The following is a 57,671-nucleotide window of genomic DNA, read 5'->3' as shown; positions in this document are numbered from 1 at the left end:
AAGGCCTCGAACGAAGGTTCGGGCCTGGAGTTCTCGGTCATCAAGCGCCTGCTGATGCTGACGATCGACATCGTCGTGCACATCAAGGCGCATGCCGGCAAGCGCTACATCACCGGCATCGACTTCGACCCGAGCCGTTCGCTGGGTCTCGCCGGCGCAGGCTGACCGGCGCAGTCCGAAGCGGTTCGATCGACGAAAGGCCCGGCATTGCCGGGCCTTTTCCGTTCAGTAACGACTTTCCTCGAGCGTCGCGGTGCCATCCGCCGCGATGCGGATCTCGATGCGGCGATCGAATTCGTCCTCGCGCATGGGCGCGACCGTACAGACGCACAACGCCGACGCGATCGCCGGCACGGTGTTGCTGTGGCCGATGACCAGCAACGTGCCCGACGCATGCGTCGCCCGCAGCGTGGCCGCGAAGGCGTCGGCCGGCATGCCTGCCTCGTAGGTGCGTACGGGCACGCCGTGCGCTTCCGCCGTCGGCTGCGCCGTGGCCTGCGTGCGCCGATAGCCGGTGGCGTAGACGGCCGTCACCGGCACGCCATCGAAGGAGGCCGCGAGCCGTGCGGCCCGCGCACGCCCGACGTCGCTGAGCGACGGATCCTTCGGATCGTCGGTCGCCTTTTCGGCATGCCGGACCAGCACGAACGCCAGCGTGGCCTGCGATGCGGCAGGTGCATCGCTCGTCGCGACATGCGAGGTCGCGCACCCCGCGATCGATGCGAATGCCGCCATCATCACGCAGGGCAGTGTCCGTCGCTTCATGAGGCCGGCGCCAGCGTGGTGAGCAGGCCGCGCGCCGCGCGGATGCGTTCGGCGGGATCTGGCAGATCCAGCGTGATGCGCAGCTTGTCCGGGCCGTCCATGCGGTAGTGCTTCGGCTGGCCCTGGATCAGGCGGATCACCGACATCGGGTCGACCGACGGCTTCTCGACGAACTGGATGCGTCCGCCGGCGGGACCGAGGTCGAACTTGCGGATGCCCAGCGCGGTCGCCGACAGCTTCAGTTCGGCGACGGCGAACAGCAGCTTCGCCGGGTCGGGCAGCAGCCCGAAGCGATCGATCATCTCGACCTGCAATTCGCGCAGGCGTTCGGGATCGCGCGCGCTGCTGATGCGCTTGTACAGCGTCAGGCGCGCATGCACGTCGGGCAGGTAGTCCTCCGGGATCAGCGCCGGCGCATTGAGTTCGACCTCGGCGCCGCGCTGTTCGTCCAGCTCCAGGCCGAGCGCGTCGACGCCCGGCAGCTTGCCCTGGCGGATGCTGCGCACCGCGCGCTCCAGCAGTTCGGTGTACAGCGAGAAGCCGATCTCGGCCATCTGCCCACTCTGGTCCTCGCCCAGCAGCTCGCCGGCGCCGCGAATCTCGAGGTCGTGCGTCGACAGCGTGAAGCCGGCGCCGAGTTCGTCCATCGACGCGATGGCATCGAGGCGCCGGCGCGCGTCGTCGGTGATGTTGCGTCCGTCGGGGATCACGAGATAGGCGTAGGCGCGGTGGTGCGAACGGCCGACGCGGCCGCGCAACTGGTGCAACTGCGCCAGGCCGAACTTGTCGGCGCGGTTGATGACGATGGTGTTGGCGTTCGGGATATCGATGCCGGACTCGATGATCGTCGAGCACAGCAGCACGTTGAAGCGCTGCTTGTGGAAGTCGAGCATCACCTTTTCCAGCTCGCGCTCCGGCATCTGGCCGTGGGCGATGCCGATGCGCGCCTCGGGCACCAGCGTTTCGAGTTCGCGCTGCATGCGGCCGATGCTCTCGACATCGTTGTGCAGGAAATACACCTGGCCGCCGCGCGCCAGTTCGCGCTGGAACGCCTCGCGCAGCTGCGCGTCGTCCCACGGCACGACGAAGGTCTGCACCGCGAGCCGGTGCGCCGGCGGCGTCGCGATGATCGACAGGTCGCGCAGGCCGGTCATCGCCATGTTGAGCGTGCGCGGGATCGGTGTCGCGGTCAGCGTCAGCAGGTGCACGTCGGCGCGCAGCGCTTTCAGCGCTTCCTTCTGGCGCACGCCGAAACGCTGCTCCTCGTCGACGATGACCAGGCCGAGATCCTTGAACTTCACGTCGGACTGCAGCAGGCGATGGGTGCCGACGATGACGTCGATGCGGCCGTCGGCGACCTTCTCCAGTTCGGCCTTGATCTCTTTCGTCGACTTGAAGCGCGACAGCACCTCGACCTTGAGCGGCCAGTCGGCGAAGCGATCGCGGAAGTTGCGGTAGTGCTGTTCGGCCAGCAGCGTGGTCGGCACCAGCACCGCGACCTGCTTGCCGGCCATCGCCGCGGCGAACGCGGCGCGCACCGCGACCTCGGTCTTGCCGAAGCCGACGTCGCCGCACACCACGCGGTCCATCGGCCGCGACGAGGACAGGTCGCGCAACACCGCTTCGATCGCGGCGAGCTGGTCGGGCGTTTCCTCGAACGGGAACGTCGCCGCGAACGGTTCGTACACGCCGCGGTCGACGTCGAGCGCGAGGCCGGCGCGGGCGTGGCGCTTGGCCTGGATTTCGAGCAGCTCCGCGGCGACGTCGCGAACCTTCTCCGCGGCCTTCTTCTTCGCCTTGGTCCACGCTTCGCCGCCCAGCGAATGCAGCGGCGCGGTGTCGGGCGAGGCGCCGCTGTAGCGGCTGACGAGGTGCAGCTGCGTCACCGGCACGTACAGCCGGTCGCCCTTGGCGTATTCGATGTCGAGGTATTCGCCGGTCTGGCCGCCGGCCGACAGCGTGATCAACCCGCGGTAGCGGCCGACACCGTGGTCCTCGTGGACGACCGGCGCACCTTCGGCGAGTTCGCCTAGGTCGCGGATGATCGCTTCGGGCTCGCGTCCCGCACGGCGGCGACGACGCGGCTGGGCGGCGCGCTCGGGGAACAGCTGGCGTTCGGTGACGACCAGCCACGGCGTGGCGTTCGCGGTGTCGCCGTCGACGCCGAAGCCGTTGTCCAGCGGCGCCACCGCGATGCACAGCGTCGCGCCGGCGACGGTCGGTGCGAGGAAGTCGGGGAAGCCGGCGATCACCTGCGGCTTCAGGCCGCCGCTGTGCAGCGTGTCGAGCAACGCCTCGCGTCGCCCGGCGGAGTCCGCGGCGATCAGCACGCGGCCCGGATATGCGTCCAGCAGCGACTGCAGTGCGGCCGCGGGCGCGGCGTCCTTCATCATCAGCGGCAGGTCGGGCGCGGGCTGCACGCCGAGCGGCAGCGCGTCGTCGCGACGCGGATGCGCGTCGCCGCAGACCTCGATGCGGCGACCGCGGTTCAGGCGTTCGCGCAGCGCGTCCGGCGGCAGGTACAGGTCGTCCGGCGGCAGCAGCGGATGTTCGATGTCGTGCCGGCGCTGCTCGTAGCGCTCGCCGGTGCTGCGCCAGAAGTGGTCGGCCGCTTCCTGCACGCCGTCGCCGAGCAGCGGCAGCGCTTCGGCGTCGAGGTAGTCGAACAGCGTCGCGGTCTGCGTGAAGAACAGCGGCAGGTAGTACTCGATGCCCGCCGGCGCCAGCCCGGCCTTCAGGTCCTGGAACAGCGCGCTGCGGCGGGTGTCGATGTCGAAACGGTCGCGCAGTGCGTCCAGCGCGCGGCGCAGCGCGTCGCCCTCCAGCGGCACCTCGCGGCCTGGCAGCATCTGCACCGACGCGTACCGGTCCAGCGAGCGCTGCGACTCCGGATCGAAGGCGCGGATCGATTCGATCTCGTCGTCGAGCAGTTCGATGCGGTAGGGCTCGTCGGCGCCCATCGGGTAGACGTCGAGCAGGCCGCCGCGCACCGCGAAATCGCCGGGATCGAACACCTGCGGCACGTTGCGGTAGCCGGCGCCTTCGAGCCGGCGTTTCTCGGCGTCGAGGTCCAGTCGCTGGCCGACCTTCACGTCGAAACTGCCGCCGACCACGTGCGAAGGTGGCGCCAGTCGCTGCATCAGCGTCTGCACCGGCACCACCACCACGCCGCGCTTCAGCGTCGGCAGCCGGTGCAGGGCGGACAGGCGCTGCGAGACGATGTCCGGGTGGGGGCTGAAGCGGTCGTAGGGCAGGGTTTCCCAGTCGGGGAACAACAGCACCGGCAGCGTTTCGTCGGCGCCGATCAGCGTGCGCAGGTCCTGTTCGAGCTGGTGCGCCGACTGGTTGTCGCGGGCGACGGCCAGCAGCGGTCCTGCGTGCGTGCGGGCGACGCGGGCGATCGTCCAGGCGAGTGCGCTGGCGCTGGCGGGCATGCGCCACCACGCGCGGGTCTGGCCTGCACGTGGCAACAGCGAAACGGCAAAGGCATCCATCGATGCGGTCATCGATACGGTCTGGGCGCAGGACGGGGGCGGACAGGGTAGCCGTGCGGGGAGGACGCGTCATCCCGCGCAGGCTGCACGCAGCGATCCGCCGGCAGCCGTCGTCACGGTCGATCGTCGCGGGGATCGGCGCGCCCGGCTGGGGCGGTTTGCAGCTCCAGCACCACCCGCACCAGCCCCGGCGTGTCGGCGGTCTCGCGGTGGAAGCCCAGCGAGTGCGCCAGCCCCAGCATCGCGGTGTTGTGCTCCAGCACCTCGCCGTACAGCCTCCGCAGTTGCTTGCGCCGCGCCCAGCGCACCAGCCGCAGCATCAGCAGGCGGCCCAGGCCCATGCCGGCGATGAAGTGGCTGACGAGGATCGCGAACTCGGCGTCGCGGGTGCCCGGGGCGATGGCGACCCGGGCGACCGCGCCGATCAGCGCCTGGCCGGGCGGCAGGGGCTCGGCCGCGACGAGGGCGAACTCGCGCTCCGGATCCGGCCGGGTCAGGCGGGCGGCGGTCTCGGGGGTGAGTTCCTTGATCGCGTAGAGGAAGCGCTGGCGGACCTCGTCCGGACGCAGCAGGGTGAAACCGGCGCGCAGGGGCTCGGCGTCCTCGGGCCGGATCGGCCGGATCAACAGCTCGCGGCCGTCGAGCAGCTGCTTGTACTCGTGCCAGGGCGGGAGGCGGTCGCGCTTCACCGACGCATCTTCGCACAGCGGGAATGACGGAAAGCGCCAGTCGTCGGACACCGGGCGAAGCGCACGGGACGGCCGGGCGACCTGCGTCCTCGCCCGCAAGTGCCTGTTAAACTTGTCGTTTCGCATCCAGTCAAGGAACCCCCCCGATGTCCGCCGGCGGCGACTCCACCCGTGCCATCCTCTTCGCCCTCGGCGCCAACTTCGCGATCGCCTGTTCCAAGGGCGTGGCGGCGTTCTTCACCGGTTCCGGCGCGATGCTGGCCGAGACCGTGCACTCGCTGGCCGACTGCGGCAACCAGCTGCTGCTGATGCTGGGCATGAAGCAGTCCCGCCGCGCGCCTTCCGCGGACTATCCGCTGGGCTACGGCAAGGCGATCTACTTCTGGTCGTTCCTCGTCGCGCTGATGCTGTTCAGCGTCGGCGGCATGTATTCGCTGTACGAAGGCCTGCACAAGCTGCGCCACCCCGAGCCCCTGCGGCAGTGGTGGTGGGCGGCCGGCGTGCTGGTGTTCGGTCTGGTCGCCGAAGGCATGTCGATGCGCGCCTGCCTGCAGGAAGTGAAGAAGGCCCGCGGCGATCGCTCGCTGTGGCAGTGGTTCCGCGAGAGTCGCCAGGCGGAGCTCGTGGTGATCTTCGGCGAGGACCTCGCCGCGCTGATCGGTCTGGCGCTGGCGCTGGCGGCGGTGATGCTGACCGTGGTCACCGGCGATCCCCTCTGGGACGCGTTGGGCACGCTGGCCATCGGCCTGCTGCTGGTGGTGGTGGCGGTGTTCGTGGCGATCGAGGTGAAGGCGCTGCTGATCGGCCAGAGCATGGACCCCGATCGCGAACAGGAACTGCGCGGCTTCATCGCCGCCCGTCCGGAAGTGGCCGGGGTGATCAGCCTGATCACGCTGCAGCTGGGCAACGAGGTGATGCTGTCGGTGCAGGCGCGGATGGCGCCGGCCAGCAGCGCGGACGATCTGATCGAGCGCATCAACACGGTCGAGCGCGCGGTGAAGCAGCGCTTCCCCGAAATCCGCTGGAGCTTCTTCGAGCCGGACAACAAGGGCCAGGACTGACCTCGGTCGATCGTTCCGGCATCCGGCCGCTCAGGCCGGCGCGCGCAGCCACTCGGTGCGCGCGCTGGCGCCGGCCTCGCCCAGCGCGTCACGCAGGGCTTCGCAGGCGGCACGCGCGGTCGCATCGAACTTCCAGGGCGCGTTGAGCACCACCAGCCCGCTGCCGTTCATGCGCAGCGGCGAATCGTCCGGGCGAACGCACAGCTCGCACAGCAGCGCGGATTTCGCGTCCAGCGCCGCGACCGCGCGCCGGAACGGCTGCAGCGCGGCGCCGACCTTGATCGGATACCACAGCGCGATCACGACCTGCGGCCAGCGCGCGAGCGCATCGCGGATCGCCGCCAGCGCGATGTCGAATTCCGCCAACTGCGCTTCGTAGGGCGGATCGATCAACACCAGCCCGCGGCCGAATTTCTGCCCGTCGACCTTCGGCGGCAGCAGCGCGCGCATCGCCGCGTAGCCGTCGCGCACGTGCACGCCGACGCGGGCGTCGCTGCCCAGCGCGCGCTTGAGCAGCGCCGCGTCGTCCTCGCGCAATTCGCAGCAGGCGATCCGGTCCTGCGCGCGCAGCGCATGCGCGAGCAGCCACGGCGAGCCCGGGCAGGCGTCCTCGCCGCAGGCGGCGCGGCAGGCGTGGACGGCGTCGAGGTAGCGCGCCACCGCGGGATCGGCCGGCGGCGTGGTCAGCAGTCGCAGCAGGCCGCCTTCGGCCTCGCCGGTGCGCTGCGCGGCGTCGTCGCCCAGCGCGTACACGCCGGCGCCGGCGTGGGTATCCAGCGCGAACAGCGGCCCCGGCTTCACGGTCAGGGCGTCGCACAGCGCCAGCAGCAGCACGTGCTTGAGCGCATCGGCATGGTTGCCGGCGTGGAAGGCGTGGCGGTAGTTCATGCGCGGGCGGCAGGTGCGGGGCAGGGCGGTCGGGACGTCATGGTAGGCCAAACCCGCCGCGCGGACCGCCTACAATGCCGGCGTCCCCACGCGATGCGCCCATGGCCGCGACCTCCACCCTCCTCGTCGTCGAAGACGAAACCGCGATCGCCGACACCGTGCTCTATGCGCTGCGCGCCGAGGGCTTCGCGGTGGAACACATTGCCCTCGGCAGCGCCGCCGTGCCGCGGCTGCGCGCCGGCGGCATCGACCTGGTGGTGCTCGACGTCGGCCTGCCCGACATCACCGGCTTCGAGGTCTGCCGCGCCATCCGCGCCTTCAGCGAGGTGCCGGTGATCTTCCTCACCGCTCGCGACGGCGAGATCGACCGCGTGGTCGGGCTGGAACTCGGCGCCGACGATTACGTGGTCAAACCCTTTTCGCCGCGCGAACTCGTCGCCCGCGTGCGTGCACGCCTGCGCCGCCGTGCGCAGGCCGATGCGTCCGCGTGGCGCGCGCACGGCACGTTCGCGATCGACCGCGAGGGCCGGCGCATTCGTTATCGGGAGCGTGCGCTCGACCTCACCCGCTACGAGTACGGCCTGCTCGAAGCGCTGCTGCAGCGGCCCGGCGCGGTGCTGTCGCGGGCGCAGCTGATGGACCGGGTGTGGGCCGATGCGATGGAGAGCGGCGACCGCACCGTCGACACCCACGTGAAGACGCTGCGCGCCAAGCTGCGCGCGGTCGACGACGCGCTCGGCCTGCCCGACGAGGATCCGATCCGCACCCATCGCGGCCTCGGCTATTCGCTCGAGACCGGCGAGCGCTGAGCGACGCGCATGCGCATCGGCCTCCGCATCCTGCTCGGCTACTTCCTGATCGTCGCGGTGGCCGCGCTGCTGCTGGGCCGCGTGTTCCTGCAGGAAGTGAAGCCCGGCGTGCGCCAGGCGATGGAGGACACGCTGGTCGACACCGCCAACCTGCTCGCCGAACAGGCGGCGGACGACATGCTCGCCGGCCGCATCGACGACGGCCGCTTCGCCGCGCACGTGCGCGCGCTGACCGACCGCGACCTCGGCGCCGACATCTGGGGCTTTAGGAAAAGGCGGGTCAGCACCCGCATCTACGTCACCGACGCGCGCGGCATCGTCGTGTTCGATTCCGACGGCCGTGATGTCGGCAAGGACTATTCGCGCTGGAACGACGTCTATCTCACGCTGCGCGGGAAGTACGGCGCGCGCTCGACGCAGACCGACCCGAACGACGAAACCTCGTCGGTGATGCATGTCGCTGCACCGATCAAGCAGCGCGGTACCGACGGCGACCGCATCATCGGCGTGCTCACCGTTGCCAAGCCGAACCAGACGATCGCGCCGTTCATCGCCCGCAGTCAGGAGGTGATCCTGCGCTGGGGCATCGTGCTGCTGGGCGTGGCGCTGGCGATCGGCCTGCTGGCGGCGTGGTGGCTGTCGCGCCAGCTCGGCGCGCTGCGCCGCTACGCCGACGCCGTGGCCGCCGGCGAACGCGCCAGCCCGCCGGAGAGCGCCGGCGAGTTCGGCGACCTCGGCCGCGCGCTGGAAACCATGCGCGCGAAGCTGGAAGGCAAGCAGTACGTCGAGCAGTACGTGCATGCGCTGACCCACGAACTGAAGAGCCCGCTGGCCGCGATCCGCGGCAGCGCCGAACTGCTGGAATCCGCCGGAGGCGCGATGCCCGAGGCCGACCGTACGCGCTTCGTCGCCACCATCCATGCGCAGAGCGAGCGCATGGCCGAGATGATCGACAAGCTGCTGGCGCTGGCGGCGGTGGAGCACCGGCAGCGGATCGAACAGCCGCAGCGGCTGGACCTGCGCGCGATCGTCGACGAAGCGGCCGAGCGCATTGCGCCGAAGTTCGCGCAGCGGTCGCTGCGGCTGGAGATCGACGAGGACGAGGCCGCGCGCGGCGCTCGCGTGTCCGGCGATGCGTTCCTGCTGCGGCAGTCGCTGCTCAACCTGCTGGAGAACGCGGCGGATTTCGCGCCGCCCGGCAGCGTGGTCGAACTGCGGTTGCGGCGCGAGGGCGACGTCCTCGTCATCGACGTGCTGGATCGCGGTCCGGGCGTGCCCGACTACGCGCTTGATCGCGCGTTCGAGCGCTTCTATTCGCTGGCCCGCCCGGCGGGCGGCAGCCGCAGCAGCGGGCTGGGGCTGTGCTTCGTGGCCGAAGCCGTCGAACTGCACGGCGGCAGTGCCGCCCTCGGCAATCGCGAGGGTGGCGGCGCGGTCGCGTCTCTGCGCCTGCCCATCGCCTGAGGCGGTTCCCGGGTGTCGGTAGAGCGGCCTGACCAGCCATTCGGCTGTTGAAGACCAGGCCGCTGCTTTTTTCGGCGTGTCGAAAAGCAGCGGCCTGAAGGCCGCTCTACCGAAAGTAGCGTCCGCGTCCGGGCGTTACCACGCGACCGGCTTCACCTTCGCTTCACGCAAGCGCCATCGCGACCCCGCGCGGCCTGCCGAGACTGGCCCCGTTCCCAACCACGGAGGCCACGATGCGCCTGCTCTTCAAGACCCTGATGGTGGTCGGCATGACCATCCTGCTGCTCGTCCCGCTGATGATGATCCGCGGCACCATCGACGAACGTCAGTCCTACCGCGACGAGGCGGTCCGCGCCGTCGCCCGCACCACTGCCGGTGCACAGTCGCTGGTCGGCCCGGTGCTGGTGGTGCCCTACGTCCCGACGATCGAGGTCGAGGAGAAGAACAAGGACGGCGTGGTCGTCCGCAAGGTGAAGAAGGACGGCGAGCCGGGCCAGTGGGTGTTCTTCCCCGAGACGATGGACGTGAAGGGCACGATCACGCCACACAGCAAGTTCCTGGGCCTGCACGAAGTGCGGACCTACGAGCTGAAGGACGTCACCGCCGCCGCGTTCGAGGCCCGCATCCCGGCCGATGAAAACGCCGAGCTGCCGGTGAAGATCGGCGAGCCGTGGCTGATGTACGGCATCGGCGACGTGCGCGGCCTCGTCGGGTTGCAGAAGCTGCGCGTCGATGGCGCCGAAGTGGCGCTGGAGCGCGGCCTCGGTGCGCGCGACGGCAGCGGCCTGCATGCGCGGCTGATGGCGCCCGCGGCCGGCACCGTGATGAAGTTCGCGACGACCCTCGAATTTTCGCTGGAAGGCACCGAGACCCTTGCGGTCGCGCCGATCGCCCAACGCAACCGCATCGTGCTGGATTCCGCTTGGCGTCACCCGCAGTTCAACGGCTCGTTCACGGCGCGCAAGCAGTCGATCGGCGATGCCGGCTTCCACGGCGAGTGGGAAGTCTCGTCGCTCGCGACCAACGCGCAGGCACAGTACCTCGGCGGCAAGACGCTGCCCAACCTCGGTGCGATCGGCTATGGCGACGCGGGCGGCGGCGACACCGGACTCGACGTCGTGTCGGTGTCGCTGGTCGATCCGGTCAATATCTACTCGCAGGCCGACCGCGCGACCAAGTACGGCATCCTGTTCGTGCTGCTGACCTTCGTCGGCTTTTTCATGTTCGAACTGATCAAGCAGCTGCGCATCCACCCGGTGCAGTACGGTCTGGTCGGGCTGGCGCTGGCGATCTTCTTCCTGCTGCTGGTCGCGCTGTCCGAGCACATCCCCTTCGGCCAGGCCTACCTCGCCGCCAGCGCGGCCTGCATCGGTCTGCTCGGCTACTACGTCAGCCACGTGCTGCGGTCGTGGCTGCGCGGCCTCGGCTTCACCGCGATGCTGACGACGCTGTACGGCGTGCTCTACGGCCTGCTGATCTCGGAAGACAACGCGATGGTGCTGGGCGCGGGCCTGCTGTTCCTGATCCTGGCCGCGATCATGGTGGTCACCCGCAAGGTCGACTGGTACGCCATCGGCGGCACTGCGGCGCCGGCCCGCGAAACGCCGCCGCCGATGCCGGCCGCCTGAGCGGAGCGCAAGCCATGAAGACGCTGTCCGGGCCCTTCGTCGCGATGCTCTGCGGCCTGTTCTTCGCCACCGCGGGCATCACCAGCTGGACGCTGTACCGCGAGACGCTGCGCCAGGATTGCGGGCTGGTCGAGACGCAGGCCCGGGCGATGGTGATCGAGGACCTGCGTGCGCGCGGCCTGCCGGCGCATGGCCTCGATCCCGCCGCCGAGGCCGGCCTCTGCCGCTTCGACTACCGCTACGCCGGCGACGGCCTCGCCATCGACTACGCGGTGCGTGCGGACTGGCGGCAGGGCGTGACGCTGGCACGCCGGGACAGCGCGGGCCGCTGACCGGCGTGGAATCGAGATGCGAACGCGGCCGCTCCGGGTCCATGCCCGGGCGGCCGCGCCGTTTCCTCGGTGTGGCGTCTAGAATCGGCGCATGACTGTCCCCGCCCTCGACATCCGCCGTTTTTCCGGCGCCGACGTGCGCCGTCACCTCGACGCCGTCGCCGCGCTGCGCATCGCCGTCTTCCGCGACTGGCCGTATCTCTACGACGGCGATCCGGCGTACGAGCGCGAATACCTCGACGCCTACGCCACCTCGCCCGACAGCGTGTTCGTGCTCGCCTTCGACGGCGACGCGGTGATCGGCGCTTCCACCGGCCTGCCGCTGGCCGACGACACCGCCGAATTCCGCGCGCCGTTCGACGCCGCCGGCCTCGACGCGGCGCGGGTCTTCTACTTCGGCGAATCCGTGCTGCTGCCGGCGTATCGCGGGCGCGGCATCGGTCATGCCTTCTTCGATCATCGCGAGGTGCATGCGCGCGCGCTGGCCCGCTTCGATCTCACTGCGTTCTGTGCCGTCGATCGCGCCGACGACGATCCGCGCCGCCCGCCGGGCCATCGCGGCAACGAGACGTTCTGGACGAAGCGCGGCTACGTTCGCCAGCCGGGCATGACCGTGCGCCTGCACTGGAACGAAGTCGATCGCGGCGACATCGAACACGGGCTGACGTTCTGGACGCGGCCGCTTGCGCAGGAGACACCCGCATGAAGATCGCGGTCGCAAAGTATCCGATCGACGCACCGGCCACGTTCGACGCATTCGCCGACAAGCAGGCGCGCTGGATCGCCGAAGTCGCCGCGCTCGGGGCGCGCGTCGCAGTGCTGCCCGAATACCTGTCGCTGGAACTGGGCGCGACGTTCGCCCAGGACGTCGCCGGTGACCTGCACGCGTCGCTCGCGGCGATCCAGCGCCACCGCGCGGCATGGATCGACCTGTTCTCCGGGCTGGCGCGCACGCACGGGCTGTACCTCGTCGCCGGCACGTTCCTGCTGGACGTCGGTGGCGGACGCCATCGCAATCGCGCCGATCTGTTCACGCCCGACGGCGGTCATGCCTGGCAGGACAAGCTGCAGCTCACGGGTTTCGAGAAAAAGACCGGCGTCATCGACGGCGGCGACGCCCTGAAAGTGTTCGAGATCGACGGCGTGCGCGCCGGCATCGCGATCTGCTACGACATCGAATTCCCGCTGCCGGTGCGCGCGCAGTGCGAAGCCGGCGCGCGGCTGCTGCTGGTGCCGAGCTGCACCGACACCGCCGCCGGTGCGACCCGCGTGCGCGTGGGCTGTCTCGCACGCGCATTGGAGAACCGCGCCTTCATCGCGAAGGCGGTGACCGCCAGCGAAGCGCCGTGGAGCCCCGCGCTCGACGTGAACACCGGCGAGGCGACGCTGTATGCGCCGATGGACGTCGGCCTGCCCGCCGACGGCGTGCTCGCGATCACCGATGCGCCGTCCGGCTGGGCCTGCGCCGACTGCGACCCGCATGCGCTCGCCGACAGCCGCACGCAGGCGCAGGTCGCTAACGATCGCGATTGGGCGGGGCAACTGGTGCCGGCGTTGCGGCAGGCGCTGGTCGAATCGCTGCGCTGAGGCGTGATCTTGACGGGTAGAGCGGCCTTCAGGCCGCTGTCCATTCAAAGGCACGAACATGTGGCAGCGGCCTGAAGGCCGCTCTACAGAGGCAAATCCCAAGAGGCGACCTCACACCAGCAACCCCACTACATCCTCCCGCACCCACAACGACCCCGCCGCCAACGCACTGCCGAGCCCCGTCGCGGCAAGCACGTCGCTCGGGTAATGCAGGCCCAGCACCACGCGCGAGGCGGCGACACTCGCGGCGAAGGGAATCAACAGCCACGCGAGCGCGGGTACGTAGGCGAGGGTGACGACGGTGAAGGCGACCGCGTGCAGCGTGTGGCCGGACGGGAAACTGAATTCGTCCAGCGGCGCGACGCGGGCGCGGATGCGCAGGTCGGCGGCGCAGGGGCGCGGGCGACGCGTGCCGGCCTTCAGCGCCTTGTAGAGCACCAGCGACACCGCGCCGACGACGATCATGTGCAGCGCCGCGGCGCGTCCGGTGACGCCGCCGAACAGCGCCAGCATCGCCATCAGCGCGTACCAGAACACGCCGTCGCCGAGGCGGCTGACGATGGCGAAGAAGCGCAGCGTGGTGCGCCGGTCGCACAGCGCGTTGGCACGCAGGCACCAGTGCGATTCATTCGCCCGCAGGCGATGCCGCAGCGAGACGGGGTTCATGGGTCGGCTCCGCATGGGCGTGGGCGAGGCGTTGCAGGATCGCGTCGAAGTCCGCGGCGACACGTTCGGGGCGCAGCATCGAGACCGCGTCGCGCGCGGCGAGCCGCATGTGCGCGCGCAGCGCAGCATCGGTGGCGATGCGCACGGCGGCGTCGACGAAGGCGTCGTCGGCATGGTCGTCGCGATCGTCCACCGCGGCGCCATGCTCGCCGTCGCGCAGGCATTCGCGCGCCGCGCCGTAGTCGAAGGCGACGGTCGGAACGCCGCTGGCCATCGCTTCCAGGGTGACGTTGCCGTAGGTCTCGCTGCGGCTGGGGAACAGGAACAGGTCGGCGCTGGCGAAATGCCGCGCGAGTGCTTCGCCGCGCTGCATGCCGCAGAAGACGAAATCGGGGTGCTCGCGTTCGAGTCGCGCGCGTTCGGGGCCGTCGCCGACCCAGACGAACCGTGCCGACGGCAGCGCGCGCTGCAGGGTGCGGAACGCGCGCACGGCGAGGTCGAGGTTCTTCTCCGCGGCGATGCGCCCGACATGCACGACCGCGAGGTCTTCCGCGCGCAGGCCCCACGCGGCGCGCAGGGCGTCGTCGCGCCGGTGCGGATGGAAGTGCGTGGTGTCGACCGCGCGTGCGAGCCGCGTCGGGTGCGCGAACCCGAGGCCGCGCAACTCCTCGCGCAGGGCTTCGGTCGGCACCAGCGTCGCCTGCCCGGCGTTGTGGAAGCGTCGCATCCACGCCAGCGCCACCGGCGCCATGAACGGTGCGCCGTAGTCGCGCATGTAGCGGTCGAAGCGGGTGTGGAAGCCGGTCGCGACCGGGATGCGCAGTGCACGCGCCGCGCGCAATGCCGACCACCCCAGCGGGCCTTCCGTGGCCACGTAGATCGCGTCCGGGCGCTGGAAATGCCAGGCGGCGACGAGCTTGTCCGTCGCGGGCAGGCCGAACCGCAGGCCGGGGTAACGCGGCAGCGGCAGGCCGGCGACGAGCCGTTCGTGCTTCGCGGGTCGCTGTCCGCGGCGTTGCCGCGGGCGGATCAGTTCGACCGCGTGTCCGCGCGCGCGCAGGCCTTCTTCCAGGCTCTGCACGGTCAGGGCGACGCCGTTGATCTCGGGGGCCCAGGTTTCGGTGACGATCGCGTAGCGCATGCGCGGACTCCGGTTTCGGAGAGTCTGCGCGGTGACGATGAAACGCCGGTGGCGACGGGATGTACCGACGGTGGCGCCGCCGTGACGGCGCGATGACGGCGTGTGCGACCGGCGCGTGCCGGTCGCATCACCGCTCAGGCTTCGAGTCGCAGCTCGATGCCGAGGCCGGCCATGCCTTCGGGTTCGTGCATGAGGTCGGAGAGCAGCAGCGGGCGTTCTTCCAGCCAGGTCGGCGACAGCGCGAGCGCGAGGCTGGCGTTGCCGCAGCGCAGTTCGAGCCGCGGGATGGTTTCCGCCTCGTGCGAACGATGTAGCAGCACCGCCAGCCGCAGCAGCGCGGCGCAGCGGCGCGCGGGCGCCAGCAGGCGGTCGGGCAGCGATTCGAGCAGCTTGTTGGAGACGTTGCGGCGATGGTTGCGCACCAGCGCGGCAAGGAACAGTTGCTGCTGGCGCGAAAAGCCGGCGATGTCCGAATGTTCCAGCACGTAGGCGCCGTGCACGTGATACTGACTGTGCGCGATCGCGAGGCCGAGTTCGTGCACGCGCGCGGCCCACATCAGCATGCGCCGCTTGTCTTCGCCGAGGTTCCAGCGCGGTTCGACCTGGTCGAACAGGCGCAATGCGGTGTCTTCGACCCGTTGCGCCTGCGCACGGTCGATGCCGTAGCGATGCATGAGTGCGTCGATCGAGGCGTCGCGCGGATCGTCGGCGCCGCCGCGGCCGATCATGTCGTACAGCACGCCTTCGCGCATCGCCGCCTTGCTGACCAGCATGCGCTTGAGCCCCAGCGTCTCGAACGCGGCCTCCAGCACCAGCACGCCGCCGGCGATGATCGGTCGGCGATCCTCAGGCAGGCCGGGCAGGTCGATGGCGTCGATGCGGTCGGCGGCGAGCAGCCGCTCGCGCACCACCGGCAGCGCTTCTGCAGTGATCCCGCCCTTGGTGAGTTTCATCGCCGCACAGATCTCGCCGATCGCCTTGTTCGTGCCGGACGAGCCGATCGCTTCCTGCCAGCCCAGCGCGCGGTACAGGCCCGCGAACTGCTGGAACTCGGCCTCGATCTCGGTCAGCGCTTCCTTCCAGCGCTTCTTCGACAGTTTGCCGTTCGGGAAGAAGCGGCGGGTGCTGGCGACGCAGCCGATCTGCAGGCTCTCGCGTTCGATCGCGTCGAAGCCGGAACCGATGATGCATTCGGTGGAGCCGCCGCCGATGTCGATGACCAGCCGGCGCTGCGCCGGCTTCGGCGGCTGCGCGTGGGCCACGCCGAGGTAGATCAGGCGCGCTTCCTCGCGGCCCGACACCACTTCGATGCCGTGGCCGAGCGCGCCTTCGGCTTCGGACAGGAACACCTGCGGCTGGCGCAGCGCGCGTACGGTATTCGTGGCGATCGCGCGCACCGCGTGCGGCGGGAAGTCGCGGACGCGTTCGCCGAAGCGGGACAGGCAGTCCAGTGCGCGCTGGCGCGCCTCGGGCGAGAGGCCGCCGCGTTCGTCGAGGCCATCGGCCAGGCGCACGGTCTCGCGCAGGCGGTCGATGGTGCGCAACTGGCCCAGCACGTTGCGGGCGACGACCATGTGGAAACTGTTCGAGCCGAGGTCGATGGCGGCGAGCAGGGCGCCTTCCTGCAACGGAAGGGCGGGCGCGCGGCCGGAGGCGGCGGATCGATTCAAGCGGGGGCCTTCTGGGGGCAGGCCGGCGCGTACGCCGGCGAATGCCGCGCAGACTACCAACACGCCGGCCTGAACGGAACCGTTTTCAGACCCTCGACGATGGTCGGATCGACGACGCGATCCCGGTTTCGATCGATGCCGTCAAAGGCCGAGCACGCCCAGCAGCGTCGCCTGCGCCGAATGCGGCGGATGCGCGTCGTCGGGCACGATCCGGCGATAGCTGCCGTCTGCGGTCAGCTCCCAGGCGTTGAGCGTGTCGCGCAGGTAGTTGTCCAGCGATTCGGTCTTCACCCGCTTCGCCAGCTCGGGGTCGAGGATGGGGAACCCCGTCTCCACCCGGCGCAGGAGATTGCGCTCCAGCCAGTCGGCGCTGGAGCAGAACAGCTCCGGCGCGTCGTCGTTGGCGAACCACCACACGCGGCTGTGTTCGAGGAAGCGGCCGACGATCGAGCGCACGCGGATGCGCTCCGACACGCCGGGCAGGCCCGGGCGCAGCGTGCAGGCGCTGCGCACGATCAGGTCGATCTCCACGCCCGCCTGCGAGGCGGCATACAGCGCACGGATCACCTGCGGCTCGTTCAGCGCGTTCATCTTGGCGATGATCCGCGCCGGTTTGCCCGCGAGGGCGTGCGTCGTCTCGCGTTCGATGCGCTTGAGCACGCCGGCGTGCAGCGTGAACGGCGATTGCAGCAGGCGCCGCAGCTTGATCGCCGGGGCGAGGCCGGAGATCTGCTGGAAGATCTGCTGCACGTCGCTGCCGATGTCGGGATTGGCGGTGATCAGGCCGAAGTCGGTGTAGGCGCGCGAGGTGCCGGCGTGGTAGTTGCCGGTGCTCAGGTGCGTGTAGCGGCGCAGCGTGCGGCCTTCGCGGCGCACGATCAGCAGCATCTTGGCGTGGGTCTTGTAGCCGACCACGCCGTAGACCACCTGCACGCCGGCGTCCTGCAGGCGATCGGCGAGGCGCAGGTTGGCTTCCTCGTCGAAGCGCGCGCGCAGCTCGACCACCACGGTCACGTCCTTGCCGTTGCGCGCGGCCTGGATCAGGTGTTCGACGATCGGCGAATCGCGGCCGGCGCGATACAGCGTCTGCTTGATCGCCAGCACGTTCGGATCCTCGGCCGCCTGGCGGATGAGGTCGAGCACCGGCGAGAACGCGTCGAACGGATGGTGCAGCAGCAGGTCGCCGGCGGCGACGCGCGTGAACACCGATTCGCCTTCCAGCGGATTGCGCGCCTGGAACGGCGGGAACTTGAGGTCCGGGCGACCCTCCAGGTCGTACACCTGCACGACGCGGTTGAGGTTGACCGGGCCGTTGATGCGGTACACCGCGTTCTCGGGCAGGTCGAAGTTCTGCAGCAGGAAATGCACGATGTCCTGCGGGCACTGCTCGGCGATCTCCAGCCGCACCGCGCGCAGGTAACCGCGGCCCAGCAGTTCGTCGCGCAGCGCGAGCGCGAGGTTCTCGACTTCTTCCTCGTCGACGATCAGTTCGGAATTGCGCGTGACCCGGAACTGGTAGGCGCCCTTGACCTTCATCCCCGGGAACAGTTCGCCCACGAACTCGGACAGGATCGACGACAGGAACACGTAGTCGTGGTTGCGGTCGTCCGCGGCGTCGTCGCCGGGCACGCGGATGATGCGCGGCAGCGAGCGCGGCGCACGCACGATCGCCAGGTGCGCCTCGCGGCCGAACGCGTCGCGGCCTTCCAGCACCACGACCACGTTCAGCGACTTGTTGAGGATCTTCGGGAACGGATGCGACGGATCCAGCCCCAGCGGCGAGAGCACCGGCATGATCTCGTCGAGGAAGTACTGGCGCAGCCACGCGCTCTGCGCCTCGGACCACTGCTCGCGCTGGAGCAGGCGCACGCCGGCGTCGAACAGCGCCGGGCGCACGTCCTCGTAGAAGCAGCGGTACTGCTCGCGCACCAGTTCGGCGGCGCGATCATGGATGCGCTTGAGCAGGCTGGCGTGCGGGATGCCGTCGGCCGCCAGCGGCATGCCGAAGTCCAGCGCATGGCGCACGGTGGCGGCGCGGATCTCGAAGAATTCGTCGAGGTTGGTGCAGGAGATGCACAGGTAGCGTAGCCGCTCCAGCAGCGGCACCGACGGATCCTGCGCCTGCGCCAGCACGCGGAAATTGAAGTCGAGCTGCGACAGTTCGCGATTGAGGTACAGCCCGGTGTCGCGCAGCGGATCGGCGTCCTGCACGGCCTCGGGGGCGGGCGTCTGCGGGCGGACGGGCGGGCGTTGCGAACGGCGGGGACTCATGCGGATTCGTCGGAATGGGCGTTGGCGGGGAAGGTCTCGCGCGCACGGACGCGCTCGCGGCCGAAGCGGCAGGCGAAGCGGCTGCCGCGCCCGACCTCGCTCTCGATCTCCAGCCGCGCCTGGTGCAGGTTCAGCACGTGCTTGACGATCGACAGGCCGAGGCCGGTGCCGCCGCTCTCGCGCGAGCGGCTGGTGGAGACGCGGTAGAAACGTTCGGTGATGCGCGGCAGGTGCGAGGCGGGGATGCCGTAGCCGGTGTCTTCCACCGCCAGCGACACGCCGCCGTCACGCTCGGGCAGGAAACGGATCCGTATCTGGCCGCCGGCCGGGGTGTAGCGGATCGCGTTGCTGACGAGGTTGGAGAACGCGCTGTGCAGTTCCTTGGTCGAGCCCCAGAGGTCCACGCCCGCGGCATCCTCGACCGTGACGGTGTGCCGGCGCTGGCTCAGCGCCTCGGCCTCGCGCCGCAGCGAGGCCAGCATCGACGGCATCGACACGGTTTCCTCGGGCAGCGCTTCCTGCGCCTCCAGCCGCGACAGCGTGAGCAGGTCCTCGACCAACTGGGTCATGCGCTGCGACTGCCGCTGCATCTCGCCCAGCATCGGCGCCCAGTCCGGCTTGTCCTCCGGATCGAGCATGTCGAGGTAGCCGTGGACCACGGTCAGCGGCGTGCGCAGCTCGTGCGAGACGTTGGCGACGAAATCGCGGCGCATCTGTTCCAGCCGCATCATCTTGCTGACGTCGCGCGCGACCAGCAGCCACAGCTCGTCGGAATAGGGGATCAGGCGCAGGCTCAGGCGCAGGTCCGGATGCACCGGCGAGGGCGTGTCCGTCAGCGGTTCGGCGTGGCGGCCGGCGGCCAGCCAGTGCGCGACCGGCAGCGGCTGCAGGCGATCGCCCAGCGAGGCCCCGAGGTCGCGCGGGTAACGCAGGCCGAGCAGGCGGGTCGCGGCCTCGTTGAACCACTGGATGCGCTGGCTGTTGCGTTCGACTACCACGACGGCGTCGGGCATCGCGGTCGCCGCGGCGCGGTAGGCGCGGAGCATGGCGATCAGGCGCCGTTTGCGCCCGCGGACCTCTTCCTGGCGGCGATGCAGCAGGCGGTCGAGCTGGTTCCAGACGCCGCCGCCGTCGGGCGGGAGCTCGCGCTGGCGGGCGGTCAGTCGCAGCAGCAGCCGGCGGAGCTTCCAGTAGTGCCAGGCGACCACGCCCAGCGCGGTCGCGGTGAGGACAGGCCACGGCTGGCCGACCGCGAGGCCCAGCACGAGCCCGGCCGCCAGCACCAGCGCCAGCTGGCCCAGGGTCCTGAACCACGCGGAGCGGGCGTCGGTCGGCATCCGCGCAGTCTACCGGCAATCGTCGTCGGGACCGGCGGGCTCAGAGCGTGGCGGAGAAGCGGTAGCCCGCGCCGCGCACGGTCTGCACCATGCCGTCGAGCTGCACCGGCTCCAGTGCGCGCCGCAGCCGGCGGATGTGCACGTCGACCGTGCGCTCCTCGACGTAGGTGTTGCCGCCCCAGACATGGTCCAGCAGCTGGTTGCGGGTGTAGACGCGCTCGGCGTGGGTCATGAAGAAATGCAGCAGGCGGTACTCGGTCGGACCGATCTGCACCTGGGTCTCGCCGGCGAACACGCGATGCGAGGCACCGTCGATACGCAGGCCGCCGACCTGGACGCTGCCGTCCTCGTCGTCCTCGCGGGCGCGTCGCAGCACGGCGCGGATGCGGGCCAGCAGCTCGCGCGCCGAGAACGGCTTGACCACGTAGTCGTCGACGCCGGCTTCCAGCCCGCCGACGCGATCGTTCTCCTCGCCGCGGGCGGTGAGCATGATGATCGGGATCTCGCGGGTCAGGGTGTCGCGGCGCCAGCGCCGCGCCAGTTCGAGGCCGCTGGTGCCGGGCAGCATCCAGTCGAGCAGGATCAGGTCGGGCACGCGCTCGGCGATGGCGGCCTGGGCTTCGCGGGCGTCACCGGCGTGGATCGGTTCGTACTCGCCCTTGCGCAGGGCGAAGGCGACCATGTCGCGGATCGCGGGTTCGTCGTCGACGATGAGGATGCGCTTCTGCATGGGCTGCGGCGTGGTCCACTGCGGGGGAAGGCCGGTCGCTGGGGGCGCGACCGGGCGCAGGGCACAGTAGACGACACTTTTGTGACCGGACGGTGACGACGGAAGCCCCGCCGCAACATGCCCGGAAACGGGCTCAGAGCCGGCGTTCGAGCTCGTCGTCGCGAACGCCCTGGCGGCGCAGTTCCAGCACGGACGGCGTGATTTCCGCGATCCGCGCCTCGATCCGGGCGCGGGCGTAATAGTCGACCTCGGGCCGCTTGAGCAGCGTGTTCAGCTGGACCAGCGCGCGTTCCGGGCGACCATTGAGCACTTCGGCCTCGGCATACGCTTCGCCGGCGCGGACCGGGTCGCCGGCCACCTCGCAGGCGCGGGCGAAGGTCTGCTGGAAGATCGGGTCATCCTTCGCCGAGACCAGCAGCGGGCGCAGCACGGCCTGCGCGCGACGGCCCGATTCGACGTCGTTGCGCTCGGCCAGCATGCGGGCGTAGCTGAGGCTGCCGGCGCGGTGCTTGGGCATGCGCGCGAGCAGGGCGTCCATCCGCTTGTCGGCGGCGGCGAAATCGCCGGCGTGCGCTTCGGATTCGGCCATCGCGATCACCACCCACGGGTCGTTCGGGTGCCCGGCCAGCAGCGCGAGCAGTTCCTTCCTCGATGCGGGGTAGTCGCCGTTGCGGTCGTGCGCGAGTGCCAGCCCGTAGCGTTGGGCGTCGGTCAGCGGCTTCGCCTGACGCATGCGCTCGTACTCGCGCACGGCCTGCGCCGGGGTGTCGGCGCTGAACACGCGGATGCGCTCGCGCGCCCAGCCGAACTGCACGTCATCGGCGCCACCGGGGGCGCCGGTCACGCGCAGCCCCGGCGGCAGCAGCGGGTTGCTGCCGCCGACGCCGCCGGCGTCGAACGACGGCGGTTTCGCCGCCAGCGTCTCGGCACGGGCCTTGGCTTCGCTGATGCGGGTGGTGGTGACGGGGTGGGTCTGCAGGTAGCCCGGGGTGCGTTCGCGCTCACCGCCCTGGTTCACGCGGGAAATCGCCTGCATGCGTTCGAACATGCTGACCATCGCCTGCGGGTCGTAGCCGGCGCGGACCAGCGTCTGGATGCCGAGGCGGTCGGCCTCGGACTCGTTGGAGCGGGTGTAGTCGATCTGGCGCTGCTGCATCAGCGCCTGCGCCGAGGCCAGCGCCGCCATCGAGGCATCGCCCGAGGAATTGCCGCCGGCCGACTGCGCCACCGCGATCGCGCCCAGCATCGCCAGCAGGATCGGCACGCTGTCCTTCTGCGCGCGCTCGGCGGCGCGCAGCACGTGGGTCTGGGTGACGTGCGCGACCTCGTGCGCGAGCACGCCGGCCACCTCGTCTTCGCTCTCCGCCGCCAGCACCATGCCGGCGTTCGCGCCGACATAGCCGCCGAGCGTGGCGAAGGCGTTGAACTGGCGATCGCGCAGCAGGAAGAAGGTGAACGGCTGCTGCGGCTTGTCGCTGGACGCCGCCAGCCGGTGGCCCACCGACTGCAGCCAGCCGTCGATCAGCGGATCGTCGAGCACGTAACCGTAGTGGCGCAGCTGCGCCAGCATCATGCTGCCGTACTCGGCCTGCTTCGCCGGGTTGAGCAGTTCGTTCGCGGACGATCCGATGTCCGGCAGCTTCGTCTCCTGCGCCGGGGCGACGGCGGCGGCGAGCGCGAAAGTGAGGGCGGCGAGGGCGACCGGCAGGCGCATGGGACGATCCAGGGCGGAGATTGCCGCGACAGGATGACGCCTGCGGCCAACGCAGGCGTGAATGCGTTGTTAATCCGGCCGGGCGGGCCGGGTCGCCCGCGCACCGTCCGCCCAGACCGTGCCCTCTCTTCGGTGGATCGTAGTGTTGCCTGTCCACCGGCGGCGTCCGGCTGGAAATGGCCGGAACCGCCCCCCATCATGCCCCGTCCGCCGCCAACGCCGGCGTCTTGTCGCCGCGAGGAGCCCCGCTTGAACACCGCCGCCCATTCGCCGATCACGATGTACACGACGGCCATCTGTCCGTACTGCATCTCGGCCAAGAACTTCCTGAAGAGCAAGGGCCTGACGTGGTCCGAAATCCGGATCGACACCGATCCGGCCGGACGCCAGCGCATGGTCGAGCGCGCCGGCCGCACCAGCGTGCCGCAGATCTTCGTCGGCGACGTCCACGTCGGTGGTTTCGACGACATGATGGCGCTGCATCGCGCCGGCAAGTTCGAGCCGCTGCTCGCCGGGGGCGCTGCATGAGCGCAGGCCCCGGCGCCGACAACACGGGCGAACAGGATCGCGTCGCCGCGTTCACCGCGTTCCGCAAGCGCATGAACGAACGGATCCTGGCCGAACCGAACCAGGTGGTGCGCCGCTTCTTCGCGCTCGACACCCAGACCTACCAGCCCGGCGCGCTGGACGTGAAGACCAAGGAACTGCTGGGCCTCGTCGCCTCGCTGGTGCTGCGCTGCGATGACTGCATCAGCTACCACGTCGCCCAGTGCCGCGAGGCCGGCGTGCAGCGCGACGAGATGTTCGAGGCGTTCTCGGTGGGGCTGGTGGTGGGCGGCTCGATCGTCATCCCGCACCTGCGCCGCGCGGTCGATTTCCTCGACCGACTGGAGCAGGGCGAGGCCGCCGTGGCGCCCGCGCACGACCACGGCTGACCCGCGCCGGGCATCGGTTCCGCCGGGCCCGGGCGGGGTTGATCGCACGTCTGCGACCATTGTCTGAACGCGCCGTTCGAGCAGGATCGGCGCCGTTCCGGCATAATTCGCGGGTTGTTCCGCCGTTTGCGTCCCCGTGACGCCGTCCCGGCGGCACGCCCCGTCCGATCAGATCCCCGACGACCGAAGGCTCCCGCGCATGCGCGCCGGGGCCCAGCTGGAACAGACCCATGACCCAAACGATCACCGTCATCCGCGGCGATGGCATCGGCCCCGAAATCATGGAGGCCGCGCTGTACGTGCTCGACGCCATGAATACCGGCCTGACCTACGAAGAGGCCGACGCCGGCATGGTCGCGCTCGAGAAGCACGGCGAGCTGCTGCCGCAGGCGACCCTCGACTCGATCCGCCGCAACCGCATCGCGCTCAAGAGTCCGCTGACCACGCCGGTGGGCGAGGGCTTCAGCTCGATCAATGTGGAGCTGCGCAAGCGCTTCGACCTGTACGCCAACGTGCGCCCGGCGAAGTCGTTCCCGAACACCAAGTCGCGCTTCCCGTCGGGCGTGGACCTGATCACCGTCCGCGAGAACACCGAGGGCGCGTACATCGGCGAAGGCCAGTCGCTGTCGGAGGACGGCGAGACCGCGATGCTGACGCAGAAGATCACCCGCCGCGGCTCCGAGCGCATCGTGCGCTACGCCTTCGAGCTGGCCCGCAAGACCGGCCGCAAGAAGGTCACGGTGGTGCACAAGGCCAACATCCTGAAGTCGACCTCGGGCCTGTTCCTGAAGACCGCGCGCGCGGTCGCCGCGGAATACCCCGACATCCAGTGCAACGAGATGATCGTCGACAACACCTGCATGCAGCTGGTGATGCGGCCGGAACAGTTCGACATCATCGTCACCACCAACCTGTTCGGCGACATCATCTCCGACCTGTGCGCCGGCCTCGTCGGCGGTCTGGGCCTGGCGCCGGGCGCCAACATCGGCACCGAGGCGGCGATCTTCGAGGCCGTGCACGGCTCGGCGCCGGACATCGCCGGCAAGGGCCTGGCCAATCCCTGCGCGCTGCTGATGGCGGTCGGCCAGATGCTCGACCACATCGGCCAGCCGGAGAACGCAAATCGTCTGCGCGCCGCCATCATCGCCACGCTGGAAGCGAAGGATTCGCTGACCCCGGATCTCGGCGGCACCGGCAACACGATGTCGTTCGCGAAGGCGATCGCCAGCCGGCTGTGACGGCTTTCCGTGCCGCGCGCGTTGACAGCGCGTGCGGCGCTCCCGACAATAGCCGGCCGAACGCACCGGCGGGGTATAGCGCAGTCTGGTAGCGCGCCTGCTTTGGGAGCAGGATGTCGGGGGTTCGAATCCCTCTACCCCGACCACATCTCCCGGCGGCCCTGTCCCGTGTTCCGCTCCGTCCGTCCCGCTATCATGCGCTCACGCGCCCGTAGCTCAACCGGATAGAGCACCGGCCTTCTAAGCCGGCGGTTGCAGGTTCGAGTCCTGCCGGGCGCGCCATGCGCAGGCATGGCGGGAAGCGGAAAAGCGTCATTGCCCGGCGGGGCGCCACGGACGGGCGAAACGTGCGGTTGCAAGTGTTTCAATGGTGGCTGTAGCTCAGTTGGTTAGAGTACTGGATTGTGATTCCAGTTGTCGGGGGTTCGAGTCCCCTCAGCCACCCCAGATTCGAGGTTCCCGCGGCGTCATTTCACCGCAATGCGCGCGATCTTCCGGCAATGCCGGCAGCAAGCGACGAAACGGATTGCGACGAGGTGGAGAAGTGCGGTATCCTTTGCAGCATCGGGCCGTTAGCTCAGTTGGTAGAGCAGTTGACTCTTAATCAATAGGTCCAAGGTTCGAATCCTTGACGGCCCACCAGTTCAAGCAGCGCCCGGCAATGCCGGGCGTTTTGCTTTCCGTCTTCCGGCGATCCGTGCCGGGGCGGCATGCGAGAGTGGCGAAATTGGTAGACGCAACAGATTTAGGTTCTGTCGCCGCAAGGTGTGGGGGTTCGAGTCCCCCCTCTCGCACCATCCCAGGCAGGCAATTCGTCTGCGACGAGTCCGAACGAGCGATCGCGAGGGGCAGCCCTGAAGTGCGGTGGTTCCCGGGCCACGGACGCTTCCGGCCACGGGTCGACGACCTTCACGTTTTCCCCCGGGGCATTGCCCCCGGGAGGCCCGTCCCCCCCGCCAACCATCGCCCCAAACTGGCGGGAAGGGCCGTAATCGGACACACTATTCCGTTCCGCCGGGGGCGCATGCCCCGATGGCCGCCCGGACCGGCGGCCAGGACCCCAACCTTTCATCGCCGGCCGCGCAAGGGCGCGGCAGCAGGAGTCGCCAGCAATGCAAGTTTCACTCGAATCCGTGGGTAATCTCGAGCGCCGCATGACCCTGCGCGTGCCGACCGAGAGCGTCGAGAGCCGGATCGGCGGCCGCCTGCGCGAACTCGCGCGTACCGCCACGCTCAAGGGCTTCCGCCCGGGCAAGGTGCCGGCCAAGGTCATCGAGCAGCGCTACGGCGCGCAGGTCCGCGGCGAAGTGCTGGATGACCTGCTGCAGCAGGGCTTCGACCAGGGCGTGCGCGAGAACGAACTGCGCCTCGCCGGCAATCCGCGCATCGAGCCGTCGGAAGACGCGGGCGAAGGCGAGCTGGCGTTCGTCGCCACCTTCGAGGTCGTGCCGGACTTCGGCGAGATCGACGTGACCAAGCTGGAAGTCGTGCGCGACACCGCCGAGGTGACCGAGGACGACATCGACCGCATGATCGAGAACCTCCGCCTGCAGCGCCGCAGCTGGACGATCGTCAACCGCCCGGCCCAGGCCGGCGACGCGGTGGACGTCGAGACCTGGTCGCTGGTCGACGGCGAGCGCCTGCCGGCCGAGGGCGCGGAGCGCGGCGTCACGATGATCGGCTCCGGCGGCATGTACCCGGAGATCGAAAACGCGCTGGTCGGCCTGAGCGCCGGCGAGGACCGCACCGTGACCGTCGACTTCCCGGCCGACTGGCGCGTGCCGCAGCTGGCGGGCAAGCAGGCCGTCGTCAACGTGAAGATCGAGGCCGTCTCCGAGCCGGTGCTGCCGGAGGTCGATGCCGACTTCATTCGCAGTTTCGGCGTGAAGTCCGGTGACATGGCCCAGTTCCGCACCGAGATCCGCAACAACCTCGAGCGCGAACTGAAGGGCGCGCTGATGGGGCGCCTGCGCCGTGAAGTCGGCGAGCAGCTGATCCTGGCCTATGCCCACGTCGAGATGCCGCCGCGCCTCGTCGAGAACGAAGCCCGCGCGATGCTCGCGCAGACCCTGGAGCAGGCCCGTCAGCAGGGCCGTCAGGTCGAGGCACCGGAAGACGCCTGGCGCGACTTCCTCGAATCGGCCCGCAAGCGCATCACGGTCGCCCTGGTGGTCAGCGAGATCGCCCGCCGCAACGGCCTGTCGCTCGATCCGAAGCGCCTGAACGAAACGCTGCGTCTCATCGCCTCCACCTACGAAGAGCCGCAGCAGGTCATTGATTTGTACCGCAGCGACCGCCAACTCATGGCCGGCCTGCAGAATCGCGTCATGGAAGAGCAGGTCATCGACTGGATCGCCGAGCGCGCCGTCCACACCGACCGCACGCTCGCCTTCCAGGATGCGATCGCCCCGCAGTAACCTGCTGCGGGCCCTGCCTCCGGGCCGCGGCAACGCGGCCCACCCCCACGACCGGTGCGACCACGCATGAACAGTCTCCAGACCAAAGCCCTCAACCTCGTGCCGATGGTGGTCGAACAGACCAGCCGCGGCGAGCGCGCGTACGATATCTACTCCCGGTTGCTGAAGGAGCGGGTGATCTTCTTGGTCGGTGGCATCGACGACTACATGGCCAACGTGATCGTCGCCCAGCTGCTGTTCCTCGAAGCCGAGAACCCCGAGAAGGACATCAGCCTCTACATCAATTCGCCGGGCGGCGTGGTCACCGCGGGCATGGCGATCTACGACACCATGCAGTTCATCAAGCCGGACGTGAGCACGATCTGCGTCGGCCAAGCGGCCAGCATGGGCGCGCTGCTGCTGGCCTCGGGTGCGAAGGGCAAGCGCTACGCGCTGCCGAATTCGCGCGTCATGATTCACCAGCCGCTGGGCGGCTTCCAGGGCCAGGCAACGGACATCGACATCCATGCCCGCGAGATCCTGACCCTGCGCCAGCGCCTGAACGAGATCCTGTCGCACCATACCGGCCAGGCGCTGGAGACCATCGCCCGCGACACCGAGCGCGACAACTTCAAGAGCGCCGAGGCCTCCCGTGACTACGGTCTGGTCGACCACGTGCTGGAACGTCGTCCGGAAGAGTCGATCCAGCCGGCCTGATCCGAGCGGCTTGATCTGCCCGGCCGGGCAGCCGGTCGGCGCAAACCCTTGATTCCCATAGGCATCCTGAATGCAGCCCCGGCCCGCTTGCGGCCGGGAGCGCGGATGCTATCCTCCCCCTACCTGCGTCAGAGAACCCCAGCAGCATGAGCGAAGACCGGCAAGGCCGCAGCGGCGACGGCAACAAGATCCTGTATTGCTCGTTCTGCGGGAAAAGCCAGCATGAGGTCCGCAAGCTGATTGCGGGCCCGAGCGTGTTCATCTGCGACGAATGCGTCGAGCTGTGCAACGACATCATCCGCGAGGAGCTGGAGGAGAAGGCGCAGGCCACCCGCAGCCATCTGCCCAAGCCGCGCGAGATCCTCGAAGTCCTCGATCAGTACGTGATCGGCCAGTCGCGCGCCAAGAAGACCCTGGCGGTGGCGGTCTACAACCACTACAAGCGCATCGAGAGTCGCCAGAAGAACGACGACATCGAACTGGCGAAGTCGAACATCCTGCTGATCGGTCCGACCGGTTCGGGCAAGACGCTGCTGGCCGAGACCCTGGCCCGCCTGCTCAACGTGCCGTTCACGATCGCCGACGCCACCACGCTGACCGAAGCCGGTTACGTGGGCGAGGACGTCGAGAACATCATCCAGAAGCTGCTGCAGAAGTGCGACTACGACGTCGAGAAGGCGCAGCAGGGCATCGTCTACATCGACGAAATCGACAAGATTTCGCGCAAGAGTGAGAACCCGTCGATCACCCGCGACGTGTCCGGCGAAGGCGTGCAGCAGGCGCTGCTGAAGCTGATCGAAGGTACCGTCGCCAGCGTCCCGCCGCAGGGCGGTCGCAAGCACCCGCAGCAGGAATTCCTGCAGGTCGACACCCGCAACATCCTGTTCATCGTCGGCGGCGCGTTCGCCGGCCTCGACAAGATCATCCAGCAGCGCAGCAGCGAATCCGGCGGCATCGGTTTCGGCGCCAAGCTCAAGAGCAGCGAGCGCAAGGCCGACGTCAGCAAGGTGCTGTTCGACGTCGAGCCGGAAGACCTGATCAAGTTCGGCCTGATTCCCGAATTCGTCGGCCGCCTGCCGGTGGTCGCGACCCTCGAGGAACTGGACGAAACCGCGCTGGTGAAGATCCTCACCGAGCCCAAGAACGCGATCAGCAAGCAGTTCCGCAAGCTGTTCGAGATGGAAGGCGTGGAGCTGGAGTTCCGCCAGGATGCGCTTTCGGCGATCGCCCGCAAGGCGCTGAAGCGCAAGACTGGCGCGCGCGGCCTGCGCACGATCGTCGAATCGGTGCTGCTCGACACCATGTACGACCTGCCGTCGCTGGAGAACGTCAGCAAGGTGGTGGTCGACGAGTCGGTGATCGAGCACAAGTCCGAGCCGTACCTGATCTACCAGACGCCGCCGAACAAGGTCGCGTCCGCCGAGTGACGGTGACGCCGGGGCGGCACCCCGCGCGGGCATCCGGAGACTCTCCGGGTGCCCGCCGTGTTTTCGGGCATCGCGATGGCGGATCGATCGATCCCCGTTCGGCGGCCCGCGCTTGCATCCCTTCCGCAGCGGCCCCATAACGGGCCGAAGGTCGACGTCCACCGGGCGCCGGCATCCCGATCGGAGCCCCCCATGAACGACACCTCCGCCAGTCCCCTCGTCGACATTCCCGTGCTGCCGCTGCGCGATGTCGTCGTCTTTCCCAGCATGGTCATCCCGCTGTTCGTCGGGCGCGAGAAATCGATTCGCGCGCTCGACCTGGCGATGGACCGCGACAAGCGCATCCTGCTGGTCGCGCAGAAATCCCCCGAAACCGACGATCCCGTCGCCGCCGACCTGTACGAGGTCGGCACGCTCGCGCAGGTGCTGCAACTGCTGAAGCTGCCCGACGGCACGATCAAGGTGCTGGTCGAAGGTGTCTCCCGTGCGCGCCTGACGCGCGTGCACGAGGCTGACGGAGCGCTCGCCGGCGACGCCGAGGCGCTCGAGCCGGTCGAACGCCACGATCCGCGCGAGGTCGAGGCCATCGTGCGCTCGCTGATGAGCCTGTTCGAGCAGTACGTGAAGACCAACCGCAAGCTCCCGCCGGAGTTGATGCAGACGCTGTCCGGCATGGAGGAACCCAATCGGCTGGCCGACACCATTTCGGCGCATCTGAGCGTGCGCCTGGCCGAGAAACAGCGACTGCTCGAAGCAGTCGAGATCGGCAAGCGACTGGAACTGCTGGTCGGGCTGGTCGACGGCGAGATCGACGTGCAGCAGCTGGAGAAGCGCATCCGCGGCCGTGTGAAGTCGCAGATGGAGAAAAGCCAGCGCGAGTACTACCTCAACGAGCAGATGAAGGCGATCCAGAAGGAACTGGGTGAGCTGGATGACGCGCCGAACGACATCGAGGACCTCACCCGCCGCATCGCCGAAGCCGGCATGCCCAAGCCGGTCGAGACCAAGGCCAAGTCCGAGCTCAACAAGCTCAAGCAGATGTCGCCGATGTCGGCCGAGGCCGCGGTCGTGCGCAACTATCTCGACTGGGTGCTCGGTGTGCCCTGGAACAAGCGCACCAAGATCCGCAAGGACCTGAAGGTCGCGCAGGAAACGCTCGACGCCGACCACTACGGCCTGGAGAAGGTGAAGGAACGCATCCTCGAATACCTCGCGGTGCAGACCCGCGTGAAGCGGATGAAGGGCGCGATCCTGTGCCTCGTCGGTCCGCCGGGCGTGGGCAAGACCTCGCTCGGCCAGAGCATCGCGAAAGCCACCAATCGCAAGTTCGTGCGCATGTCGCTGGGCGGCGTGCGCGACGAGGCCGAGATCCGCGGCCACCGCCGCACCTACGTCGGTTCGATGCCGGGCCGCATCGTGCAGAACCTCAACAAGGCCGGCAGCCGCAATCCGTTGTTCGTGCTGGACGAGATCGACAAGATGTCGATGGACTTCCGCGGCGATCCGTCGGCGGCGCTGCTGGAAGTGCTCGATCCCGAGCAGAACAGCGCGTTCAACGACCACTACCTCGAAGTCGATCTCGATCTCTCCGAGGTGATGTTCGTCGCCACGTCGAATTCGCTGAACATCCCGGGGCCGCTGCTCGACCGCATGGAAGTCATCCGCATCCCCGGCTATACCGAGGAGGAGAAGCTCAACATCGCCGAGCGCTACCTGCTGCCGAAGCAGCTGAAGGCGAACGGCCTGAAGCCGGCGGAACTGAAGGTGTCCGAGGACGCGGTGCGTGACATCGTGCGCTATTACACGCGCGAATCCGGCGTGCGCAACCTCGAACGCGAGATTTCCAAGATATGCCGCAAGGTGGTGAAGGAGATCGCGCTGGCCGGCCCGGCCACGCCCACGCCCACGCCCACGCCCACGCCCGCTCCGGCGAAGGGCGCGCGCAAGGCTGCGGCCGCGAAGCCGGCCAAGGCTGCGAAGGCCGTGAAGAGTGTCGTCGTCTCCGCGAAGAACCTCGACAAGTACCTCGGCGTGCGCCGCTTCGACTACGGTCGCGCCGAACGCGACAACGAGGTCGGCATGGTCACCGGCCTGGCCTGGACCGAAGTCGGCGGCGATCTGCTGCAGATCGAATCGACGCTGATGCCGGGCAAGGGCCAGCTGATCCTCACCGGCCAGCTCGGCGACGTGATGAAGGAATCCGCGTCCGCGGCGCTGTCGGTGGTGCGTGCACGCACCGAACGGCTCGGCATCGACGTCGATTTCCTGCAGAAGCTCGACGTGCATCTGCATGTGCCCGATGGCGCCACGCCGAAGGATGGTCCGAGCGCGGGCATCGCGATGACCACGGCGCTGGTCTCTGCGCTGACGAAGGTGCCGGTGCGTGCCGACGTGGCGATGACCGGCGAGATCACGCTGCGCGGCAAGGTCACCGCGATCGGTGGCCTCAAGGAAAAACTGCTGGCCGCATTGCGCGGCGGCATCCGTACCGTGTTGATCCCCGACGAGAACCGCAAGGATCTCGCCGACATCCCGAAGACCGTCACCGATCGCATGAAGATCGTGCCGGTGCGCTGGATCGACGAAGTGCTCGATCTCGCGCTGGAACATCCGATCGCACCGGTGCAGGCGAAGTCGCCGGCCAAGAAAACGTCGCGTGCGCCTGCACGCAAATCGACCCGCCCCGCCGCGAGCACGCGTCGCGAAGTGCGCAGGCACTGAGCAACGATGCACTGGATCGCGACGGCCTCGAAGCCGTCGCGATCGTCGTGCGGATTACCGTTTTCCCTGAATTTTCAACGGTTTCTGGTTGCGCGGGGGGTGTCTCCACTGTATAACGGACGCCCGCGGATGCCGGCGGATTCCGCCTGCCGTTCGTCGGCAACACATCCGCATCCACGCGCAAAGACGCTGCACGACAGCGCACGTTCGCCACACCACATCCCCCATCTTCCGATTGGAGTCCTTACATGAACAAAGCCGAACTCATCGATGCGATCGCCGCGTCCGCCGAACTCTCCAAGGCCGATGCCGGTCGTGCGCTCGACGCCACCGTCGCTGCCATCACCAAGGCCCTGAAGCAGGGTGACAGCGTCGCGGTCGTCGGGTTCGGTTCGTTCGTCGTGCGCGAGCGCGCCGCGCGCACGGGCCGCAATCCCAAGACCAAGGAAGAAATCCAGATCCCGGCTTCCAAGACCCCGGTCTTCAAGGCTGGCAAAGCGCTGAAGGATGCCGTAAACTGATCGACTCTTCCCGTTGGGGTGCTTAGCTCAGCGGTAGAGCGTCTCCTTTACACGGAGAGGGTCGGGGGTTCGAAACCCTCAGCACCCACCAGGAACGCAAAAGACCGAACACGCTCTTCCGTTTGGTCAAAGGTTCGAGTTAGAATGCGCGCCGCACGACGCCGCCGGGTCACACCGACGGATCATCCGGAAACACCGGGTCGCAAGGTGCGCAGCAGCAAAGCGGGTCATACAGCGGAGTGGTAGTTCAGTCGGTTAGAATGCTGGCCTGTCACGCCGGAGGTCGCGGGTTCGAGTCCCGTCCACTCCGCCAACTTCCCGTCTCATTGAAAGCCTCGCCCAGCGCGAGGCTTTCGCGTTTCCGGGCATCGCATTTCTGCGGTGGATGACCGCGGCAGCCCGAGGGGTGTGTCGGGAGGAGTCGGCCACGGAACGTGGAAGGCTCATCTCCCTGCCGATGGGGGTACTGGCTTCAGGGGGACGCGGATTGGGTTGCGCGCCCTCGCGTGGATGGGAATCAATTGAAAATCGCGACGCATTTCGCAAAGATGCGATGTCGCCCCGTGACTTGCCTGCGCCCGACGATACGTGGGCGATGATGCCGGGCGAAGCCTCCGTCAGGATCGGGTGACGGTTCGCGTTGATCGTCCGGACTATCGGCACAGGGATGAGCAGGATGCGGCAGGGATTGGCGATCATGCGGATGATTCATGCGGCGGCCGTGTTGCTGGTGCTCGCCACGGCGGGCTGTGCTCCGCCCGCGAATCCGGCCTCTGTCCTCGTCACCGAATACGGGCTTGGCCCCGACAAGTGGGCGACCGCCTGGTTGATGACGCGCCACGCCGTACCGGGTGCTGCGTTGAAGGTCGTCCCTCAGGGCAAGCCGCTGGTGCCGGGACTCGCGTTCGACGTCCCGACCTCGCCGCTGCGCCGCGATCGCGACCATGCCGCCTTCCAGGCCGTGGTCGAGCACTACCGCCTGACCGATCCCGATCTGTTGCGGATGGCGACCATCGTCCGCGACATCGAGGTGAACTACTGGGGCAATCCGGATGCGGCCGAGTCGCCGGCCGTGGAAACCGCCTTCCGTTCGATCCAGCAGCGTCACGGCCGCTACTCGGTGGCGCCGGAGTGCTATCTCGCCTTCTACGATCGGGTCTTCGCTGCGATCCGCGCGCAGCGCACCAGCGGCAAGGCCATCGACCCGGACAGCCTGAAAGTCGACTGCCATGCGCTTGCCAGTGAGCAGGCGCAGGGTCCGCTGGTGCCGGAGATGCCCATCGAGACCCTGCTGGCCGAGATGAAGGCCGGCAAGTCGGTCGCGTTCGTGGACGTGCGCGAGCCGGAGGAGTTCGCCGAGGCCCACATCCCCGACGCGCTCAACATCCAGCTGCGCGAACTGGGCGAGGACGACCTGGCGAAACTGCGCGGCGTGGACTACGTCGTCAGCTACTGCATCAAGGATTTCCGCGGCTTCGAGATGGCACGCTCGCTGCGCGACGCGGGCATCGGCAACGCGGTGATCCTCAATCCTTACGGCATCAAGGGCTGGATCGCGGACGGCTTGCCGACGGTGGGCCCGAAGGCGATGACGCCGGTCACCGCGCACCAGCGGCTGGCGCAGTGCATGGATTCGCTGCAGACGTGCAAGGACAGTGCCGATGCCGTCAAGCCGCCCGCACCGGAAGGGACGCCGAAATGACCACGCGGACCACGACCCGCATCGTGCTGATCGTGCTTGCGCTGGTGTGCTGCGCGCCGCTGATCGTCTGGATGGCGTCGGTCCAGCACCCGCTGTCGTATGTCCGCTTCGGCGGCATGCCGCCGGGTCAGCAGCTCTACCTCGTCGCCAAGCTGGCCGGCCTGCTGGCGTTCTGCCTGTTCTGGACGCAGTGCATGCTCGCACTGGCGCGCCATGCGCCGATGTTGCCGGGCTTTCCGGCCAGCAATCCGGAACTGCATCGTCGCCTCGGTGTCGCGACGGCGGCGTTGATCCTCGTGCACGTCGGCTGTTTCGTCGTCGCGTCGCGACTGCGCACCGGACATCCGGCGTGGGACCTGCTGCGGCCGGTGTTCGACCAGGGTTTCTACAAATTCAATGTCGGATTGGGCGTGGTGGCCTTCTGGATCGTCTGCGTGACGGTCTTTGCCGGTTGGCGCGCGTCCCGCGGCGGACGTCGCTGGAAGGCGATCCATCTGCTCTGGCCGGCCGTGTTCGGGCTGGCCTTCCGGCATGCGTTCGCGATCGGGACCGAGTCCCGCTTCGGTGCGATGCGCTACCTGGTCCTCGCGCTGGTCGCCAGTCTCGTCGTGGCGACCCTGGCGCGATGGTTCCGCGGACGTCGGCAACCGCTGGCTCCCCGAAAGGGCTGGCCCGCCGACGCCAACCCCGCTTCCTGAGCAGCACGCAGCACGCCGTTTCTCCCTGTTTCCGGAGATTCCACAATGCCCGTTTCCGCCTTCGCTTCCCTTCGTGCCGTGCTCCGGGCCAGGCCGTGGCCGGGCGTCGCGGTCGTCATCTCGACCCTGTTCCTGCTCGCCGGGCTGGTCGTCGTGCCCGCAAGCCAGGGCGCCGAGGATGACCTGCAGCTCTATCCGCTGGCATCGTCGAACTTCGGCCGCGTGCTGCGCGTGTCGGGCATCGCGAACCCGGGGCAGGCGGTGCGGATCGAGGCGAACGGCCAGATCGTGGCGCGCACGGTCGCCAACGAGAGCGGCGACTTCGCGGTCGCATTCACGCCGGTGCGCGGGATGAACACGATCCAGGCCGTCGAGGACGGCCGTTTCCATCCGGCGCACTCGGCGGCGTTCCGCGTGCGGCAGGATGCACCACGGATTCTCGACCGGCGGAACGCCGCGTCGAGCGCCGCGAATGCGACGGCCTCGACCCATCGCGACATCGTCACGAAAGCCACGCTGGCGGCGCCGGTCATCACGACGCCGCCGGCGACGACCACGGCCAATCCGATCACGCTCAGCGGCACGGCGCCGGCGAACAGCACCGTCAATTTCTACGTCAACGGGCGTTACACCCGCGCGGTGACCGCCACGGCCGGCGGCACGTTCTCGACCTGGGTGCCGCTGGAAGACAGCCTCAACAGCGTCTATGCCGTTGCGACCAGCGGCCCCGACACGAGCCCGGCCTCGAACACGGTGCAGACGACCTACACCAACTCGATCGCGCGCACCTATGCCGCCGGCACCATCTCGGTGCCGACGGTGTGGACCGCGGGCAGTGCGCCGACCTACACGATCAACGGCACCCAGACCATCAGCAGCACGGGCGCGCTGTGGATCCAGCCGGGCGTCACGGTCAACGTGTCGGGCAGCTACAAGCTGCTGGCCAATGGCGGCGAGATCGCGATCCGCGGCACATCGGCCGCGCGGGTGACGCTGCGTCCGAGTACGGCGCTATGCACGACGACGACCGTGCGCAGGAACGACTGGCTGGGGCTCGAAGCCAATGGCGGCGGCAGCACCCTTTCGGTTGAGTATGCCGATGCGCTGTGCGCCGGGGATGCGTTGTACTTCAATGGCGGGACGGGGTCGGTCCGCAATTCGCGCTTGCTCAGTGGCCAGCGTGGCGTGCATACCATCGCCGCGAGCGCCGCGACCCTGATTGCACCGCTCGTCGCCGGGGGCAATGAGATCAGCGGGAACGACACCGGCCTGCGCATCGAGCAGAACAGCCGGCCGATCGTGTCAGGGGGCAACACGATCGCCGGCAATCTCTACGGCATCTACGCGAACGGCAATTCGCCCACCAACCCTGATCCCGCCCAGAATCCGGTCCCGACGATCAACGGCAACAGTCTCTACGGCAATACGACGAACAACATCCGAGTGGTCAATTTCGGCAGTTCGGGCAGCACGATCGTCGATGCGAAGGGCAACTGGTGGGGCACGACCGATCCGGCGTCGATCGCGCCGACGATCTACGATCACAAGTACGGCGTCAGTTCGCCCTACGTCGATTTCACCGATTTCCTCAATGCTGCGGGGGGCAACCCGGTTCCCGTCGGCAACACGATCGTCGGGCCGATCACGGCCACCGGCACCTTGCCGGCAGGCGACTATCTGGCCCTCAACGACATCAGCGTCGCGAGCGGCGTGACCTGGACGCTGTCGCCGGGTACGACGATTCGCATGACGCCAGGCCGCAGTGTGTTCGTTTCCGGAAACCTGTCGGCTGCGGGCAGTTCGGGCCAGCGGATCCATTTCACGTCCGCAGCGCAATATCCAGTCAAGGGCGACTGGGCGGGCATCCAGGTGCAGGCAGGGGCGGCCGCTGCCCTCGATCGGGTACGTGTCGAGTATGCCGACAAGGGCGTCTACTTCAACGCCGGCCAAGGCAACGTGATGCGCTCGCTGGTCCGGTTCTGCAATACCGGGATTTATGTCGGCGCCGGCAGCAATCCGACGATCAATCTCGGCAACGAGATCTCGCACAACGACTATGGCATCGAGGTCCGCGGCAACAACATCGCTGCAAACAATCCGCAGCCGGTGGTCAACGGCAACAGCCTGTTCGCGAACGCAACCTACAATTACTACACGGGGAGTTTCGCAACGCCCAAGCCGACGCTCGACGCGACCGGCAATTGGTGGGGCGTGACCACCGGTACGGCGGTCGCGGCGACGATCTACACGGCAGGTACGTCTTCGACCACGGTCAATTCCAGTGGATTCCTGCTCGCCGAACCGGTGCCGCAGGCCATGTTGCTCACGGGATTCTTGATGAGTGCCCAGCATGTCAAGCCGCTGATCACGGCTGAGCTGGCGCAGGGAGCGTTCACGATCAACCGATCCGGATCGGTGACGTACCGCGTGGTCCGCGACAGCGATGGCATCGTTGTCCGGACATGGAGTCAGGCGTATTCCGCGCCTGGTCAGTACACTTTCAGCTGGGATGGCAAGGACGACCTCGGGGTTGCCGTGGCGGGGGGGCTGCATCGTGTCGTCGTCACGGCCACCGACGGACTCGATCCATTCGTCTACGACGTTGCGATGCCGACGACGACGCTCGTTCCTTCAGGCACGCTGACAGCGGGCTTCAATCCGTACCTCAACGAGTTCTACAAGGTCCAGCTGACCTATTCCCAGCCGTCGCTCGGTGCGTTCACGATCACGCCGCAGGGCGGACAGCCGTTCTACCTCTTCCAGGGGCGCTATTTCCCGGCCGGAGCAAACTGGATCTACTGGGATGGTCGCGACAGCAGCGGTGCGCTGCTGCAGGCGCCATCGACTTCGTTCGCCACCGACGCCACCCTGATGCGTGCGAACGGCGTGTTCGTGTCCACGCCGATGGTGACCATCACCGGCACCGGCAGCGCGCCGAACATCGAAGTGAAAGCGGATCCCTACCTCGTCGCCCATAGCCTGGACCAGGTCTCCAGCATCATCTACCGTCTCGATGCAGATGCCCTCGTGCGGGTGACGATGCTGCCGCCCGGTGTCTACGATCCGGCCAGTCCGTCGGCCATCGTGCTGGTGGACAACCAGGCGCGGTCGGCACGCGACGGCGGAGGCAATCCCATCGATCACACGGTCTTGTGGCGGGGATTCAGCGACAGCGATCCGAACGGGATTCTGGTCGCCACCGATGGCGCGTACACCTTCGCGATCGAAGCGACCTTGCCCGCGACCGGTCAGAAGACCGTGTATCGCGGCGTTCTCAACATCGTGCAGTGACCGGGGAAGACAACGCATGCGATGTGCCGGATCCCCACGTTTGATGCCCGTATGCGTTCTGCTGGCGGTGGCATCGTGGCTGGCCGGTTGCCAGTCCGCCGCACCCGACACGCCGATCGCATTCCTGTCCCCCGGCGACGGTGTCTGGCAGGCATGCCTGTTCGAGCCGGCTGCCACGCAACCCCGATGCCTGACCCATCTTTCCGAGGATGTGGTGCGTCTGTCCTGGTATCCGAATGGACGCGACCTGCTGCTGAACCTGCAGAACGGCCGCCTCATGAAGCTGGATACCCGCAGCGGCGCCATCACGCCCATTCGGTTTCCGGTTGACGGTGTCGTCGATGCAGCGATCAGTCCCGACGGGCACCAGATCGCCTATTCGGTCAGTCTGGTCGACAGTGGTGACCGCAACGACATCTGGACCTTCGACCTGACCACCGGCACGCCGAGCAAGCGCACCACCATGCCCGGACTGCAGCACAACCCCGTCTGGAGTGCAGACGGCAAGGCGCTGTATTTCCTGTCCGGGGGCGGGCCGCAGGCGCACGATATCTGGCGCCTGGACCTTGCGAGCGGCAACCGCGAGCAACTGACGGTCGGCACGCGGTATCACTTCGATCCGGCCGTACGTGGTGACGGCATGCTCGCGTATTCGGGCAATGCCGGAGGCGACTACGACCTGTGGCTTCAGCCGTCCGGTGGAAAGCCGGAGGCGCTGACGCATGATCCTGCGCTCGATGCGCAACCCACGTGGTCGCCTTCCGGCCAATCGCTGGTGTTCGCGTCCACGCGGGAAGGCGATGTCGACCAGCTCTGGCGCTACGACCTGTCCAGCAAGCGATTCACGCGACTGACGCAACTGCCGGGCGGTGCCCGCATGCCGCAATGGGCACCCACGGGGGAAGATCGATGAGCGTCATGTGTTCTTCACGCCGTCTGCTTGTCGCCGTGGCGGGGTCCGTTGTCCTGCTGGCGACGGCCTGCCATCGCCAGGATGACCTGACAGCGACGGCTGAGGCAAAGCCTTCGGTTGCGATCACGCAGGTCCGTGTGGATCGCATGGCGTTCGATCCAGGCAAGCAGGAGCAGGCCCGGATCCGGTTCAACGTGAATGAGCCATCCGACGTGAAACTGTCGATCTACGATGGTCGTGACCGGATGGTGTCGCAGCAATCGGCACGGGCGCAATCGGCTGGCGAACAGGTGCTGGCCTGGGATGGCCGCGACCGCAACGGAGCGATCGTCCCGGCAGAGGCCTACAGTTACATCCTCACGGCCAGCAACCCGAAGGGGCGTTCGACCTACGATCTGACCGACCTGACAGGCGGACAAAAGCTGCAGGTGAAGGATGTGCGCTGGGATCCGGATGCCGGGGTCATCCGTTACTACATCGACAAGCCTGCGCGCGTGAACATCCGTCTGGGGCTGGAGGATGGCGGCCCCTACCTTCGCACCCTGATCGATTGGGTACCTCGGCCGGCGGGAACGCACGCGGAAGCCTGGGATGGCAAGGATGCGTCCGGAGTCCTCGATCTGGCTCGACACCCGCTGCTCAAGCCGGTGGTCACGGCGTACGCGCTGTCCGACAACACGCTGTTCGTTGGCGCACCGCCGGACCGCCTGCAGTTCGTGGCCGATCCGGCAGCGTCGCAGCGGCGCGAGCACATCGCGAGGCTGCCGGCCAAGGAGGTCGCCAACCGCGCGCAGCAACCGCTGGAGACGCGTGGCGACATCTCGGCCCTTCTCACTCTCGCAGGCCATTTCCCGCAGGACAAGGACGGGCGATGGCTCGTGAGCGGTCGTGTGCCCTTCCGTGCCGATGTCGCCAAGGAGGACCGACAGCGCGTCATGCAACGTCGGTTCGAGGCGGCGTACTACGTCGATGGCGTGTTCACCTACGAGAACGAGTTGGGCTATCTGCCGATGACCTGGACCTGGGATGCCAGCCAGCTCAATCCGGGCGAGCACTTCGTCACCCTCAATATCCGCGGCTACGAAGGCAACTTCGGGACCGCGACCGTCAAGGTGCTGGTGCAGCCGGCATCGGACGCACCTGCATCGCATCCTGGCCGGTCGGCCAAAGGGAAGTGACCCATGCCGTTCATGATCACGAAGTCGGAATCCGGCGCCAGGCATGACGCTGTCGGGCGCGCCCGGGGGCGCCGGATGCAACGCTGGCCGGGCGTGGTGCTGGGCCTGCTGCTCTCCCTGGCGTCTTTCGGCGTCGTGGGGCCGGTGCGTGCCGACGGCATCGGCGGCACCGTCACCCCCGGTGGACAGCCGACCGGTCCCGACAATCGGCCCTGCAGCAGCGAGGGCTGCTGCAAGGGCAACGCCCAGGGGGCCAACGGCACCGCCGTGGGCAAGCCGGTATCGACTTACGACGGCAGTGAGGTCATGCAGTTCACCGACCTCACGGTCGGCACGCATTTCCCAATCAGCTTCGGGCGCCGCTACGACAGCCGTTCCGAGTACGACAGTGCGGTCGGCTACGGCTGGTCGCACACTTACGACAAGCGCGTGTTCGAGTATCCGGACGGGTCGATCGTGCTCCGCACCGCGTGTGGCAGCCGCAGTCGATACGTCTACTCGGGTGGTGCCTATGTCTCGCCCGTGGATGGCGCGACGGGACAACTGGTGTCGACCGGCGTGGGCGGTTTCGAGTTCCGCTTCCGTGATGGCGCCCGGGACGTCTACGACTCGCGCGGCTATCTCGTGCTCCGCGTCGCCGCGGACGGTTGGCAGCAGGAATTGATCTACGACCAGCGGAACAGGCTGCCGTTGATCGGCACCTCGAAGCGTGGCGTCGATCCGAACAAGCCGATGCTGGTGGCCTACCAGCCGCGATTGACGCGGATCGTCCAGCGCACCCAGAGCGGCACCGCGACAGGCTACGCACTGGACCTTTACTACGACGAGACCACCGGCAGGCTGACGAAGATCGTCGCCGACGACGGACGCGAGATCGACTACGCCCACGACGTGTTCAGCGGTGCGACTCGCGGCAACTTGACCGCAGTCACGGGCTTGGGTGACCTGGACCAGACGTTTGGGTATGCCGATACGAACGACCAGCACAACGTCACTTCGATCACGCTCGGAACCGGTGCCGCCGCGGTCGTCAACACCTACGACACTCTGGACCGGGTGACGATGCAGGTGCAGGGTGCCTCGAAACTGGAATTCGGGTATCCGGCGACCAATACGACAACGATCAAGGAGACGGTCATCGGCCGTACGGGCGGCAACGTCGTGCGCACGACCACCCATATCTTCAATCCGGGCGGCTCCTTGAACAAGGAAGTCGATGCCCAGGGCAACGAGATTCGGTACACCTACGACGGCAATGGTGATCAGACCCGCACCGAATTGTGGGAGAAGCAGAGCAACGGTACGTTGGCGTTGCTCAAGGCGGTGGACAGCACCTACAACGGTCAATCCCAGAAGCTGACCGAGAGCGTGACGCTGGATACCGGTGAGGTCATCACCAGCACGATGACCTACAACAACGGCTGGCTGGCGAGTCGGCAGACGGTCTCCAGTACCAGCCCGCAGATATTCAAGGTCGAGTACGGCTTCCTGCTTGCGCAGACCAAACCGGCGGCGATCAACCAGGTGCGGATGCGCAAGGATGACGGCACCTATGCGACGACGAACCTGACCTACTGCAGCGGCATCGACGTTTCCGACCCGAATGCCCTCTGTCCGGACAAACGGCTGATCAAGCAGGTCGACGGCCCGCGCACGGACGTGAATGACATCGTCACGATCCGTTACTACGCCACGACCGATACCAGCGGCTGTGGCACATCGACCGGCAACTGCTACCACCTCGGCGACCGCAAGGAGATCGAGAACGCACTGGGACAGAAGATCGAGTTCCTGCGGTACGACGGCGCCGGACGAGCGACGAAGATCCGCGACGCCAATGGCGTGGTCGCGGAGCTGGTCTACCACCCGCGCGGCTGGCTGCTGCAGCAGATCGTGCGTGGTCCCGACGATGCGGTGACGACCGACGACCAGATCACCACCAACACCTTCGATGCCCGCGGCAACCTGACTCATCTGGTCACGCCGGATGGCCGCTATGCTGATTTGACCTGGAACGACCGCGACTGGTTGCTGACGGCGCGGGACCAGGACGGCAACGAGCTGCGTTACACCTACGATTCGTCGGGCAACCGGCTCACCGACAAGGCATACACCTCCGCGAACGTGCTCAAGCGCACGGAGTCGATGGAACTGGACGTGCTCGATCGGGTGACCAAGGTCATCGGGTCGTTGTCGGCGATCAACACGCAGATGGCCTACGACGCGGCCGGTCGGCAGACCAAGGTCACCGATGCGAACGCCGTGCAGGGCACCGCGACGTATGACGATCTGGATCGCCTGATCGCGACCGTTTCCGACAGCACGGCGGGCGGCATCCTGTCCACGACGGGCATGGCCTACGATGCGGTGGGCAACCTGCGCGGCGTCGTCGATCCGAAGGGTCTGGCCACCACCTACGTCTACGATGCGTTGAGCCGGCTCACGCAGCAGAACAGCCCGGACAGCGGGACGACGAACTACACCTGGGACGACGCCGGCAATCTCAAGACGAAGACCGACGCGCGCAGCATCACCGCGACCTATGCCTACGATGCTCTGAATCGACCGGTGTCGGTGACGTATCCGACGGCAGCGGAGAACGTGAGCTACGCCTACGATGCGGTCAACGCCGTCTGCACAAGCGGAGAGACGTTCGCGGTGGGCCATCTGACGAAGATGACCGACCAGAGCGGCACGACCGAGTATTGCTACGACCGGTTCGGCAACCTGGCCCGCAAGGTGCAGACGACCGGTGGTGTCGCGCACGTCGTGCGCTACGCCTACACCGCAAGCAACACGTTGGCGAGCACGACGTACCCGGACGGGACGCTGGTGGACTACGTGCGGGACAACGAGAACCGGGTGAAGGAAGTCGGGGTCACGCTTTCGGGCGGCGCCCGGCAGGTGCTGGTGAAGAACGCGGCGTACCTGCCCGCAGGCCCGGCGAGCAGCTGGCAGTACGGCAACAACCGGACGCTGACACGCAACTACGACCAGAACTACCGGGCGACGACGGTGTACGACTCGGGCCCGAATACCAGCACCACGGCCTCGGGGCAGCTGGATGACGGTCTGAACATCGGCTACGTCTACGACAACGCCAGCTACCTGAAGGAGGTACGGGCGGAGAGCCTGAGCTCGACCACGACGCGGGCGAAGTTCGACTACGACGCGCTGGGTCGCCTGCTGGACCGCAAGAACAGCGGGAACGTGATCCAGGAGAGCTACACCTACGATGGTACCGGCAACCGGTTGTCGGCCACGGTGGGCACGACGACGACCAGCTACACCTATCCGGCAACGAACCACCGGCTGACCCAAGTCGGCGCCACGGTACGTGGCTACGACGTCGTGGGCAATCTGACGGCAATCGGCGGGACGGCAAGGGAGTACGGTTACAACGACGCCAACCGGATGAGCCTGGCGAAGGCCGGCGGCGTGCTGCAGGCGACGTACCTCTACAACGGGTTCGGCGAGCAGGTGCAGCGGCAGACCAGTGTCACGACGCGGTTCGTGTACGACGAGGCGGGCAACCTGCTGGGCCAGTACGACAACACCGGCGCACCGATCCAGGAATACATCTGGATGGAGGGCGTGCCGGTCGGCGTGCTGAACGGGACGACGCTGCGCTACGTGGAGGCGGACCAACTGGGCACGCCGCGCGCCGTGGTGGACCCGACGCAGCAGAAGGCGGTCTGGCGCTGGGACGAGAGCGGCGAGGGCTTCGGCAACGGCGCGCCGAACACGGACCCGGATGGCGATGGCACGCAGTTCGTGTTCGACCTGCGATTCCCGGGGCAGCGGTACGACGCGGCGAGCGGGTTGTACTACAACCGCATGCGGGACTACGACCCGAGCGTGGGGCGGTACACGCAGAGTGATCCGATCGGGCTCGCCGGCGGCCTCAGTACCTATGCCTATGTGCTCGGGAACCCCACGGGCCTGACGGATCCTTCCGGCAACTTCGTGTTCCTGATTCCCGTCGCGTTCGCGATCTGGGAGGTGATCGACCTTTCGTTGACGGCATACGACATCTACAACACGGTCCAGACATTCAAGAATCCCTGCGCGACGGACAGCGAGAAGTGGACGGCGGTCGCGTTGACCCTGGCCGGTGTCGCCTTGCCCATCGGCGGCTTGACGGTCATCCCGAAAATCGCGAGCAAACTCAAGATCGGCGAACGCTTTGCCAAGGTCTTGAAGCGCATCCCATGCAGGAACAGCTTCGACGAAGACACCTTGGTACAGACCGACAAGGGCATGGTCCGGATTGCAGATGTCCGCGTGGGCGACAAGGTATTGGCGCGCAACGAGTTGACGGGGGAGGAGAGTTACCAGACCGTCACGGCGACCATGGTCGAATGGCACGACACGACGCTGACGATCGAGCTGTGGCGCGCGGACGACAGCGAAGAGATCGTCACCACCGACGAACATCCGTTCTACGTCGTGGGCAAGGGATTCACCCGCGCAGTGGACCTCGCGCTCGGCGACATCGTCCAGCTATCGGGCGGCGGGATCTCGGTCGTCGGCATCGTCAAGCGCAACTTCAAGGGGCAGTTGGCGTACAACCTGAGCGTTGCCAATGATCACACCTACTTCGTGGGGCAGAGCCATGCGTGGGTGCATAATTCGGAGTGTGGCTCGGGACTGTTTTCTGGGAAAAACTTTGATGCCAATGTGCGTACAGTGCGAGATGCCATTGGAAAAGGAAACAATATAACCGTGTCGACGCAGCGCGAGGCGGAGGAGATTCTCGCAAGGGCTCGACCGGAAATCCCATGGCAAGAGACATATGGCCCTAAAGTGAAGGTTGGTGCGGAGGTCCATCCTGTCGATGGTAGTGGTAATGCGCCGGGGTTTGATTATGAGCTGCCGCATATAAAGTGGCGGGATTGGACCGCTGGCAAGGGGGGCGGGGCTGAGGGTCACATCTATTTCGAGTCGGTTAACGGGCAGTGGTAGGGAGGTGAATGATGTTGGGAAAAGAGATTTGCAGTGAAAATAAAGAGGTGTTGTTGTCAAGGCTTATTGCCAGACTTGAAGGCCGCATCAATCGTTTTTTCGTCGAGTCTGTCCCGCTTTCTTGCAGGATTTTGGGCGTCCATTTTGAAAAAATATCGATGGATTGGTACGGGCGCGACGAAAGTGTGTTTGTCTATTTTGAAAACAACGAAATATTGGTGATTGCTCCTTGGTCCGAGGTTTTTGAATTCTTCTCGAATCGAGAACCATGGGAGGATTATGACGCTTGCATTTTCAACTCAAATATTGATCGATGTGTTGCAGTCACACATAACGATGAGGTCAAGTTGGTTGATCTGGGTGGGTGAAGAGTGAAATTCGGGTGATTGCCCGGCGTCTGGTTGTTGGCAGCGCGATGGCGAGCATGTTGGGACTGGTTGTGGTTGCCACGAGTTTTTTTGGGTAATTCCTAAGCAAGCCGGACCAAATCTGAGAGGATTTGGCCATGAAACGATGCCGCCCTTGCCTGGTCCGCTGTCTGGGCGGCCGAAGGCATGTTTGAAGGCCAGGGGTGTTTACGTGGTTGCTGAGTCGATGGTGTCCAATACGGATTGGGCTTCGCTCGCTTGCGCGAGCGGAACTGCATTCGACGTTGATATTGAGTCCAGACTGCTTGGGATTCTTTCTTCTGAAAACAAGGAGGAGATATGGGCGAACTACATGCATGTCGAAAGCGAGGTTGTATCGCAGCGAAACCTCACGGGCTCTGCGCCTCGAGTTCTCGAGATCGCCTTCGCCTCTTTCTTGTCTCGTCGTGGTTCGGGTTGTCGGGCGATGATGTATAACCTGATTTACGAGATCGCCAGGGCAAGCGAGGGTGCGGAAACGCTGATCGGCGAGGGTGCCGAGATATACCTCCAGTGCTGGCGGCGAGTTAATGAGGGGCTTTGGATCATGGTCAGGGAGATGGTCGCTGGGGATGATGGCGCAGCGGATATCGTCGAGGTGGTCAATCCCCGGCTCTACGAGGAAGTCAGGGCGTCCTTGGCCAAGGCATGACGCGCGCCTCGTGGTGCCACATGCGGGCAACGTCCGTTGGATGAAACTCCGGTTTTTGGCTGCGCGGTCGAGTCTTTCCCCGTCTGGCCTCTTGGTGCAGGCGCGGTGATCGCCATGTCAATGCTTCACCCGGGTAGGCCGGCAGCCCGCCCCGCCCGGCAATCAGGGGCGGCGATTCCCGGGCGTCCGCGGAGCATGTCGAGCGCAATCGGGTGGTTCCGCCGGCGACCAAGGGCAAATCCGGGCCGGCCGTCGCTTTCCGGGGGCTCCCCGGGCCCATGCCGGGACCGCCCGCAGCCGTTACACTAGGCAGTCCTCCTACCGGCTCCGCTCGACAATGCTGCAGGCCCTTCGCGAAAAATCCTCCGGCTGGATCGCCACCGTCATCCTCGGGCTCCTGATCATCCCGTTCGCGTTCTTCGGCGTGGAGCAGTACCTCGTCCAGCGCAACGACACCTTCGCCGCCCGGATCCAGTCGCCGCCGTCCTGGTGGCCCGGTGCCCCCGACTGGTGGGTCGTGCGCAAGCTGGTCTGGCAGACCGACGACATCGGCCCGGACGAGTTCCGCGATCGCTTCGAACAGGTTCGCCAGCAGCAGCGTGCGGCCGAGGGCGATGCGTTCGATCCCCGCGCCTTCGAGAGCGTCGACAACAAGCACCGCATCCTCGATGCGCTGATCGACCAGCGCGTCATGCGCATGGCCGCACAGCGTGACGGCCTCGTCATCGGCGATGCGCAACTGCGCGATGCGATCCAGGCAATCCCCGATTTCCAGGTCGACGGCAAGTTCGATGCGAAGCGCTACCGCATGCTGCTGAGCACGCTGAACCCGCCGCAGACGCCGCTGCAGTTCCAGCAGACCTACCGCGACTCCCTGCGTGATCGCCTGCTGGCCACGCGCCTGTCGGAGTCGGCCTTCGTCACGGCGAGCGAAGGGCAGCGGCTGATCACGCTGCTGGGCGAGAAGCGCGACGTGACGTTCGCGCTGTTGCCGACGCCGGCCCCCGACGTGGCGCCGGTGACCGCTGCCGAGATCGCCGCGTGGTACAAGGCGCATCCGTCGGACTTCCGCACCCCGGAGCAGGTCACGATCGAATACGTGGACGTCGACGGTGCGGCGTTGCCGTCGGCTCCGCCGGCCGACGAGAAGACGTTGCGCACGCGCTATGAGCAGGAAAAGTCGCGGTTCGTCGAGCCGGAGCAGCGCCTGACCTCGCACATCCTGATCAAGGTCGACGCCAAGGCCGATGCGGCCGCGCAGAAGGCGGCCGAGGCCAGGATCCGCGACCTGCTGAAGCAACTGCGGGCCGGCGGCGATTTCGCCACCCTGGCGCGCCAGAACTCCGAGGACGCCACCAGGGACGCCGGCGGCGACCTGGGCTGGATCCAGAAGAACGGGCAGATGGTGAAGCCGTTCGAGGACGCGGTGTTCGCGACCGCGGCCGGCAGCATTTCCGAGCCGGTGAAGACAGAATTCGGCTGGCACCTGGTCCAGGTCCGCGAGATCAAGCCCAGCCACGGCAAGAGCTTCGAAGAGGCGCGGCCGGAACTGGAACGTCTCGTTGCCGAGTCCGAGCGCGAGCGCGCCTACAACGATCTTGCCGGCCGCCTGTCGGACGAAGTGCTGAAGAATCCGACCTCGCTGACGTCGGTGGCGAAGATCGTCAACCTGCCCGTGCAGCGGCTCGGTCCGTTCGCGCGTGGCCGGGGCACCGGCATCGCCACCAATCCGGCGGTGCTGCGCTACGTGTTCTCCGAGGAGTCCAAGGAGCGCGGCCAGACCAGCGACCCGATCGAGATCGCGCCGAACCACAGCGTGGTCGTCCGCGTGGTCCAGCACACGCCGGAACAGGTGCAGCCGCTCGACAAGGTCGGCGCCCAGGTCGCCGCCGCGGTGCGTGCCGATCGCGCGAACAAGGCCGCCGAGGCGGAAGCCGAAGCCGCACTGGCCCGCCTGAAGAAGGGCGAAACGCTGGTCGCGGTCGCCACCGAGAAGCATTGGCAGGTGACGCCGGTGCCGGGCGTGCCGCGCAATGCGCCGGTGCCCGACGCGCAGGCGAGTGCGGCCTATTTCGCGGTGCCGCCGCCGACCGACAACAAGCCGTCGGTGGGCAAGGTGCGGGCCGCGGACGGCCGCTGGATCGTGTTCGCCGTGACCGGCATCGGCCATGCCGACGAGAACGAGATCAAGCCCGAGCAGCGCGTCGGCTTCCTCAATGCACAGGCGTCGCGCGTCGGCGATGAGGACGCGGTCGCTGCCGGCAAGGCCGAGCGCAAGCGCATGAAGATCACCATCGCCGAGGATCGGCTCTGAGCCTGCCTGACCTCCGCTGACCGATCACGAAAAAGCCCGGCCATGGCCGGGCTTTTTCGTGGAGCCGGCGGTCGTCGCGAAGTGACCGCCGTTGCGCCTTACTCGATCCCGGTCATGCCGAGGATGTTGTAGCCGGCGTCCACGTAGGTGATTTCGCCGGTCACGCCGGAGGCGAGGTCGGAACTGAGGAACGCGGCGACGTTGCCCACGTCCTCGATGGTGACCGTGCGGCGCAGCGGGGCGTTCTGCTCGACGTGGCCGAGGATCTTGCGGAAGCCGGCGATGCCCGCGGCGGCGAGCGTCTTGATCGGGCCGGCGGAGATCGCGTTGACACGGATGCCTTCGGGGCCGAGGTTGCAGGCGAGATAGCGGACGTTCGCCTCCAGGCTGGCCTTGGCGACGCCCATCAGGTTGTAGCCGCTGAGCACGCGCTCGGCGCCGAGGTAGGTGAGGGTGAGGATCGATCCGTTGCGGCCGGCCATCATCGGGCGCGCGGCTTTCGCCATCGCCGCCAGCGAATACGACGAGATGTCGTGGGCGATCGCGAAGTTCTCGCGGGTCAGGCCGTCGAGGTACTGGCCGCTGATCGCTTCGCGCGGGGCGAAGGCGATGGCGTGGATGAGGATGTCGAAACCGTCCCAGTGCTGGCCGAGTGATTCGAAGCAGGCGGCGATCTGGGCGTCGTCGGCGACGTCCAGCGGCAGCACGATGTTCGAACCGTACTCGGCCGCGGCGCTCTCGACGCGCGATTTCAGCTTGTCGTTCTGGTAGGTGAAGGCCAGTTCGGCACCTTCCCGGTGCATGGCCTCGGCAATGCCGGTGGCGATCGAACGCTCGCTGGCGATGCCGGTGATGAGCGCGCGTTTGCCTTGCAGGAAACCCATGGGCGATCTCGTCCGTCGTCGGGGGGCGGCTAGTGTGCCATGCGTCCCCGACCGTGGGCGCCCGTATGGTTCGGGTTCCACGCCGGCGCTCCGCTCAGCCCCGGAATGTGTCCTTCCAGGCGCGCAGGGCGGCGAAGGTCTCCAGTCGGTCCGCGGGCGCGTGGCCCAGTCGGACGGCGATCGCGTCGCGCACGTACGAGGTGTCGCAGCGCAGGAACGGGTTGGTAGCGCGTTCCTGCGCGATCGTGGACGGCAGCGTGCTCGCATCCGCGGCGCGCAGCGCGCGCACCGCGTCCGCTCGGGCGCGCAGGGCCGGATTCTCCGGATCCACCGCCAGCGCGAAGGCGGCGTTCGACGCGGTGTATTCGTGGGCGCAGCAGACGCGGGTGTCGCCCGGCAGTGTCGCGAGGCGATCGAGCGAAGCCAGCATCTGCGCCGGCGTGCCTTCGAACAGCCGCCCGCAGCCGAGGCTGAACAGGGTGTCGCCGCAGAACAGCAGGCCGCCGTCGGCGTCGCCGGGCGCCGCGCAGACGTAGGCCACGTGGCTGCGGGTGTGGCCGGGAACGGCCAGCGTGTCGAACGTCAGCCCCAGCGCCTCGACGCGGTCGCCGTCGGCCACGCGTGCGGTCGCAATGTCGATCCGGGCGTCGTCGGGCGCATGGATCGCGAGCGACGGCCAGCGTTCGAGCAGCGCCGGCAGGCCACCGATGTGGTCGCCGTGGTGGTGGGTGATCAGCACCGCGACAGGGCGCAGGCCGGCGTCGGCGGCGGCGAGGATCGGCCCGGCGTCGCCGGGATCGACCACCACCGCGGCACCGTCGTCGCCGGCCAGCGCCCAGAGATAGTTGTCGTCGAAGGCGGGCAGGGCAACGAGGCGCATGGGCGGTCCGGCGGATGGCTCGGCATACAATGGCACGATGCCCGCATTGTCCCACCCGTTGCCGTCCGATGCCGCCATGCAGTGGTTCCTGCTGCCGGCGGGACAGGCCGTGCTCGACAGCGAGCAGACGGTGGTGGCCGATGCGCTGGCCGCGCACCCAGTGGTCGGCCTGCCGTGGTTGTGGCTGGCACCGGCCTTGTCAGGCGAGCCGCCGGGTGGCCGCGGTCTCTGCCTCGTCGCCAGCGGCACCGGCTGGTCCGGCACCGTCCGCTGCGGCCTGCCACTGCCGCTGCCCAGCGAGTCGCTCGGGGCCGTGGTGCTGCAGCACGTGCCCGGCGAAGGCCCGGGCGAGGCCGCGGCGCTGATCGAGGAATGTGCCCGCGTGCTGGTGCCCGGTGGACGGCTGGCGCTGCTCGCGCTCAATCCGCATTCGCCGTACCGCCTGCGCTGGCGTGGCCGTCGGCTGGTGGCCCGCGACCCGGCCGTCTGGCGCCGGCGGCTGGCCGAGGCCGGCCTCGCGCCCGAACCGGCGGCGCAGGGCATCGGCCCGCAATGGTCGCCCACCGCCTCGCCCGCGCTGCAGTCCGGTGCCGGCCTGCGCGCGGCCTTCCTCCAGCGCGCCGAGAAGCGCGCCCTTCCGATCACCCCGATCCGCCCGCGCCTGCCGCTGGCGATCGCCGATGGAGTTCCTTCCGCTTGAACGTTCCGCCGTCTTCCCCTGCGAAATCCGCCGCGCCGGCCCTGAAACAGGTCGAGATCCACACCGACGGCGCTTGCCTCGGCAATCCCGGCCCCGGTGGCTGGGCGGCGCTGCTGCGCTACAACGCGACCGAGCGCGAGGTCGCCGGGGGCGAGGCGCAGACCACGAACAACCGCATGGAGCTGATGGCCGCGATCATGGGGCTGGAAAGCCTGAGCCGGCCATGTTCGGTCACGTTGTTCACCGACTCGCAGTACGTGCGCCAGGGCATCACCGAATGGTTGCCGAACTGGGTGCGCCGCCACTGGAAGACCGCCGGCGGCGATCCGGTGAAGAACCGCGATCTGTGGGAGCGCCTGCACGCCGCCGCAGGTCGCCACACGATCGACTGGCGCTGGGTGAAGGGCCATTCCGGCGATCCCGACAACGAGCGCGTCGACCAGCTCGCCCGCGCCCAGGCCACCGCCTTCCGCAGCGGAGCCCGCGGCGCATGAGGCAGATCGTCCTCGATACCGAAACCACCGGCCTGGAGTGGAAGAAGGGCAATCGCGTGGTCGAAATCGGCTGCGTGGAGCTGGTCGAGCGTCGGCCCACCGGCCGCACCTGGCAGCAGTACATCCATCCCGAGCGCGAATTCGAGCCCGGCGCGCAGGAAGTCACCGGCCTCACGCTGGAATTCCTCGCCGACAAGCCGAAGTTCGCCGAGATCGCCGACGCCTTCCTCGACTTCATCGACGGCGCCGAGCTGATCATCCACAACGCCGCGTTCGACGTCGGCTTCCTCGATCACGAGCTGTCGTTGCTCGGGCCGCAGTACGGCCGCCTGCACGATCGGGTCGCGGGGATCGAGGACTCGCTGGACATGGCGCGCAAGCGCTATCCGGGCCAGCGCAATTCCCTCGACGCGCTGTGCAAGCGGCTGGGCGTGGACAACGGCCATCGCCAGTTGCACGGCGCGCTGCTCGACGCCCAGTTGCTGGCCGAGGTCTACCTCGCGCTGACCTCGGGGCAGGGCGAGATCGGCTTCGGCCAGTCCGCCGACGGCGAGTCCGGCAATGCCGCCACGCGCGCCGCCTTCGCGATCGCGCCGGCGGACGCCGCCCGCCGCCCGCGGGTGCGCGCGACCGACGAGGAAGCCGCCGCGCACGATGCCCGGCTCGCCGTCATCCGCAAGAAGGCCGGCCGCTGCGTCTGGGACGCGGCCTGAACGCAGGCCGGCATCCGTTCAGATTCGCGTGGCCGCGCCCGACGGGCCGCGCATGGGCCGCGGGTACAATCCGCGCGTCGTCCGACCAACCAGGAGTCCACGCGTGCCGACATGGTTCGTGACCGGCGGTGCCGGTTTCATCGGGGGGAATTTCGTGCTGGAGGCCGTCGCGAGCGGCGTGCGCATCGTCAATCTCGACGCGCTCACCTACGCCGGCAACCGCGACACCCTCGCCGCGCTGGACGGGCATCCCGACCACGTCTTCGTCCGCGGCGACATCGGCGACCGCGAACTGGTCGCCTCGCTGCTGGCGACGCACCGACCCGACGCGATCATCAACTTCGCCGCCGAGAGCCACGTCGACCGCTCGATCGACGGCCCGGCTGCGTTCGTGCAGACCAACGTCGTCGGCACGCTGGGTCTGCTCGAATGCGCCCGCGATCACTGGAAGTCGCTCGACGGCGACGCGCGCGACGCCTTCCGCTTGCTGCACGTGTCGACCGACGAGGTCTACGGCTCGCTCGGCGACACCGGCAAGTTCACCGAGACCACGCCGTACGCGCCGAACTCGCCGTATTCGGCGTCGAAGGCCGCGTCCGACCATCTGGTCCGCGCCTTCCACCACACCTACGGTTTGCCGACGCTGACCACGAACTGCTCGAACAACTACGGGCCGTTCCAGTTCCCCGAGAAGCTCATCCCGCTGATCATCGCGAAGGCGCTGGCCGGCGAGACGTTGCCGGTCTACGGCGACGGCCGCAACGTGCGCGACTGGCTGTACGTCGGCGACCACTGCAGCGCCATCCGCGCGGTGCTCGAACGCGGCCGCGTCGGCGAGGTCTACAACGTCGGCGGCGACGCCGAGCGCGAGAACATCACCGTCGTGAAGACGATCTGCGCGCTGCTCGACGCACGCCGACCGCTGGCCGACGGTCGCGCCCGCGAATCGCTGATCGCGTTCGTGAAGGATCGCCCGGGCCACGATCGTCGCTACGCCATCGATGCGTCGAAGCTGAAGTCGGAACTGGGCTGGTCGCCGTCGCTGAGCTTCGAGCAGGGCATCGCGCGCACCGTCGACTGGTACCTCGACCACCAGGACTGGGTGGCGCGCGTGCTCGACGGCAGCTACCGCCTCGAACGCATCGGAGCGGCAGCATGACCGCGCGCAAGGGCATCATCCTCGCCGGCGGTTCCGGCACGCGGCTGTATCCGATCACGCAGGCGGTCAGCAAGCAGCTGCTGCCGGTGTACGACAAGCCGATGATCTACTACCCGCTGAGCGTGCTGATGCTCGCCGGCATCCGCGAAGTGCTGGTGATCAACACGCCGCACGAACAGGCGTTGTTCAAGACCCTGCTTGGCGACGGTTCGCAGTGGGGCATGCGCATCGACTACGCGGTGCAGCCCAGTCCCGACGGTCTGGCGCAGGCGTACCTGATCGGCCGCGACTTCGTCGACGGCCAGCCCAGCTGCCTCGTGCTTGGCGACAACATCTTCCACGGCCCCGGCCTCACCGCGATGCTGCGCGAGGCCGACGCGCGCACGATGGGGGCGACCGTGTTCGGCTACTGGGTGCGCGATCCGGAGCGCTACGGCGTGGCCGAGTTCGACGCCACCGGCCGCGTGATCGGACTGGAGGAAAAGCCGGCGAAGCCGAAGTCCAGCTACGCCGTCACCGGTCTGTACTTCTACGACGGCCGCGCCAGCGAGTTCGCATCGGAGCTCAAGCCGTCCGCGCGCGGCGAGCTGGAGATCACCGACCTCAACCGGCGCTATCTCGACGACGGCAGCCTGCACCTGCAGCGCCTCGGTCGCGGTTATGCGTGGCTCGACACCGGCACCCACCAGTCGCTGCTGGAAGCCTCGAACTACATCGAGACGATCGAGGCGCGACAGGGCCTGCGCGTCTGCTGCCCCGAAGAGATCGCGTGGAGCAACGGCTGGATCGACGCCGCCCAGCTCGAAGCGCTGGCGAAGCCGCTGGCGAAGAACGGCTACGGCCAGTACCTGCTGAGCCTCGCCGAGCGCGGCTTCGTGCCCTGACCGCGGAACGCGCATGACCTCCATCACCGAAACCGATCTGCCGGGCTGCTTCATCGTCGAACCGCAGGTGTTCGGCGACAGTCGCGGCTTCTTCTTCGAGTCGTTCAACCACGCGCGCTTCGCCGAGCGCGGCCTGGTGTTGCCCGCGTTCGTGCAGGGCAACGTGTCCTCGTCGACGCAAGGCGTGCTGCGCGGCCTGCACTACCAGTGGCCCAACCCGCAGGGCAAGTACGTATCGGTGGTGGAAGGCGAGGTGTGGGACGTCGCCGTCGACATCCGCCGCGGTTCGCCGACCTTCGGGCGCTGGACCGCGGTGGTGCTGAGCGAGCAGAACAAGCGCCATTTCTGGATCCCGCCGGGCTTCGCGCACGGCTTCGTCACGCTGAGCGAACGCGCGGTGTTCACCTATCTGTGCAGCGCGCCCTACGACCGCGAGGCCGACGCCGGCATCCGCTGGAACGACGCCGCGCTGGCGGTCGACTGGCCGGTGTCCGCGCCGGTGCTGTCGGACAAGGACGCGAAGGCGCCGTTCCTCGACGACGTGGCGCCGGAGCGGCTGCCCGTGTTCGCGGGCTGAGGCGGCGATGCGCATCCTGCTGTTCGGGGCCAACGGACAGGTCGGCACGGAACTGCGCCGCAGCCTCGCGCCGCTGGGCGACATCATCGCGACCACCCGCAGCGGCACGCTCGACGACGGCAACACGTGCGAAGTCGCCGATTTCGATGCACCGGACTCGTTGCCGGCGCTGATCGAACGCGTCGCGCCCGACGTCGTCGTCAACGCCGCCGCGTACACCGCGGTCGATCGCGCCGAGAGCGATCGCGACGCCGCCTTCCGCGCGAATGCGGAAGCGCCCGCGCGCATCGCCGCGGCCTGCGCCGCGAGCGGTGCGCGCCTGATCCACTACTCGACCGACTACGTCTTCGACGGCCGCGACACACGCCCGTACCGCGAGGACGATCCGACCGCGCCCGCCGGCGTCTACGGCGCCAGCAAGCGCGCGGGCGAGGAGGCGATCGCCGCGACCGGCGCCGACCACCTGATCCTGCGCACCGCGTGGGTCTACGCCGCGCACGGCAAGAACTTCCTGCGCACGATGCTGCGCCTCGCCGCCGAGCGCGACGCGCTGCGCGTGGTCGCCGACCAGACCGGCACGCCGACGTCCGCCGCGCTGATCGCCGACGTGACCGCGCGCGTGCTGGCGCGCCGCGACGTCGGCGGCATCCGCCATCTCACCGCGGCGGGCCAGACCACGTGGCACGGGTTCGCCGAGGCGATCGTCGCCGGTGCCCATGCGCGTGGGCTGCTCGCGCGCGTCGTGCCGGTCGACCCCATCGCCACCGTCGACTATCCGACGCCCGCCGCGCGTCCGGCATACTCGGTGCTCGACACGTCGCGGCTCGCCGCCGACCTCGGGGCCGGGCTGCCCGACTGGACGGTCGGGCTGGCCATGATCCTCGACGACACCCGTTTGCGCTGACACACCAGACCGGCCCGCCATGGCCCGAAAGGACACTCGATGAAGCCCCTTGCCCTGCTCCTGATGCCGCTGCTGCTCGTGGCGCCGATGATGGCGACCGCGCAGGCCGCGAAACCCCACGACCTCGAGGATTTCATCCGCCGGCAGCAGTTCCGCCAGCTCAAGATCTCGCCGACCGGCGAGTACCTCGCGGCGACCGTGCCGATCGGGCGCAAGACCGCGCTGGTGATCCTGCGCCGCGCCGACAACAAGGTGCTCGCGAACCTGTCGATCCCGGGTGACCGTACCCAGGTCGAGGACTTCTGGTGGGTCAACGACGAGCGCGTGCTGCTGAGCGCCGCCGAGAAGATCGGCGCGCTGGAAGCGCCGCAGTCGACCGGCGACCTGTACGCGATCAACTTCGACGGCAGCGGCGGCGGCCTGCTGGTCGGGCAGAGCCTGATGGTCGATCACACCAACTCGCACATCCAGACCAAGCAGGAAGGCGACGTCGCCGCAGACCTGGTCGACGACCTGCCCGCGGACGACAAGAACGCGATCATCTCGATCACGCCGTTCACCGACGATCCGTACACGCGCGCCGAGCGCATGAACGTCTACAGCGGTCGTCGCGTCACCATCGCCCAGGCGCCGGTGCGCAACGCCAGCTTCGTCACCGACCATGCTGGCAACGTGCGCTTCGCGATCGGCGAGGACATCGACCTCAGCCGCCGTCTCTACCACCGTGCGGTCGACAGCAAGGAATGGACGCTCGTCAGCGATACCCGCACCAATGGCCTCGTGAAGGTGCCGCTGGGTTTTTCGCCGGACGACAAGATCGCCTATCTCCGCGTGGAGCATGCCGACGGCCCTGACTCGATCGACGCATGGGACCCGGCGACGGGCCAGAGCCACGAGGTGTTCCGCGACGACGACACCGATCCCCAGGCGCTTTACGTCGGTGATCGGCTGGTCGGCGTGGAAGTGCTGGATGGCCTGCCGCGCCGCGAGTTCTTCGATCCCGAATCGAAGTACGCCAAGCTCTATCGCAAGCTCGAACGGGCATTCCAGGGGCAGGACATCGCCATCACCTCGGTGACCTCTGACGAATCGCTGGCGCTGGTCTTCGTCTATTCGGACCGCAATCCGGGCGATTTCTACCTGTTCGACACGAACAGCAACAAGGCGTCGTACCTGCTGAGCCGCGGCCAGTGGATCGACCCCGAGCGCACCGCGCAGACCACGCCGGTGCATTTCGCGGCGCGCGACGGCAAGGCGTTGCACGGCTTCCTGACCGCGCCGGTCGGCGCCGAGGCGAAGAACGCGCCGATGATCCTGTACGTCCACGGCGGCCCCTTCGGCGTCCACGACGAATGGGGCTACGACAGCGACGTGCAGATGCTGGCCGCCCATGGCTACGCGGTGCTGCAGGTGAACTTCCGCGGCTCGGGCAACCACGGCCACGCCTTCGAGCAGGCCGGTCGCCGCCAGTGGGGCGGCACCATGCAGGACGACCTCACCGACGCCACGCGCTGGGCGATCCAGCAGGGCATCGCAGATCCGCAGCGGATCTGCATCTACGGCGCGAGCTACGGCGCCTACGCTTCGCTGATGGGCGTGGCCAAGGAGCCGACGCTCTACCGCTGCGCGGCCGGTTACGTCGGCGTCTACGACCTGCCGACGATGCATACCGACGGCGACATCAAGGAGACGGGGTCGGGCAAGAACTACGTCGCCGAGTGGATCGGCAGCCCGGACAACATCGCGAAGGTGTCGCCGAACCGGCTCGCCGACCGCATCAAGGTGCCGGTGCTGCTGGCCGCTGGTGGCGAGGACGAGCGTGCGCCGATCCAGCACACGCAGATGATGGAGAAGGCGCTGCGCGCCGCCGGCGTCCCGGTCGAAGCCTATTACTACCCGACCGAGGGCCACGGGTTCTACAAGGTCGAGAACGAGCGCGACTACTACGGCAAGCTGCTGGCGTTCTTCCGGACGCAGCTCGGCGGTCGTGCGCCGGTGGTGGTGGCCGGGGACGGCAAGCGCTGAGCCGTCGCCCCGGTCCGATGCGTGCACCGCCCGTGTGACCGGGCGGTCGCCGATTCGTGTCGAAAACGAGAGTGGCCCGGCCGGGCCTCAAGGAGCCGAGAATGAAGCCGTTCGCGACGTTGCTGTCCAC

General features: G+C 68.0%; 47 protein-coding genes and 7 tRNA genes (2 of these 54 cut by a window edge). 41 read left to right on the top strand and 13 right to left on the bottom strand.

Annotated features, from left to right (window positions below; translation table 11 throughout):
* Positions 1–165, top strand: the final stretch of a protein-coding gene (virB11, locus tag ACT53R_RS05425) for a P-type DNA transfer ATPase VirB11 (protein WP_476170826.1). It extends 885 nt beyond the left edge of the window; only the last 165 of its 1,050 coding nucleotides appear in the window; its start codon lies beyond the left edge, outside the window; the stop codon is at positions 163–165.
* 60 nt (positions 166–225) lie between these two features.
* On the opposite strand, the gene ACT53R_RS05420 is transcribed toward virB11, so the two are convergent.
* The 3 genes from ACT53R_RS05420 to ACT53R_RS05410 all read right to left on the bottom strand — a co-directional run bounded on the left by ACT53R_RS05420 (position 226) and on the right by ACT53R_RS05410 (position 4,948).
* Complete coding sequence (locus ACT53R_RS05420) at positions 226–765, bottom strand: SixA phosphatase family protein (RefSeq protein WP_476170825.1); 540 nt, start codon at positions 763–765, stop codon at positions 226–228.
* Entirely contained in the window at positions 762–4,259 is a 3,498-nt protein-coding gene (mfd, locus tag ACT53R_RS05415; protein WP_476171119.1) for a transcription-repair coupling factor, read from the bottom strand. Before mfd ends, ACT53R_RS05420 begins: the two co-directional genes overlap by 4 nt.
* Before the next feature lie 113 nt (positions 4,260–4,372).
* Positions 4,373–4,948, bottom strand: a complete 576-nt coding sequence (locus ACT53R_RS05410) for a GNAT family N-acetyltransferase (RefSeq protein WP_476170824.1) — start codon at positions 4,946–4,948, stop codon at positions 4,373–4,375.
* 146 nt (positions 4,949–5,094) lie between these two features.
* Between ACT53R_RS05410 and ACT53R_RS05405 the strand changes: the two genes are divergently transcribed.
* The gene (locus tag ACT53R_RS05405; RefSeq protein WP_476170823.1) at positions 5,095–6,009 is read left to right on the top strand and encodes a cation diffusion facilitator family transporter; all 915 of its coding nucleotides are present in this window, start codon (positions 5,095–5,097) and stop codon (positions 6,007–6,009) included.
* Positions 6,010–6,039: 30 nt separating this feature from the next.
* Here the strand turns inward: ACT53R_RS05405 and ACT53R_RS05400 are convergent, their stop codons facing one another.
* The gene (locus ACT53R_RS05400; protein WP_476170822.1) at positions 6,040–6,897 is read right to left on the bottom strand and encodes a 23S rRNA (adenine(2030)-N(6))-methyltransferase RlmJ; all 858 of its coding nucleotides are present in this window, start codon (positions 6,895–6,897) and stop codon (positions 6,040–6,042) included.
* A 101-nt stretch (positions 6,898–6,998) separates the two neighbouring features.
* On the opposite strand from ACT53R_RS05400, the gene creB reads away from it, so the two are divergent.
* The 6 genes from creB (at position 6,999) to ACT53R_RS05370 (ending at position 12,717) form a co-directional block, all read left to right on the top strand.
* Positions 6,999–7,706, top strand: coding sequence for a two-component system response regulator CreB (creB, locus tag ACT53R_RS05395; RefSeq protein WP_476170821.1), 708 nt, complete (start codon positions 6,999–7,001; stop codon positions 7,704–7,706).
* Between the two features lie 9 nt (positions 7,707–7,715).
* On the top strand, positions 7,716–9,170 hold the full coding sequence (gene creC, locus ACT53R_RS05390; protein WP_476170820.1) for a two-component system sensor histidine kinase CreC: 1,455 nt from the start codon (positions 7,716–7,718) through the stop codon (positions 9,168–9,170).
* Positions 9,171–9,403: 233 nt separating this feature from the next.
* The gene (gene creD, locus ACT53R_RS05385) at positions 9,404–10,798 is read left to right on the top strand and encodes a cell envelope integrity protein CreD (RefSeq protein ID WP_476170819.1); all 1,395 of its coding nucleotides are present in this window, start codon (positions 9,404–9,406) and stop codon (positions 10,796–10,798) included.
* A gap of 14 nt (positions 10,799–10,812) precedes the next feature.
* Positions 10,813–11,130, top strand: coding sequence for a hypothetical protein (locus ACT53R_RS05380; RefSeq protein ID WP_476170818.1), 318 nt, complete (start codon positions 10,813–10,815; stop codon positions 11,128–11,130).
* Between the two features lie 91 nt (positions 11,131–11,221).
* A complete protein-coding gene (locus tag ACT53R_RS05375; protein ID WP_476170817.1) occupies positions 11,222–11,836 on the top strand; it encodes a GNAT family N-acetyltransferase in 615 nt (204 codons plus the stop codon).
* Entirely contained in the window at positions 11,833–12,717 is an 885-nt protein-coding gene (locus tag ACT53R_RS05370; RefSeq protein ID WP_476170816.1) for a carbon-nitrogen hydrolase family protein, read from the top strand. Before ACT53R_RS05375 ends, ACT53R_RS05370 begins: the two co-directional genes overlap by 4 nt.
* 111 nt (positions 12,718–12,828) lie before the next feature.
* Here the strand turns inward: ACT53R_RS05370 and ACT53R_RS05365 are convergent, their stop codons facing one another.
* The 7 genes from ACT53R_RS05365 to ACT53R_RS05335 all read right to left on the bottom strand — a co-directional run bounded on the left by ACT53R_RS05365 (position 12,829) and on the right by ACT53R_RS05335 (position 22,246).
* Entirely contained in the window at positions 12,829–13,383 is a 555-nt protein-coding gene (locus ACT53R_RS05365; RefSeq protein ID WP_476170815.1) for a phosphatase PAP2 family protein, read from the bottom strand.
* A complete protein-coding gene (locus ACT53R_RS05360) occupies positions 13,343–14,524 on the bottom strand; it encodes a glycosyltransferase family 4 protein (RefSeq protein ID WP_476170814.1) in 1,182 nt (393 codons plus the stop codon). The genes ACT53R_RS05365 and ACT53R_RS05360 overlap by 41 nt, the downstream gene beginning before the upstream one ends.
* A 134-nt stretch (positions 14,525–14,658) precedes the next feature.
* Positions 14,659–16,194 carry an exopolyphosphatase gene (ppx, locus tag ACT53R_RS05355; RefSeq protein ID WP_476170813.1) on the bottom strand — a complete coding sequence of 512 codons (1,536 nt, stop codon included), beginning with the start codon at positions 16,192–16,194 and terminating at the stop codon, positions 14,659–14,661.
* 141 nt (positions 16,195–16,335) lie between these two features.
* Positions 16,336–18,465, bottom strand: coding sequence for a polyphosphate kinase 1 (gene ppk1, locus ACT53R_RS05350; RefSeq protein WP_476170812.1), 2,130 nt, complete (start codon positions 18,463–18,465; stop codon positions 16,336–16,338).
* Positions 18,462–19,802, bottom strand: coding sequence for a phosphate regulon sensor histidine kinase PhoR (gene phoR, locus ACT53R_RS05345; RefSeq protein WP_476170811.1), 1,341 nt, complete (start codon positions 19,800–19,802; stop codon positions 18,462–18,464). Before phoR ends, ppk1 begins: the two co-directional genes overlap by 4 nt.
* Positions 19,803–19,842: 40 nt before the next feature.
* Positions 19,843–20,532 carry a phosphate regulon transcriptional regulator PhoB gene (gene phoB, locus ACT53R_RS05340; protein WP_476170810.1) on the bottom strand — a complete coding sequence of 230 codons (690 nt, stop codon included), beginning with the start codon at positions 20,530–20,532 and terminating at the stop codon, positions 19,843–19,845.
* A gap of 133 nt (positions 20,533–20,665) precedes the next feature.
* Positions 20,666–22,246: a M48 family metalloprotease gene (locus ACT53R_RS05335; RefSeq protein ID WP_476170809.1), complete on the bottom strand. Its 1,581-nt coding sequence runs from the start codon at positions 22,244–22,246 to the stop codon at positions 20,666–20,668.
* Positions 22,247–22,525: 279 nt separating this feature from the next.
* Between ACT53R_RS05335 and grxC the strand changes: the two genes are divergently transcribed.
* The 24 genes from grxC to ACT53R_RS05215 all read left to right on the top strand — a co-directional run bounded on the left by grxC (position 22,526) and on the right by ACT53R_RS05215 (position 48,321).
* Entirely contained in the window at positions 22,526–22,774 is a 249-nt protein-coding gene (gene grxC / locus ACT53R_RS05330) for a glutaredoxin 3 (RefSeq protein ID WP_476171118.1), read from the top strand.
* A complete protein-coding gene (locus ACT53R_RS05325) occupies positions 22,771–23,181 on the top strand; it encodes a carboxymuconolactone decarboxylase family protein (RefSeq protein ID WP_476170808.1) in 411 nt (136 codons plus the stop codon). The genes grxC and ACT53R_RS05325 overlap by 4 nt, the downstream gene beginning before the upstream one ends.
* A 230-nt stretch (positions 23,182–23,411) precedes the next feature.
* Entirely contained in the window at positions 23,412–24,419 is a 1,008-nt protein-coding gene (locus ACT53R_RS05320) for an isocitrate dehydrogenase (protein ID WP_476170807.1), read from the top strand.
* Positions 24,420–24,488: 69 nt separating this feature from the next.
* Positions 24,489–24,565: transfer RNA gene (locus ACT53R_RS05315), tRNA-Pro, on the top strand.
* A gap of 59 nt (positions 24,566–24,624) precedes the next feature.
* A tRNA-Arg gene (locus tag ACT53R_RS05310) sits at positions 24,625–24,701 on the top strand.
* 88 nt (positions 24,702–24,789) lie between these two features.
* Positions 24,790–24,866 (top strand) — tRNA-His (locus ACT53R_RS05305).
* Between the two features lie 119 nt (positions 24,867–24,985).
* A tRNA-Lys gene (locus ACT53R_RS05300) sits at positions 24,986–25,061 on the top strand.
* A 70-nt stretch (positions 25,062–25,131) separates the two neighbouring features.
* A tRNA-Leu gene (locus tag ACT53R_RS05295) sits at positions 25,132–25,216 on the top strand.
* Between the two features lie 315 nt (positions 25,217–25,531).
* Positions 25,532–26,836, top strand: a complete 1,305-nt coding sequence (gene tig / locus ACT53R_RS05290) for a trigger factor (RefSeq protein ID WP_476170806.1) — start codon at positions 25,532–25,534, stop codon at positions 26,834–26,836.
* A gap of 66 nt (positions 26,837–26,902) precedes the next feature.
* A complete protein-coding gene (gene clpP, locus ACT53R_RS05285) occupies positions 26,903–27,532 on the top strand; it encodes an ATP-dependent Clp endopeptidase proteolytic subunit ClpP (RefSeq protein WP_476170805.1) in 630 nt (209 codons plus the stop codon).
* A gap of 146 nt (positions 27,533–27,678) precedes the next feature.
* Positions 27,679–28,959 carry an ATP-dependent Clp protease ATP-binding subunit ClpX gene (clpX, locus tag ACT53R_RS05280; RefSeq protein ID WP_476170804.1) on the top strand — a complete coding sequence of 427 codons (1,281 nt, stop codon included), beginning with the start codon at positions 27,679–27,681 and terminating at the stop codon, positions 28,957–28,959.
* Between the two features lie 192 nt (positions 28,960–29,151).
* The gene (gene lon, locus ACT53R_RS05275; RefSeq protein ID WP_476170803.1) at positions 29,152–31,680 is read left to right on the top strand and encodes an endopeptidase La; all 2,529 of its coding nucleotides are present in this window, start codon (positions 29,152–29,154) and stop codon (positions 31,678–31,680) included.
* Between the two features lie 248 nt (positions 31,681–31,928).
* Positions 31,929–32,201: an HU family DNA-binding protein gene (locus tag ACT53R_RS05270; protein WP_476170802.1), complete on the top strand. Its 273-nt coding sequence runs from the start codon at positions 31,929–31,931 to the stop codon at positions 32,199–32,201.
* Positions 32,202–32,217: 16 nt separating this feature from the next.
* Positions 32,218–32,292 (top strand) — tRNA-Val (locus ACT53R_RS05265).
* Between the two features lie 145 nt (positions 32,293–32,437).
* Positions 32,438–32,514 (top strand) — tRNA-Asp (locus ACT53R_RS05260).
* A gap of 384 nt (positions 32,515–32,898) precedes the next feature.
* Entirely contained in the window at positions 32,899–33,903 is a 1,005-nt protein-coding gene (locus tag ACT53R_RS05255; RefSeq protein ID WP_476170801.1) for a chromate resistance protein ChrB domain-containing protein, read from the top strand.
* Positions 33,900–34,601: a ferric reductase-like transmembrane domain-containing protein gene (locus tag ACT53R_RS05250; protein ID WP_476170800.1), complete on the top strand. Its 702-nt coding sequence runs from the start codon at positions 33,900–33,902 to the stop codon at positions 34,599–34,601. Before ACT53R_RS05255 ends, ACT53R_RS05250 begins: the two co-directional genes overlap by 4 nt.
* A gap of 45 nt (positions 34,602–34,646) precedes the next feature.
* A complete protein-coding gene (locus ACT53R_RS05245) occupies positions 34,647–37,892 on the top strand; it encodes a FlgD immunoglobulin-like domain containing protein (RefSeq protein WP_476170799.1) in 3,246 nt (1,081 codons plus the stop codon).
* A 43-nt stretch (positions 37,893–37,935) separates the two neighbouring features.
* On the top strand, positions 37,936–38,805 hold the full coding sequence (locus ACT53R_RS05240; protein ID WP_476170798.1) for a TolB family protein: 870 nt from the start codon (positions 37,936–37,938) through the stop codon (positions 38,803–38,805).
* A complete protein-coding gene (locus ACT53R_RS05235; RefSeq protein WP_476170797.1) occupies positions 38,802–39,983 on the top strand; it encodes a FlgD immunoglobulin-like domain containing protein in 1,182 nt (393 codons plus the stop codon). Before ACT53R_RS05240 ends, ACT53R_RS05235 begins: the two co-directional genes overlap by 4 nt.
* 3 nt (positions 39,984–39,986) lie before the next feature.
* Positions 39,987–44,948, top strand: a complete 4,962-nt coding sequence (locus ACT53R_RS05230; protein ID WP_476170796.1) for a polymorphic toxin-type HINT domain-containing protein — start codon at positions 39,987–39,989, stop codon at positions 44,946–44,948.
* An 11-nt stretch (positions 44,949–44,959) separates the two neighbouring features.
* On the top strand, positions 44,960–45,316 hold the full coding sequence (locus tag ACT53R_RS05225) for a hypothetical protein (protein ID WP_476170795.1): 357 nt from the start codon (positions 44,960–44,962) through the stop codon (positions 45,314–45,316).
* A gap of 190 nt (positions 45,317–45,506) precedes the next feature.
* On the top strand, positions 45,507–46,007 hold the full coding sequence (locus ACT53R_RS05220) for a hypothetical protein (RefSeq protein WP_476170794.1): 501 nt from the start codon (positions 45,507–45,509) through the stop codon (positions 46,005–46,007).
* A 337-nt stretch (positions 46,008–46,344) separates the two neighbouring features.
* A complete protein-coding gene (locus ACT53R_RS05215; RefSeq protein ID WP_476170793.1) occupies positions 46,345–48,321 on the top strand; it encodes a peptidyl-prolyl cis-trans isomerase in 1,977 nt (658 codons plus the stop codon).
* Between the two features lie 98 nt (positions 48,322–48,419).
* Here ACT53R_RS05215 and ACT53R_RS05210 read toward each other — a convergent pair whose 3' ends face one another.
* Together ACT53R_RS05210 and gloB are read right to left on the bottom strand one after the other, a co-directional pair.
* On the bottom strand, positions 48,420–49,205 hold the full coding sequence (locus tag ACT53R_RS05210) for an enoyl-ACP reductase FabI (protein WP_476170792.1): 786 nt from the start codon (positions 49,203–49,205) through the stop codon (positions 48,420–48,422).
* A gap of 94 nt (positions 49,206–49,299) precedes the next feature.
* Positions 49,300–50,085, bottom strand: coding sequence for a hydroxyacylglutathione hydrolase (gene gloB, locus ACT53R_RS05205; RefSeq protein WP_476170791.1), 786 nt, complete (start codon positions 50,083–50,085; stop codon positions 49,300–49,302).
* A 37-nt stretch (positions 50,086–50,122) separates the two neighbouring features.
* Between gloB and ACT53R_RS05200 the strand changes: the two genes are divergently transcribed.
* From ACT53R_RS05200 to ACT53R_RS05160, 9 genes are all read left to right on the top strand, one after another.
* Positions 50,123–50,785 (top strand): hypothetical protein, encoded by a 663-nt coding sequence (locus tag ACT53R_RS05200; protein WP_476170790.1) that lies wholly within the window; start codon positions 50,123–50,125, stop codon positions 50,783–50,785.
* A gap of 41 nt (positions 50,786–50,826) precedes the next feature.
* Complete coding sequence (gene rnhA, locus ACT53R_RS05195; RefSeq protein WP_476171117.1) at positions 50,827–51,279, top strand: ribonuclease HI; 453 nt, start codon at positions 50,827–50,829, stop codon at positions 51,277–51,279.
* Entirely contained in the window at positions 51,276–51,992 is a 717-nt protein-coding gene (gene dnaQ / locus ACT53R_RS05190) for a DNA polymerase III subunit epsilon (protein ID WP_476170789.1), read from the top strand. The genes rnhA and dnaQ overlap by 4 nt, the downstream gene beginning before the upstream one ends.
* A 103-nt stretch (positions 51,993–52,095) precedes the next feature.
* Entirely contained in the window at positions 52,096–53,151 is a 1,056-nt protein-coding gene (gene rfbB / locus ACT53R_RS05185) for a dTDP-glucose 4,6-dehydratase (RefSeq protein ID WP_476170788.1), read from the top strand.
* Positions 53,148–54,035: a glucose-1-phosphate thymidylyltransferase RfbA gene (gene rfbA / locus ACT53R_RS05180; protein ID WP_476170787.1), complete on the top strand. Its 888-nt coding sequence runs from the start codon at positions 53,148–53,150 to the stop codon at positions 54,033–54,035. The genes rfbB and rfbA overlap by 4 nt, the downstream gene beginning before the upstream one ends.
* A 13-nt stretch (positions 54,036–54,048) precedes the next feature.
* A complete protein-coding gene (gene rfbC / locus ACT53R_RS05175; RefSeq protein ID WP_476170786.1) occupies positions 54,049–54,612 on the top strand; it encodes a dTDP-4-dehydrorhamnose 3,5-epimerase in 564 nt (187 codons plus the stop codon).
* Between the two features lie 7 nt (positions 54,613–54,619).
* Positions 54,620–55,516: a dTDP-4-dehydrorhamnose reductase gene (rfbD, locus tag ACT53R_RS05170; RefSeq protein WP_476170785.1), complete on the top strand. Its 897-nt coding sequence runs from the start codon at positions 54,620–54,622 to the stop codon at positions 55,514–55,516.
* 39 nt (positions 55,517–55,555) lie between these two features.
* Entirely contained in the window at positions 55,556–57,541 is a 1,986-nt protein-coding gene (locus tag ACT53R_RS05165) for an alpha/beta hydrolase family protein (RefSeq protein WP_476170784.1), read from the top strand.
* A 101-nt stretch (positions 57,542–57,642) separates the two neighbouring features.
* Positions 57,643–57,671, top strand: partial view of an alpha/beta hydrolase family protein gene (locus ACT53R_RS05160; protein ID WP_476170783.1) — the 5' portion only. Its footprint extends 1,900 nt past the window's final position; only the first 29 of its 1,929 coding nucleotides appear in the window; its start codon is at positions 57,643–57,645; its stop codon lies off the right edge, out of view.

This window comes from Lysobacter sp. DMC104, assembly GCF_056313665.1.
This window is presented reverse-complemented; position numbering and strand designations above follow the sequence as displayed.

Coding starts and splice junctions, on each gene's coding strand:
- tig (WP_476170806.1), top strand. CDS start 25,532: ATGCAAGTTTCACTCGAATCCGTGGGTAATCTCGAGCGCCGCATGACC.
- grxC (WP_476171118.1), top strand. CDS start 22,526: ATGTACACGACGGCCATCTGTCCGTACTGCATCTCGGCCAAGAACTTC.
- ACT53R_RS05375 (WP_476170817.1), top strand. CDS start 11,222: ATGACTGTCCCCGCCCTCGACATCCGCCGTTTTTCCGGCGCCGACGTG.
- phoR (WP_476170811.1), bottom strand. CDS start 19,802: ATGCCGACCGACGCCCGCTCCGCGTGGTTCAGGACCCTGGGCCAGCTG.
- ACT53R_RS05400 (WP_476170822.1), bottom strand. CDS start 6,897: ATGAACTACCGCCACGCCTTCCACGCCGGCAACCATGCCGATGCGCTC.
- ACT53R_RS05225 (WP_476170795.1), top strand. CDS start 44,960: ATGTTGGGAAAAGAGATTTGCAGTGAAAATAAAGAGGTGTTGTTGTCA.
- ACT53R_RS05240 (WP_476170798.1), top strand. CDS start 37,936: ATGCCCGTATGCGTTCTGCTGGCGGTGGCATCGTGGCTGGCCGGTTGC.
- ACT53R_RS05245 (WP_476170799.1), top strand. CDS start 34,647: ATGCCCGTTTCCGCCTTCGCTTCCCTTCGTGCCGTGCTCCGGGCCAGG.
- ACT53R_RS05200 (WP_476170790.1), top strand. CDS start 50,123: ATGCCCGCATTGTCCCACCCGTTGCCGTCCGATGCCGCCATGCAGTGG.
- clpP (WP_476170805.1), top strand. CDS start 26,903: ATGAACAGTCTCCAGACCAAAGCCCTCAACCTCGTGCCGATGGTGGTC.
- ACT53R_RS05235 (WP_476170797.1), top strand. CDS start 38,802: ATGAGCGTCATGTGTTCTTCACGCCGTCTGCTTGTCGCCGTGGCGGGG.
- lon (WP_476170803.1), top strand. CDS start 29,152: ATGAACGACACCTCCGCCAGTCCCCTCGTCGACATTCCCGTGCTGCCG.
- ACT53R_RS05230 (WP_476170796.1), top strand. CDS start 39,987: ATGCCGTTCATGATCACGAAGTCGGAATCCGGCGCCAGGCATGACGCT.
- ACT53R_RS05215 (WP_476170793.1), top strand. CDS start 46,345: ATGCTGCAGGCCCTTCGCGAAAAATCCTCCGGCTGGATCGCCACCGTC.
- creD (WP_476170819.1), top strand. CDS start 9,404: ATGCGCCTGCTCTTCAAGACCCTGATGGTGGTCGGCATGACCATCCTG.
- ACT53R_RS05320 (WP_476170807.1), top strand. CDS start 23,412: ATGACCCAAACGATCACCGTCATCCGCGGCGATGGCATCGGCCCCGAA.
- rfbC (WP_476170786.1), top strand. CDS start 54,049: ATGACCTCCATCACCGAAACCGATCTGCCGGGCTGCTTCATCGTCGAA.
- ACT53R_RS05370 (WP_476170816.1), top strand. CDS start 11,833: ATGAAGATCGCGGTCGCAAAGTATCCGATCGACGCACCGGCCACGTTC.
- ACT53R_RS05335 (WP_476170809.1), bottom strand. CDS start 22,246: ATGCGCCTGCCGGTCGCCCTCGCCGCCCTCACTTTCGCGCTCGCCGCC.
- ACT53R_RS05365 (WP_476170815.1), bottom strand. CDS start 13,383: ATGAACCCCGTCTCGCTGCGGCATCGCCTGCGGGCGAATGAATCGCAC.
- ACT53R_RS05405 (WP_476170823.1), top strand. CDS start 5,095: ATGTCCGCCGGCGGCGACTCCACCCGTGCCATCCTCTTCGCCCTCGGC.
- dnaQ (WP_476170789.1), top strand. CDS start 51,276: ATGAGGCAGATCGTCCTCGATACCGAAACCACCGGCCTGGAGTGGAAG.
- creB (WP_476170821.1), top strand. CDS start 6,999: ATGGCCGCGACCTCCACCCTCCTCGTCGTCGAAGACGAAACCGCGATC.
- clpX (WP_476170804.1), top strand. CDS start 27,679: ATGAGCGAAGACCGGCAAGGCCGCAGCGGCGACGGCAACAAGATCCTG.
- mfd (WP_476171119.1), bottom strand. CDS start 4,259: ATGGATGCCTTTGCCGTTTCGCTGTTGCCACGTGCAGGCCAGACCCGC.
- ACT53R_RS05255 (WP_476170801.1), top strand. CDS start 32,899: ATGCGGATGATTCATGCGGCGGCCGTGTTGCTGGTGCTCGCCACGGCG.
- ACT53R_RS05420 (WP_476170825.1), bottom strand. CDS start 765: ATGAAGCGACGGACACTGCCCTGCGTGATGATGGCGGCATTCGCATCG.
- ACT53R_RS05380 (WP_476170818.1), top strand. CDS start 10,813: ATGAAGACGCTGTCCGGGCCCTTCGTCGCGATGCTCTGCGGCCTGTTC.
- gloB (WP_476170791.1), bottom strand. CDS start 50,085: ATGCGCCTCGTTGCCCTGCCCGCCTTCGACGACAACTATCTCTGGGCG.
- creC (WP_476170820.1), top strand. CDS start 7,716: ATGCGCATCGGCCTCCGCATCCTGCTCGGCTACTTCCTGATCGTCGCG.
- ACT53R_RS05325 (WP_476170808.1), top strand. CDS start 22,771: ATGAGCGCAGGCCCCGGCGCCGACAACACGGGCGAACAGGATCGCGTC.
- rfbD (WP_476170785.1), top strand. CDS start 54,620: ATGCGCATCCTGCTGTTCGGGGCCAACGGACAGGTCGGCACGGAACTG.
- rfbA (WP_476170787.1), top strand. CDS start 53,148: ATGACCGCGCGCAAGGGCATCATCCTCGCCGGCGGTTCCGGCACGCGG.
- ACT53R_RS05250 (WP_476170800.1), top strand. CDS start 33,900: ATGACCACGCGGACCACGACCCGCATCGTGCTGATCGTGCTTGCGCTG.
- ACT53R_RS05270 (WP_476170802.1), top strand. CDS start 31,929: ATGAACAAAGCCGAACTCATCGATGCGATCGCCGCGTCCGCCGAACTC.
- ppk1 (WP_476170812.1), bottom strand. CDS start 18,465: ATGAGTCCCCGCCGTTCGCAACGCCCGCCCGTCCGCCCGCAGACGCCC.
- ACT53R_RS05360 (WP_476170814.1), bottom strand. CDS start 14,524: ATGCGCTACGCGATCGTCACCGAAACCTGGGCCCCCGAGATCAACGGC.
- ACT53R_RS05165 (WP_476170784.1), top strand. CDS start 55,556: ATGAAGCCCCTTGCCCTGCTCCTGATGCCGCTGCTGCTCGTGGCGCCG.
- phoB (WP_476170810.1), bottom strand. CDS start 20,532: ATGCAGAAGCGCATCCTCATCGTCGACGACGAACCCGCGATCCGCGAC.
- ACT53R_RS05210 (WP_476170792.1), bottom strand. CDS start 49,205: ATGGGTTTCCTGCAAGGCAAACGCGCGCTCATCACCGGCATCGCCAGC.